This is a genomic window from Naasia lichenicola (genome assembly GCF_004801885.1).
Lineage (GTDB): Bacteria > Actinomycetota > Actinomycetes > Actinomycetales > Microbacteriaceae > Naasia > Naasia lichenicola.
The window spans coordinates 112985-169673 of the sequence record NZ_SSSM01000001.1 but is presented as its reverse complement, the minus strand read 5'-3'; the positions used below and the strand labels follow the sequence as shown (position 1 = coordinate 169673).

At 69.9% G+C, this 56689-nt stretch carries 52 protein-coding genes and 1 other RNA gene (2 of these 53 cut by a window edge); 22 read left to right on the top strand and 31 right to left on the bottom strand.

Annotated elements, in window-relative coordinates:
• Window positions 1-639: the beginning of a protein kinase gene (locus tag E6C64_RS00815; protein WP_136425727.1), read on the bottom strand. The gene continues 852 nt to the left of window position 1, outside the view; 639 of the gene's 1491 nt are visible here — the first part of the coding sequence; it begins with the start codon at window positions 637-639; the stop codon falls past the left edge of the window.
• A 123-nt stretch (window positions 640-762) separates the two neighbouring features.
• Between E6C64_RS00815 and E6C64_RS00810 the strand changes: the two genes are divergently transcribed.
• Together E6C64_RS00810 and E6C64_RS00805 are read left to right on the top strand one after the other, a co-directional pair.
• A complete protein-coding gene (locus E6C64_RS00810; protein ID WP_136425726.1) occupies window positions 763-1476 on the top strand; it encodes a DUF4191 domain-containing protein in 714 nt (237 codons plus the stop codon).
• 8 nt (window positions 1477-1484) lie between these two features.
• Window positions 1485-1913, top strand: a complete 429-nt coding sequence (locus E6C64_RS00805; protein ID WP_136425725.1) for a J domain-containing protein — start codon at window positions 1485-1487, stop codon at window positions 1911-1913.
• 68 nt (window positions 1914-1981) lie between these two features.
• Here E6C64_RS00805 and E6C64_RS00800 read toward each other — a convergent pair whose 3' ends face one another.
• Window positions 1982-2425: an RDD family protein gene (locus E6C64_RS00800; RefSeq protein WP_438941826.1), complete on the bottom strand. Its 444-nt coding sequence runs from the start codon at window positions 2423-2425 to the stop codon at window positions 1982-1984.
• A gap of 146 nt (window positions 2426-2571) precedes the next feature.
• Here E6C64_RS00800 and glnA point away from each other — a divergent pair, with 146 nt between their 5' ends.
• Both glnA and E6C64_RS00790 read left to right on the top strand, forming a co-directional pair.
• On the top strand, window positions 2572-4008 hold the full coding sequence (gene glnA, locus E6C64_RS00795; protein ID WP_136425724.1) for a type I glutamate--ammonia ligase: 1437 nt from the start codon (window positions 2572-2574) through the stop codon (window positions 4006-4008).
• Window positions 4009-4190: 182 nt separating this feature from the next.
• Window positions 4191-5054: a carbon-nitrogen hydrolase family protein gene (locus E6C64_RS00790; RefSeq protein WP_136425723.1), complete on the top strand. Its 864-nt coding sequence runs from the start codon at window positions 4191-4193 to the stop codon at window positions 5052-5054.
• Between the two features lie 107 nt (window positions 5055-5161).
• On the opposite strand, the gene E6C64_RS00785 is transcribed toward E6C64_RS00790, so the two are convergent.
• Both E6C64_RS00785 and E6C64_RS00780 read right to left on the bottom strand, forming a co-directional pair.
• Window positions 5162-8176 (bottom strand): bifunctional [glutamine synthetase] adenylyltransferase/[glutamine synthetase]-adenylyl-L-tyrosine phosphorylase, encoded by a 3015-nt coding sequence (locus tag E6C64_RS00785; RefSeq protein WP_136425722.1) that lies wholly within the window; start codon window positions 8174-8176, stop codon window positions 5162-5164.
• Between the two features lie 130 nt (window positions 8177-8306).
• Window positions 8307-9665: a glutamine synthetase family protein gene (locus tag E6C64_RS00780; protein WP_136425721.1), complete on the bottom strand. Its 1359-nt coding sequence runs from the start codon at window positions 9663-9665 to the stop codon at window positions 8307-8309.
• A 140-nt stretch (window positions 9666-9805) separates the two neighbouring features.
• On the opposite strand from E6C64_RS00780, the gene E6C64_RS00775 reads away from it, so the two are divergent.
• Both E6C64_RS00775 and panB read left to right on the top strand, forming a co-directional pair.
• Window positions 9806-11536, top strand: coding sequence for an NAD+ synthase (locus tag E6C64_RS00775; RefSeq protein ID WP_136425720.1), 1731 nt, complete (start codon window positions 9806-9808; stop codon window positions 11534-11536).
• 169 nt (window positions 11537-11705) lie between these two features.
• Window positions 11706-12584: a 3-methyl-2-oxobutanoate hydroxymethyltransferase gene (panB, locus tag E6C64_RS00770; RefSeq protein WP_136425719.1), complete on the top strand. Its 879-nt coding sequence runs from the start codon at window positions 11706-11708 to the stop codon at window positions 12582-12584.
• 95 nt (window positions 12585-12679) lie between these two features.
• On the opposite strand, the gene E6C64_RS00765 is transcribed toward panB, so the two are convergent.
• Both E6C64_RS00765 and E6C64_RS00760 read right to left on the bottom strand, forming a co-directional pair.
• Window positions 12680-13135, bottom strand: coding sequence for a pyridoxamine 5'-phosphate oxidase family protein (locus E6C64_RS00765; RefSeq protein WP_136425718.1), 456 nt, complete (start codon window positions 13133-13135; stop codon window positions 12680-12682).
• Window positions 13136-13228: 93 nt separating this feature from the next.
• Entirely contained in the window at window positions 13229-13414 is a 186-nt protein-coding gene (locus E6C64_RS00760; protein ID WP_136425717.1) for an SPOR domain-containing protein, read from the bottom strand.
• Between the two features lie 44 nt (window positions 13415-13458).
• Here E6C64_RS00760 and map point away from each other — a divergent pair, with 44 nt between their 5' ends.
• Window positions 13459-14325, top strand: a complete 867-nt coding sequence (map, locus tag E6C64_RS00755) for a type I methionyl aminopeptidase (protein WP_136425716.1) — start codon at window positions 13459-13461, stop codon at window positions 14323-14325.
• Window positions 14326-14346: 21 nt separating this feature from the next.
• Here map and E6C64_RS00750 read toward each other — a convergent pair whose 3' ends face one another.
• A complete protein-coding gene (locus E6C64_RS00750; protein ID WP_136425715.1) occupies window positions 14347-14817 on the bottom strand; it encodes an SRPBCC domain-containing protein in 471 nt (156 codons plus the stop codon).
• On the bottom strand, window positions 14814-15137 hold the full coding sequence (locus E6C64_RS00745; RefSeq protein ID WP_199240921.1) for an ArsR/SmtB family transcription factor: 324 nt from the start codon (window positions 15135-15137) through the stop codon (window positions 14814-14816). Before E6C64_RS00745 ends, E6C64_RS00750 begins: the two co-directional genes overlap by 4 nt.
• Before the next feature lie 86 nt (window positions 15138-15223).
• Here E6C64_RS00745 and ppgK point away from each other — a divergent pair, with 86 nt between their 5' ends.
• Window positions 15224-16039, top strand: a complete 816-nt coding sequence (gene ppgK / locus E6C64_RS00740) for a polyphosphate--glucose phosphotransferase (protein ID WP_136425713.1) — start codon at window positions 15224-15226, stop codon at window positions 16037-16039.
• A 30-nt stretch (window positions 16040-16069) separates the two neighbouring features.
• Here ppgK and E6C64_RS00735 read toward each other — a convergent pair whose 3' ends face one another.
• The 6 genes from E6C64_RS00735 to E6C64_RS00710 form a co-directional block, all read right to left on the bottom strand.
• A complete protein-coding gene (locus E6C64_RS00735; protein ID WP_136425712.1) occupies window positions 16070-16873 on the bottom strand; it encodes a nitrilase-related carbon-nitrogen hydrolase in 804 nt (267 codons plus the stop codon).
• Window positions 16874-16952: 79 nt separating this feature from the next.
• Window positions 16953-17339, bottom strand: an RNA gene (rnpB, locus tag E6C64_RS00730) — RNase P RNA component class A.
• 156 nt (window positions 17340-17495) lie between these two features.
• Entirely contained in the window at window positions 17496-18236 is a 741-nt protein-coding gene (locus E6C64_RS00725) for a zinc ribbon domain-containing protein (RefSeq protein ID WP_136425711.1), read from the bottom strand.
• A gap of 25 nt (window positions 18237-18261) precedes the next feature.
• A complete protein-coding gene (locus E6C64_RS00720; RefSeq protein WP_136425710.1) occupies window positions 18262-21831 on the bottom strand; it encodes a purine-cytosine permease family protein in 3570 nt (1189 codons plus the stop codon).
• 50 nt (window positions 21832-21881) lie between these two features.
• The gene (locus E6C64_RS00715; RefSeq protein ID WP_199240920.1) at window positions 21882-22799 is read right to left on the bottom strand and encodes a DMT family transporter; all 918 of its coding nucleotides are present in this window, start codon (window positions 22797-22799) and stop codon (window positions 21882-21884) included.
• 148 nt (window positions 22800-22947) lie between these two features.
• On the bottom strand, window positions 22948-25206 hold the full coding sequence (locus tag E6C64_RS00710; protein WP_136425709.1) for an LLM class flavin-dependent oxidoreductase: 2259 nt from the start codon (window positions 25204-25206) through the stop codon (window positions 22948-22950).
• A 64-nt stretch (window positions 25207-25270) separates the two neighbouring features.
• Here E6C64_RS00710 and E6C64_RS00705 point away from each other — a divergent pair, with 64 nt between their 5' ends.
• Entirely contained in the window at window positions 25271-25693 is a 423-nt protein-coding gene (locus E6C64_RS00705) for a winged helix-turn-helix transcriptional regulator (protein ID WP_233255389.1), read from the top strand.
• 49 nt (window positions 25694-25742) lie between these two features.
• Here E6C64_RS00705 and E6C64_RS00700 read toward each other — a convergent pair whose 3' ends face one another.
• Together E6C64_RS00700 and E6C64_RS00695 are read right to left on the bottom strand one after the other, a co-directional pair.
• Window positions 25743-26276, bottom strand: coding sequence for a hypothetical protein (locus E6C64_RS00700; protein ID WP_136425708.1), 534 nt, complete (start codon window positions 26274-26276; stop codon window positions 25743-25745).
• 178 nt (window positions 26277-26454) lie between these two features.
• Window positions 26455-26652, bottom strand: coding sequence for a hypothetical protein (locus E6C64_RS00695; RefSeq protein WP_136425707.1), 198 nt, complete (start codon window positions 26650-26652; stop codon window positions 26455-26457).
• 94 nt (window positions 26653-26746) lie between these two features.
• Here E6C64_RS00695 and E6C64_RS00690 point away from each other — a divergent pair, with 94 nt between their 5' ends.
• Window positions 26747-26956, top strand: coding sequence for a hypothetical protein (locus tag E6C64_RS00690; RefSeq protein ID WP_136425706.1), 210 nt, complete (start codon window positions 26747-26749; stop codon window positions 26954-26956).
• Window positions 26957-27022: 66 nt separating this feature from the next.
• On the opposite strand, the gene E6C64_RS00685 is transcribed toward E6C64_RS00690, so the two are convergent.
• The 3 genes from E6C64_RS00685 to E6C64_RS00675 all read right to left on the bottom strand — a co-directional run bounded on the left by E6C64_RS00685 (window position 27023) and on the right by E6C64_RS00675 (window position 29135).
• The gene (locus E6C64_RS00685) at window positions 27023-27496 is read right to left on the bottom strand and encodes a hypothetical protein (RefSeq protein WP_136425705.1); all 474 of its coding nucleotides are present in this window, start codon (window positions 27494-27496) and stop codon (window positions 27023-27025) included.
• 260 nt (window positions 27497-27756) lie between these two features.
• Entirely contained in the window at window positions 27757-28485 is a 729-nt protein-coding gene (locus E6C64_RS00680) for an AAA family ATPase (protein ID WP_136425704.1), read from the bottom strand.
• A gap of 176 nt (window positions 28486-28661) precedes the next feature.
• Window positions 28662-29135, bottom strand: coding sequence for a LysM peptidoglycan-binding domain-containing protein (locus E6C64_RS00675; RefSeq protein WP_136425703.1), 474 nt, complete (start codon window positions 29133-29135; stop codon window positions 28662-28664).
• A 109-nt stretch (window positions 29136-29244) separates the two neighbouring features.
• Between E6C64_RS00675 and E6C64_RS00670 the strand changes: the two genes are divergently transcribed.
• Window positions 29245-29463 carry a hypothetical protein gene (locus E6C64_RS00670; protein WP_136425702.1) on the top strand — a complete coding sequence of 73 codons (219 nt, stop codon included), beginning with the start codon at window positions 29245-29247 and terminating at the stop codon, window positions 29461-29463.
• Window positions 29464-29540: 77 nt separating this feature from the next.
• Window positions 29541-29789 carry a hypothetical protein gene (locus E6C64_RS00665; protein ID WP_136425701.1) on the top strand — a complete coding sequence of 83 codons (249 nt, stop codon included), beginning with the start codon at window positions 29541-29543 and terminating at the stop codon, window positions 29787-29789.
• A 45-nt stretch (window positions 29790-29834) separates the two neighbouring features.
• Here E6C64_RS00665 and E6C64_RS00660 read toward each other — a convergent pair whose 3' ends face one another.
• Together E6C64_RS00660 and E6C64_RS00655 are read right to left on the bottom strand one after the other, a co-directional pair.
• Entirely contained in the window at window positions 29835-31325 is a 1491-nt protein-coding gene (locus E6C64_RS00660; protein WP_136425700.1) for an aminotransferase class I/II-fold pyridoxal phosphate-dependent enzyme, read from the bottom strand.
• Window positions 31322-32251 (bottom strand): 5'-3' exonuclease, encoded by a 930-nt coding sequence (locus E6C64_RS00655; protein ID WP_136425699.1) that lies wholly within the window; start codon window positions 32249-32251, stop codon window positions 31322-31324. The genes E6C64_RS00660 and E6C64_RS00655 overlap by 4 nt, the downstream gene beginning before the upstream one ends.
• A 43-nt stretch (window positions 32252-32294) precedes the next feature.
• Between E6C64_RS00655 and E6C64_RS00650 the strand changes: the two genes are divergently transcribed.
• The 3 genes from E6C64_RS00650 to cls all read left to right on the top strand — a co-directional run bounded on the left by E6C64_RS00650 (window position 32295) and on the right by cls (window position 35276).
• A complete protein-coding gene (locus E6C64_RS00650; RefSeq protein WP_136425698.1) occupies window positions 32295-32846 on the top strand; it encodes a TetR/AcrR family transcriptional regulator in 552 nt (183 codons plus the stop codon).
• A 133-nt stretch (window positions 32847-32979) separates the two neighbouring features.
• A complete protein-coding gene (locus E6C64_RS00645) occupies window positions 32980-33669 on the top strand; it encodes a hypothetical protein (RefSeq protein WP_136425697.1) in 690 nt (229 codons plus the stop codon).
• Window positions 33670-33767: 98 nt separating this feature from the next.
• Window positions 33768-35276 (top strand): cardiolipin synthase, encoded by a 1509-nt coding sequence (gene cls / locus E6C64_RS00640; protein WP_136425696.1) that lies wholly within the window; start codon window positions 33768-33770, stop codon window positions 35274-35276.
• A gap of 116 nt (window positions 35277-35392) precedes the next feature.
• Here the strand turns inward: cls and E6C64_RS00635 are convergent, their stop codons facing one another.
• A complete protein-coding gene (locus E6C64_RS00635; RefSeq protein WP_136425695.1) occupies window positions 35393-36739 on the bottom strand; it encodes a carboxylesterase family protein in 1347 nt (448 codons plus the stop codon).
• A gap of 161 nt (window positions 36740-36900) precedes the next feature.
• Between E6C64_RS00635 and E6C64_RS00630 the strand changes: the two genes are divergently transcribed.
• Window positions 36901-37599, top strand: coding sequence for a ThuA domain-containing protein (locus tag E6C64_RS00630; protein WP_136425694.1), 699 nt, complete (start codon window positions 36901-36903; stop codon window positions 37597-37599).
• Window positions 37578-38678, top strand: a complete 1101-nt coding sequence (locus E6C64_RS00625) for a Gfo/Idh/MocA family protein (RefSeq protein ID WP_136425693.1) — start codon at window positions 37578-37580, stop codon at window positions 38676-38678. The genes E6C64_RS00630 and E6C64_RS00625 overlap by 22 nt, the downstream gene beginning before the upstream one ends.
• Window positions 38679-38762: 84 nt before the next feature.
• Here E6C64_RS00625 and E6C64_RS00620 read toward each other — a convergent pair whose 3' ends face one another.
• The 4 genes from E6C64_RS00620 to E6C64_RS00605 form a co-directional block, all read right to left on the bottom strand.
• Window positions 38763-41045, bottom strand: a complete 2283-nt coding sequence (locus E6C64_RS00620) for a beta-xylosidase/alpha-l-arabinosidase (protein WP_500041727.1) — start codon at window positions 41043-41045, stop codon at window positions 38763-38765.
• Window positions 41046-41106: 61 nt separating this feature from the next.
• Complete coding sequence (locus E6C64_RS00615) at window positions 41107-42015, bottom strand: carbohydrate ABC transporter permease (protein WP_136425692.1); 909 nt, start codon at window positions 42013-42015, stop codon at window positions 41107-41109.
• Window positions 42012-43070 (bottom strand): carbohydrate ABC transporter permease, encoded by a 1059-nt coding sequence (locus E6C64_RS00610; protein WP_136425691.1) that lies wholly within the window; start codon window positions 43068-43070, stop codon window positions 42012-42014. Before E6C64_RS00610 ends, E6C64_RS00615 begins: the two co-directional genes overlap by 4 nt.
• A gap of 46 nt (window positions 43071-43116) precedes the next feature.
• Window positions 43117-44424, bottom strand: a complete 1308-nt coding sequence (locus tag E6C64_RS00605) for an extracellular solute-binding protein (protein ID WP_136425690.1) — start codon at window positions 44422-44424, stop codon at window positions 43117-43119.
• Between the two features lie 214 nt (window positions 44425-44638).
• Between E6C64_RS00605 and E6C64_RS00600 the strand changes: the two genes are divergently transcribed.
• The 4 genes from E6C64_RS00600 to E6C64_RS00585 are packed head-to-tail and all read left to right on the top strand — an operon-like array spanning window position 44639 to window position 48611.
• Complete coding sequence (locus E6C64_RS00600; protein ID WP_136425689.1) at window positions 44639-45637, top strand: LacI family DNA-binding transcriptional regulator; 999 nt, start codon at window positions 44639-44641, stop codon at window positions 45635-45637.
• A 51-nt stretch (window positions 45638-45688) separates the two neighbouring features.
• Window positions 45689-46666, top strand: coding sequence for an acetylxylan esterase (locus E6C64_RS00595; protein WP_136425688.1), 978 nt, complete (start codon window positions 45689-45691; stop codon window positions 46664-46666).
• A 38-nt stretch (window positions 46667-46704) separates the two neighbouring features.
• The gene (locus E6C64_RS00590; RefSeq protein WP_136425687.1) at window positions 46705-47457 is read left to right on the top strand and encodes an NADPH-dependent F420 reductase; all 753 of its coding nucleotides are present in this window, start codon (window positions 46705-46707) and stop codon (window positions 47455-47457) included.
• Window positions 47454-48611, top strand: coding sequence for an NAD(P)-binding domain-containing protein (locus E6C64_RS00585; RefSeq protein ID WP_438941833.1), 1158 nt, complete (start codon window positions 47454-47456; stop codon window positions 48609-48611). The genes E6C64_RS00590 and E6C64_RS00585 overlap by 4 nt, the downstream gene beginning before the upstream one ends.
• A 451-nt stretch (window positions 48612-49062) precedes the next feature.
• Here E6C64_RS00585 and E6C64_RS00580 read toward each other — a convergent pair whose 3' ends face one another.
• The 5 genes from E6C64_RS00580 to yicI all read right to left on the bottom strand — a co-directional run bounded on the left by E6C64_RS00580 (window position 49063) and on the right by yicI (window position 55645).
• Window positions 49063-50073: a hypothetical protein gene (locus tag E6C64_RS00580; RefSeq protein ID WP_136425685.1), complete on the bottom strand. Its 1011-nt coding sequence runs from the start codon at window positions 50071-50073 to the stop codon at window positions 49063-49065.
• 170 nt (window positions 50074-50243) lie between these two features.
• Window positions 50244-51545, bottom strand: a complete 1302-nt coding sequence (locus tag E6C64_RS00575) for an MFS transporter (RefSeq protein ID WP_136425684.1) — start codon at window positions 51543-51545, stop codon at window positions 50244-50246.
• A gap of 28 nt (window positions 51546-51573) precedes the next feature.
• Window positions 51574-51768: a hypothetical protein gene (locus tag E6C64_RS00570; protein ID WP_136425683.1), complete on the bottom strand. Its 195-nt coding sequence runs from the start codon at window positions 51766-51768 to the stop codon at window positions 51574-51576.
• Between the two features lie 17 nt (window positions 51769-51785).
• Window positions 51786-53270, bottom strand: a complete 1485-nt coding sequence (locus E6C64_RS00565; RefSeq protein WP_233255388.1) for a GH1 family beta-glucosidase — start codon at window positions 53268-53270, stop codon at window positions 51786-51788.
• 8 nt (window positions 53271-53278) lie between these two features.
• Entirely contained in the window at window positions 53279-55645 is a 2367-nt protein-coding gene (gene yicI, locus E6C64_RS00560; RefSeq protein ID WP_136425682.1) for an alpha-xylosidase, read from the bottom strand.
• A 322-nt stretch (window positions 55646-55967) separates the two neighbouring features.
• Between yicI and E6C64_RS00555 the strand changes: the two genes are divergently transcribed.
• Window positions 55968-56689, top strand: the 5' portion of a protein-coding gene (locus tag E6C64_RS00555; RefSeq protein ID WP_158437686.1) for an ROK family transcriptional regulator. Its footprint extends 487 nt past the window's final position; only the first 722 of its 1209 coding nucleotides appear in the window; the start codon lies at window positions 55968-55970; its stop codon lies off the right edge, out of view.

Sequence of the window (56689 nt, the reverse complement as noted above, 5' to 3'; positions counted from 1 at the left end):
GGCAACGGGAAGAGTCGGCAGCAGGGCACCGACCATCCGGGCCCACGCCGCGCGGTCTGCGGCGACGCCGTCCGCGTCACGATGACGGGCGGCTCCGAAGCCCACCAGCACCGGCGTGCCATCCGATCGAAGCAGCAGATTGCCGGCGCCCACCCGACCGTGGACCCATCCCGCAGCGTGCAGATCGGCGAGACCGCGCGCGGCCGAGATGAGGAGGGTGACCGCCTCACCGGGATCCAGCCGCTCCCGCCGACGCAGCAGCTCGCCGACGCCGTCGGGTTGCAGCGCCTCGAGGATCAGGCAGCTTCGTCCGTCATCGGTCGTGACGACGTCGAGCAGTCTCACCACATGCTCCGAGGCGGTCGCGCTCAGGGCGAGCAGTTCGTCGGAACCCCCTGCCCCGTCGGCGGTGGAGCGCAGCAGCTTGAGCACGACCTCGGCGTCGACCGCCCCCGGGACCGCTCCCCTACCGTCTTGTGCCGTCGATCCGCCAGCCGACGTGTCCTGATCCCGCGCATCGGGCGACGCCGACGCGGAACCGGTCCGCAGCCGCTCCGGCAGCCGAGCGAGGTGCACGTCGCTGCGCGCGCTGCTCGCCAGCTTCCGGACCAGCTCGTACCCGCCGATCGTCTCCGTCATCCCGGCAGTGTGACCGCCGACTCGACCCTGCGGACGCCGATCGGCGGATCTGTGCAGAACCTGCCCGATTCACGGCCTGTGGACGATCGATGCGACCTCCCGCGCGGCGGTATCCTTGGTGCCATGGCTCGACCCACGACTGCAGAGAAGCCCAAGGCGAAAGAGCCGGGACGGCTCCGTCAGATCTGGGACGTCCTCAAGATGACCCGACGGCTCGATCCGCCGTCCACCTGGTGGCTCCTCGGATCGCTGCTGCTGCCGATCATCGCCGGCCTCATCATCGGCCTCACGACCAATCAGGGCAACGGCTTCGTGCTCGCGCTCTGGATCGTCGTCGGTGTGCTCCTCGGCGTCCTGCTCGGCCTCGTGGTGCTCGGCCGACGGGCCGAGAAGGCCGCCTACTCCCAGATCGCCGGGCAGCCCGGTGCCGTCGGAGCCGTGCTGCGCAGCTCGCTGCGCCGCGGATGGCGCGGCAGCGAGATGCCGGTCGCCGTCAACCCGAAGACGCAGGACGCCATCTACCGCGCCGTCGGGCGCCCGGGAGTGGTCCTGATCGCGGAGGGCCCCAAGACCCGCACCGCGCGCATGCTCGACAAGGAGCGCAGCACGATCGGCCGGATCCTGCCGAACGTTCCGGTCTCCACCCTCCAGGTCGGTCCCGACGCGGAGTCGGTGCAGCTGCATCAGATCAACCGGCGCCTCGGCAAGTTCAAGCCCAAGCTGACCCGCGCGGAGGTCGTCGCGGTGAGCAACCGGCTCAGCTCGCTGACGAGCAGCCAGCTCCCGATCCCGAAGGGGATCGACCCGCTCAAGGTGCGCTCGCAGCGCATGCGCTGAGCGGCGCCATGACGCCCGCCGAGGCCGCCGCAGCTCTCGGAGTTCCGCTCGACGCGACATCGCCCGAGATCCAGCACGCCTTCCTCCGTCGCGCACGCGTGACCCACCCCGACGTGCTCGCCGACGCATCCGACGCCGATCGACGTCGGGCGGGGCTGCAGTTCGCCGACCTCAAGGACGCACGCGACGTGCTGATCGCCATGCGTCCCGCATCCGAGTCCATGGGGCCATCCGAGATCGGCGACGATCTGCGCAGCGACACCCGGCCGAGTGGCGCTGTCCCGGGTCAGCCGACCTTCCGGCGGGTCCGCTCCCGCGGCATGGCCGGCTCGATCATCGCTTTGATCCTGCTCGCCGTCCTGCTCGTCGCCACCGTCAGCGCTCAGGACGCCTTCCGCACCTCGACGATCGTCCCCCTGACCACCCCGACCCCCTGACCGCTCGAGATGCCAGTTTTCGTCCCTATCCGACCGTTTTAGGGACGGAAAGTGGCATCTCGATCGCTTCAGGCGCGGACGATGACCAGGCCCGAGAGCACGTCGTGCAGGCCGCGCTGATCGCGGTCCCAGATGACGGCGGGCACGAAGAGGCAGAGCAGGATCGTGCGCAGCGCCGGACGCCAGAGTCCGCACCAGCCGCCGCGCAGCGGGGTGACGCGCAGTCCGGCCGCGAGGTGGCCGATGCTTCCGCTGAACAGCGTGATGAAGACGTACTGCAGCACCGCGAAGATGATGAGGCTCGCCCACTGGTCCCCGAAGAAGAACAGGGCGTAGACCGCGAAGCTCACGCCGAAGTCGATGAGGATGCCGGCGATCCGACGCCCGGGGCGAGCCACGGACTGCGGGCCGAGGCGGGGCCGACCGAGACGCTCGCCGGGAAACGCCTGGTCGATGGGCGCGGCCGGTCGACTGGACGCCCCGTCCTTCGCCGATGCTCTGCCTGTGGCCACCCTCCAACGGTAGCCGGTGGAATCACCCCTGTAATATTCAGGCAACATTCGCGTCACGACGGGGAAACCGCAGGCTCCTATCGTCGGAGGGCGTATGCAACGCCGATCTCTATCAAACGCACACCCGCATCGAGGAGTACTGCTCTATGTCTCACCCCAAGTTCAGTGATTCATCCGAGGTAATCAAGTTCATCAAGGACACCGGGGTCAAGTTCCTCGACATCCGATTCACCGATCTTCCCGGGGTGCAGCAGCACTTCAACATCCCCGCCTCGACCGTCGATGAGGAGTTCTTCTCCGTCGGCCAGCTGTTCGACGGCTCGTCCATCCGCGGCTTCGCGAACATCCACGAGTCCGACATGCAGCTCATCCCCGACATCTCGACCGCGTACGTCGACCCGTTCCGCGCCGAGCGCACCCTGATCGTCGTCTTCGACATCTTCAACCCGCGCAACGGCGAGGTGTACGGCAAGGACCCGCGCCAGGTCGCCAAGAAGGCCGAGAAGTACCTCGCCTCGACCGGCATCGCCGACACCGCGTTCTTCGCGCCCGAGGCCGAGTTCTACATCTTCGACGACGTGCGCTACGAGGTGAACCAGTACTCGAGCTTCTACCAGGTCGACTCCTCCGAGGCGGCATGGAACAGCGGGCGCGAGGAGGAGGGCGGCAACCTCGCCAACAAGACGCCGTACAAGGGCGGCTACTTCCCCGTGAGCCCCGTCGACCAGCACGCCGATCTGCGCGACGACATCTCGCTCAAGCTGATCGACGCCGGCCTGATCCTCGAGCGCGCCCACCACGAGGTCGGCACCGCCGGCCAGGGCGAGATCAACTACCGCTTCGACACCATGGTGCACGCGGCCGACGACATCCTGAAGTTTAAGTACATCGTCAAGAACACCGCCTTCCAGTGGGGCAAGACCGCGACCTTCATGCCGAAGCCGCTGTTCGGCGACAACGGATCCGGCATGCACACTCACCAGTCGCTGTGGGCCGACGGCAAGCCGCTGTTCTACGACGAGGCCGGCTACGGCGGACTGTCCGACCTCGCGCGCTGGTACATCGGCGGCATCCTCAAGCACGCCCCGTCGCTGCTCGCCTTCACCAACCCCACGGTGAACAGCTACCACCGTCTGGTCCCGGGCTTCGAGGCGCCGGTCAACCTGGTCTACTCGGCCGGCAACCGGTCGGCTGCGATCCGCATCCCGATCACGGGCACGAACCCCAAGGCCAAGCGCATCGAGTTCCGCGCGCCCGACGCCTCGGGCAACCCGTACCTCGCCTTCGCCGCGCAGCTGATGGCCGGTCTCGACGGGATCAAGAACCGGATCGAGCCGCACGAGCCCGTCGACAAGGACCTCTACGAGCTGCCGCCTGAGGAGGCCAAGTCCATCCCGCAGGTTCCCGGATCGCTCGGCGCCGTCCTCGACGCGCTGGAGGCCGACCACGACTACCTGCTGCAGGGCAACGTGTTCACCCAGGACCTCATCGACACCTGGATCGACTACAAGCGCGAGAAGGAGATCAAGCCCCTCGCGCAGCGTCCGCACCCCTTCGAGTACGAGCTCTACTACGGGGTCTGATCCTCAGCGTCACTATTCGACGGGCGGTCACCTCGGTGGCCGCCCGTTCGGCGCTCGCAGGCCACTCGCGCGGTCGTCGCAACCGAACGCGGTCGGTCTATTCACCGCGCTCGGTCGCAACGACCGCGTTCGGCGTTTGAACGGCGGATCTTGAGAGGGGGGCGTGCGGATAGCCTCGAACCATGAGCCGTCCGCTGCCGATCGCCCTCGTCCAGGAAGCCTCTGTGGCGGGAGGCGACCTGGCTCTCTTCGCCACCGACGTCGAAAGACTGACCCGCATCCACCCGAGCACGCGGCTCTTCGTCTACCCCGAGCTGCACCTGACGCCCGGTGAGGAGTTCGCCGACGGCAGCGGCGACGAGTTCGCGCTGGCCGAGCCTCTCGACGGTCCGCGGGATGCAGCACTGTCGCAGCTCGCCAGCGATCTCGGCATCTGGTTGGCGCCCGGCAGCTTCCTCGAGCGCGGCGCGAACGGCGAGTTCCACAACACATCCGCCGTCTACTCTCCTCGCGGAGAGCGGGTGGCCAGCTACCGCAAGATGTTCCCGTGGCGGCCGTACGAGACGGTCACCCCGGGCACCGAGTTCGTCGTCTTCGACATGGAGGACTTCGGTCGGGTAGGACTGTCGATCTGCTACGACTCGTGGTTCCCCGAGAGCACGCGCCACCTGGCGTGGATGGGCGCGGAGCTCATCCTCAACGTTGTCAAGACGCCGACGGCGGATCGCGCTCAGGAGCTCGTCATCGCGCAGGCGAATGCCATCGTCAATCAGGTGTTCTTCGCGAGCGTCAACGCCGCGGCGCCGGATGGACGCGGCCAGAGCCTGCTCATCGATCCGCAGGGCGGCATCCGCTCCCAGGCTGTGGACTCGTCCGCCCAGGTGCTCAGCACGGTGATCGACCTCGACGACGTGCAGCACGCCCGCGACTTCGGCACCGCGGGCGTCAGCCGGCCGTGGCAGCAGTTCGTGCCGGGCGATGTGAACGTGCCGCTGCCGCTCTACTCCGGCCGCCTCGACGCCGACGTGTGGAAGTCCCGCCTCTAGCCAAACCGTCGGTGCGCGGTGCGCGGTGCTCGCGCGGTCGCTATAGCCGAACGCGGTCGGTGTACCGACCGCGTTCGGTTCTGCAGACCGCGCAAAGGGCGCGCGACTCAGAAGGTGGGCTCGCGGAGGCGCTCGACCTCGCCGTAGAACAGCCGCTCGAAGACGGTCCGCGAACGCCGGGTCACCCGCAGGTAGTGCTCTTCGAGCAGCGCCGCCGAGCCGGGCGGGTATTCGAGCAGCCGCGCGACGCCGTCGAGCTGGGTGACCTCCGACGGCAGGATGTCCGACGTCTTGTTGGTCGACAGCGTCATCGCCGAACGCAGCCGTGACGCGAGGATCCACGCCTCCCTCAGCGCGGCCGCATCGTCCTTCTTCAGTAGCCTCGACGACTCCGCGGCAGCCAGCGCAGCGAGCGTCGACGGCGTCCTCAGGCCCTTCACCCGCGAGCCGTGCTGCAGCTGGAGCAGCTGGACGAGCCACTCGACGTCGCTCAAGGTTCCGCGACCGAGCTTGAGGTGCCGCGCGGGATCGGCGCCATGCGGCAGGCGCTCGTTCTCCACCCGCGCCTTGATCCGCTTGACCTCCCGCACGTCGTTCTCGCTGATCTTCCGGGGATACCGGACTCGATCGGCGAGCGCCGTGAAGTCCTGCACGAGGCCGTGGTCGCCGGCCACACCGCGCGCCCGCAGCAGCGCCTGGGCCTCCCAGGTGAGCGACCAGCGCTGGTAGTACGCCTCGTAGGAGCGCAGCGAGCGCACGACGGCGCCGTTCTTGCCCTCGGGCCGCAGCCCGATGTCGAGGTCGAGCGGCAGGCGGTGATCCTCGGTCAGCCGGGTGAACTCGCTGACGATGAACTCGGCGCGGGACTGCGCGAGCTCGGGCGCCATGCCGGCGATCGGCCGATACACGTAGATGATGTCCGCGTCGGAGCCGAAGCCGAGCTCCGCTCCCCCGTATCGGCCCATGGCGATGATCGCGAACTCCGGCCACGGTCCCTCGTCGCGCCGGATGCTGCGCAGGACCCCCGTCAGGATCGCGCTCGTCACGCTGGACAGCGCCTGCCCGAGCTCCTCGATCCGGATGATGCCGAGGATGCCTGCCAGCGCGAGCCGCAGGTACTCTCGGCGTCGAGCGGTCCGGAGCGCGGCTGCTGCGGAGTCGCGGTCGGCATGCCGCGCCACGGTGGCGAGCGTCTCCTCGCGGAGGGCGTCCCAGCTGCGCGGCCGGAGCTGCTCGTCGTCCTCGAGCCAGCGGGTGGCCTCCGGGTAGAGCTCCATCAGCTCGACCACGAAGCGCGATCCCGCCAGGACCTGGGTCAGCCGGAACGCGGCTGCTTGAGAGTCGCGCAGCATGCGCAGATACCAGGCGGTCTCGCCCAGGGACTCGCTGATCCGGCGGAAGGCGAGCAGACCGGCATCGGGGTTCGCGCCCGCGGCGAACCATTCGAGCAGGACCGGGAGCAGGGTCCGCTGCATCGTGGCGCGGCGGGAGACGCCCTGGGTGAGCGCGGCGATGTGCGCGAGGGCGCCGTGCGGATCGATGAAGCCGATCGCCTTGAGTCGCGCTTCGGCCTGCGCGCTGGTCAGCTGCAGCGACTGCTCGGGCAGCCGCGCCACAGCGGAGAGCAGCGGCCGGTAGAACAGGCGCTCGTGCAGGCTGCGGACCTGGCGCTTGGTGCGCTGCCAGCGCGCGGTGAGCTCCTTCGCCGACGAGCCGAGCCGGGTGGCCCGGGCGAGCACCCGCAGCCGCTCCTCGTCTCGCGGCATGAGATGCGTTCGGCTCAGCTGCTCGAGCTGAAGCCGATGCTCCAGCAGACGCAGCACGCGATAGTCCTCGGCGAACTCCGCGGATTCCGTCCGTCCGATGTACCCGGCGGCGGCGAGGGCGTCCAGAGCACGCAGCGTGCCGCGCTCGCGCACCGACGGGTCGGTCTGGCCGTGAACGAGCTGGAGCAGCTGCACGGTGAACTCGATGTCCCGCAGCCCTCCGGGACCGAGCTTGAGCTGGACCTCCCGCTCGTCGGCCGGGATGAAGTCGGTGACCCGCTCGCGCATGCGCTGCACCTGCTCGACGAAGTTCGGTCGGCTGGCGCTGCTCCACACCTTGGGCGCCAGCGCCTCGACGTAGCGCTCCCCCAGCTCGCGATCGCCGGCAAGGGGCCGCGCCTTCAGCAGCGCCTGGAACTCCCAGTCCTTGGCCCAGCGGTCGTAGTAGGCGATGTGCGATTCGAGGGTCCGGACAAGCGCGCCATCCTTGCCCTCGGGGCGGAGGTTGGCGTCCACCTCCCAGAGCGGCGGCTCGACGGCGGTCTCGTGCACGCCCTGCATGGTCAGCATGGCGAGCCGGGTGGCCGCGGGGATCATCCGATCCACGGCGATGTCGGTGTCGGTCGCGCACTCGGCGACGAAGATGACATCCACGTCGCTCACGTAGTTGAGCTCGCGGGCACCCGCCTTGCCCATGCCGATGATGGCGAGCCGTGTCTGGGCGAGCACCTCGGCGCTGAAGACGCCGGGACCGGTGCCGCGGCGGGTCGCGTCGAGGCGGGCGACCGCCAGGGAGGCGTCCAGCGCTGCCGAGGCGAGATCGGCGAGTGCGGCGGTGACGACGTGGATGGCGTCGACCGGGCGCGGCTGTCCCAGATCCCAGGCGGCGAGGCGCAGCAGCTGCCGGCGGTAGGCGACCCGGAGCGCGACCCGGCCCTTGTCGCCGCCGACGGTGGCGACGCCGGTCGGCTGGGCGCCGACGGAGGCGAGCAGATCGTCGGTCAGCTCCTCGGGAGTCGGCGGGGTGACGATGGGCTCGCCGAGCGCCGCGATCTGCTCCGGGTGGCGGAGCACGAACTCGCCGAGCGCCGACGACGCTCCCAGGGCTCGGACGAGCCGACGGGTCACTCCCGCGGACGCCAGGGTCGAGCGGAGCGCATCGGGATGTCGCCGGCCGAGCGAGATCAGCCAGTCGAGGGCCTGATCCGGATCGGCTGAATCCCCGAAGACGGAGAGCAGCTCCTCCGATGGAGTCCGTCCCAGTTCCTCGAGCTCGACGAGGCGGTCGGCGACAGTGCCGAGGTCGGCGAAGCCGAGCTTCGCCATCTCGGTGAGGGACATCAGCTCACGGCGCATGACCTACCCGCACTGTGCCGCCGCACCATCACGTCGCACCGTGTCGTCGCACCGTGTCGTCGCATCATTGCGCCGCCGTTCAGCCGGATCCGCTCGAGTCGCCGCTGGCTCGATCGCATGGCGCGACCGCTCAGAGCACCTCGAGGTTGGAGCGCAGCTCGTAGGGAGTGACCTGCGCGCGGTACTCGCGCCACTCGCGGCGCTTGTTGAGCAGCACGTAGTTGAAGACCTGCTCGCCGAGGGTCTCGGCGACGAGCTCGGAGTCCTCCATGTGCTGGATGGCGTGGTCGAGGCTCGCAGGCAGCGGCTTGTAGCCCAGCGCGCGACGCTCGGCGTCGCTCATCTCCCACACGTTGTCCTCGGCCTCGGCGGGGAGCTCGTAGCCCTCCTCGATGCCCTTGAGGCCGGCGGCGAGCATGAGCGACAGGGCGAGGTACGGGTTCGCGGCCGAGTCGATGGCGCGGTACTCGACACGGGACGACTGGCCCTTGTTGGGCTTGTACAGCGGCACGCGCACCAGCGCGGAGCGGTTGTTGTGGCCCCAGGTGACGAAGCTCGGCGCCTCTCCCAGCTTGGACTGGCCCGAACCGCCCCAGAGCCGCTTGTAGGAGTTGACGAACTGGTTCGTCACCGCGGTGATCTCGGGAGCGTGGTGCAGCAGGCCGGCGATGAACTGACGGCCGATCGTGGACAGCTGGTACTGGGCGCTCGCGTCGTAGAACGCGTTGGTGTCGCCCTCGAACAGCGAGAGGTGCATGTGCATGCCCGAGCCCGGCTCGTTCTGCAGCGGCTTCGGCATGAACGTCGCATAGACGCCCTGCTCGATGGCCACCTCCTTGATGACCGTGCGGAAGGTCATGATGTTGTCCGCGGTGGTCAGCGCATCGGCGTACCGGAGGTCGATCTCGTTCTGGCCCGGGCCGGCTTCGTGGTGGCTGAACTCCACCGAGATGCCGAGGTCCTCGAGCATCCGGACGGAGCGGCGGCGGAAGTCGTGCGCGGTGCCGCCGGGCACGTTGTCGAAGTAGCCGGCGGAGTCGACCGGCTCGGGGCCGTCGGCGCCGAACTGGCTCGACTTCAGCAGGTAGAACTCGATCTCGGGGTGCGTGTAGAAGGTGAAGCCGCGCTCGGCGGCCTTCGCGAGGGTGCGCTTGAGGACGTTGCGGGGGTCGGCGGCGTGGGGCTGGCCGTCGGGCGTGGTGATGTCGCAGAACATCCGCGCGGTCGGGTCGATCTCGCCCCGCCAGGGCAGGATCTGGAACGTCGTGGGATCGGGGTGCGCCAGCACATCCGCTTCGAACGCGCGGGTCAGGCCCTCGATCGCCGAACCGTCGAATCCGAGGCCCTCGGCGAACGCGCCCTCCACCTCGGCCGGCGCGATGGCGACGGACTTGAGCGTGCCGACGACGTCGGTGAACCAGAGTCGCACGAACTTGATGCCGCGCTCCTCGATGGTGCGGAGTACGAAGTCGCGCTGCTTGTCGACCACTGGCCGGCCTTCCTCGCAGGCCAGTCGGCCCGCCTGATCCTCGAGCCTTGCGGCCTTCGCGTGTCTGCTGTCGAGGCGTCGCAGCGCCTGCGCAGCACGGGGGCGAAACCCCCGTTTGGTGCCCTATTAGGCTAGTGGCTGTGCCAGCCGTTCGCTTGGCGCTCGCCCAGACGAACCCTGTGGTCGGCGCCCTCAAGGCCAACTCCGATCAGATCGTCGAGTTCACCCGGCGCGCCGTCGCGGCCGGGGCCGATCTCGTCGGCTTCGGCGAGATGGCGATCTCCGGATATCCGATCGAAGACCTCGCCACCCGCCCCTCGTTCCTGCGGTCGGCGCACGACTCCGTGCTCGCGCTGGCGACCCGGCTGAAGGAGGAGGGCCTGGGCGACGTGCCCGTCATCGTCGGGTACCCGGACGGCCCGTTCGATCCGCGCCTCGAAGGCACGAGCAACGCGCCCACCGCGATCGCTCAGAACTGCGCTGGCGTGCTCTACGGCGGCGAGCTGATCGGGCGTCAGGCCAAGTTCCACCTGCCCAACTACTCGGTCTTCGACGAGTACCGTAACTTCATCCCGGGCGACGAGCTGATCGTGCTCCGCATCGGCGACGTCGATGTCGCGCTCGCGGTCTGCGAGGACATCTGGCGCGACGGCGGGCCGGTCAGCCGGGTCTCGAGCGCCGATGCCGGCGTGCTGTTCGTGATCAACGCGTCGCCGTACGAGCGGGACAAGGACGACATCCGACTGCCGCTCGTGCAGAAGCGATCGCTCGAGACCGACACCGTCGTGGCCTACGTCAACCTCGTCGGCGGCCAGGACGACCTCGTCTTCGACGGGGACAGCGTCGTGGTCGACCAGCACGGCAGGATCCTGGCCCGCGCCCCGCAGTTCGAGGAGCACCTGCTGATCGTCGACGTGCAGGCGGAGGCGGCCACTCCCCCGTCGATCACCGAGGGGATCAACCGGATCGAGCTTCCGAAGCGCGGGGGCGCCAAGCCTCCGCTCGCCTCGGACATCGCCGAGCTGCCCGACGACCGCGAGCAGATCTGGAACGCCCTGGTCCTCGGCCTGCGCGACTACGTCGAGAAGAACGGCTTCCCGTCCGTCATCCTGGGTCTCTCGGGTGGGATCGACTCGTCCGTCGTCGCCTCCATCGCCGCCGACGCGATCGGCGCCGATCGGGTCTACGGCGTCTCCATGCCGTCCCGGCACTCGAGCGACCACTCCCGTGGAGACGCCGACGACCTGGCGGAGCGGATCGGAGTGCACTACCGCACCGAGGCGATCATCGACCTGGTGACGCCGTTCGAGACGCAGCTGCACCTCGACGGCCTCGCCGCCGAGAACCTGCAGGCGCGCGTGCGCGGAGTCATCCTGATGGGCCTGTCCAACGCCGAGGGTCACCTGGTGCTGACGACGGGCAACAAGAGCGAGCTCGCGGTGGGCTACTCGACGATCTATGGCGACTCCGTGGGCGGCTTCGGACCGCTCAAGGACGTGCCGAAGATGCTCGTCTGGGAGCTCGCGCGCTGGCGCAATGAGGCGGCCGCGGCCCGCGGCGAGGTGCCGCCCATCCCCGAGAACTCGATCAGCAAGCCGCCGTCGGCCGAGCTGCGGCCGGGCCAGGAGGATCAGGACTCGCTGCCGCCCTACGAGGACCTCGACGCGATCCTCGACGCCTTCATCGGCCGCCGATTCGGCCCGCAGGACATCGCCGACCTCGGCTATCCGCCCGAGCTGGTGGACGACATCCTGCGCCTCGTCGACCGCGCGGAGTGGAAGCGCCGGCAGAGCGCCATCGGCACGAAGATCTCGCAGATGGCCTTCGGCCGCGACCGCCGCCTGCCGATCACCTACCGCCCGCATGGCTGACCGCTTCGGCAACCGGTCTCGAGACGGCGCTGGCGCGCCTCCTCGACCAACCACATGAGCACGACCCGACCACAGACGTTGGTCGAGGAGCGCCGTCTGCGGCGCGTCTCGAGACCGGCCGAGTCCGTCCAGCCCCGGGCATCCCACCCCCGCCCATAGACTTGCGGACATGACAGAGCAGTCGCCGTCCACCGGCGAAACGGCCGAGACCGCTCCCTACGGAGGCTCTGCAGCGTCCTCCGACGAGCCGCTGAAGCGGGTGCGCAAGCGTCACTTCCAGCGAGCTCGCGACACGGGGGTCCCCATCGTCGGACTCACCAGCTACGACCAGCTGAGCGCCCGCATCTTCGATGAGGCGGGGGTCGACTTCCTGCTGGTCGGCGACTCCGCCGGCAATGTCGTCTACGGCTACCACTCCACGGTTCCGGTCACCGTCGACGAGCTCATCCCCCTCACCCGTGCCGTCGCGTCGGCCACCAAGCGGGCCTTCGTCATTGCCGACATGCCCTTCGGCTCCTACGAGCTGAGCCCCGAGCAGGCGCTGACCACCGCATTCCGCTTCATGAAGGAGACGGGTGCGCACGCCGTCAAGCTCGAGGGCGGTGTGCGCAGCGCCGAGCAGATCCGTCGGATCGTCGGCGCCGGGATCCCCGTGATGGCGCACATCGGCTTCACTCCGCAGAGCGAGCACCAGATCGGCGGGCACGTCATCCAGGGTCGTGGCGACCAGGAGGAGGCCCTTTTGGCCGATGCCCTCGCCGTCGAGGAGGCCGGTGCCTTCTCGGTGGTGCTGGAGATGATCCCGAGCAGTGCGGCCAAGCGGGTGACCGAAGCGCTGACCATCCCCACGATCAGCGTGGGGGCGGGCCCGCACACGAGCGGGCAGCTCATGGTCTGGACCGACTTCGCGGGCTTCAGCGGCGGTCGCTACCCGAAGTTCGTCAAGCGGTACGCCGACCTCCGGGGCGTGCTGACCGATGCGGTCACCGCCTTCCGCGACGACGTGGCATCCGGCGCCTATCCCGCCGCGGAGCACGAGTACGACTGAGCGCTGCACCGCGCAGCCCTCATCGGGATGACGGGAACCGCCGCTCTGAGCGCCGGATAGCGGCGATTGGAGACATCTCGGCCGGACCGGGCAGCTCACTTCCGCCGGAGCTCGGAGAACCCTCTGCCGTCGACCCACGACTGGACGATCAGCAGCGATTCGGCGGCATCGACGAAGGTGAGCACCGCCTCGCGGATGTCGAGAGCGAAGTAGGCGCCCTCGGGCTGTTCCGCATTCGGCGGCGCGATGCTGAGCAGTCGGCCGCTGAGCTTCGCGTCACCCCGCCACTCCCCCACCTCCTTCGGCGGTTCGAGGGTCGGGCTGTGGATGGCCACTCGCGGATCGCGCTCGACATCGGCGAGCTTTCGTGAGCCGGGCATCATGCCGAGCGTCACCCGCTCGCCATCGAACTCGAGCTCGGTTCCGCTGATCCGCGGCGACCCGTCGCGCCGAAGCGTCGCGATGGTCTTGTTGGTGCCCGCCGAGAACCGCTCGTGCACCCGCCCGGCGAACCCGGGTGCGTCGACCGCGATCTCTCGCCACGTTGCCATGAGGGAAGTCTGCCGCGCACCGCCGACAGAGCGCCGCGCACCGCCGACAGAGCGCCGCTCACCGCCTCATCGGGGTGGAACCTCCCGAAGCGGTCAGCTCCTCCAGGAGTCGGAAGCCTCTTCGGCCGCCCACTTCTCGCTGTTCGCCTTGATCTTCTCCGGTGCCTTGGCGGCCTCCTCCGGGGTGGCGAACGGGCCTGCGAGGTCGAGCGAATTGGACTGCTTGCCCGTCTCCACCTCGCCGGTGCGGGTGTTGTACCAGTACTCGATGTCAGCCATGGCGCCCTCTCCGGCCCCGGTCCCGGCGCCTCTAGGCTGATCCTATGCCGCGCTCCTCCGACGGACGTCTAACGCCGGGAACGCTCAGCCCCCTCCGAGAGGTGCCCGCCGACATCGCCCGTCCGGAATACGTCGGACGGCCGGCTCCGGCTCCCTACACCGGCCCCCACGTGATGAACCCGGACACCGTGGATCGCATCCGGATCGCCGGCCGGATCGCCGCACAGGCGGTAGAGGTGGTGGGCGCCGCCATCCGTCCGGGCGTGACGACGGACGAGCTCGACGCGATCGGCCATCAGTTCCTGATCGAGCACGGCGCGTACCCGTCGACGCTCGGCTATCGGGGGTTCCCGAAGTCGGTCTGCACCTCGATCAACGAGGTCGTCTGCCATGGCATCCCCGACGACACCGTGCTCGAAGACGGTGACATCATCAATATCGACATCACCGCGTTCACCGGTGGGGTGCACGGCGATCTCAACAGGACGTTCGCGGTGGGCGCGATCGGCGACGACGCCCGTCAGCTCATCGAACGCACGCGCGAGGCGCTCGCTCGCGGCATCAGGGCCGTGGCTCCAGGGCGGCAGGTCAACGTCATCGGCCGCGCCATCGAGAGCTACGCGCGACGGTTCGGCTACGGCGTCGTCCGTGACTACACCGGGCACGGCGTGCACACGACGTTCCACTCGAGGCTGGTCATCCCGCACTACGACGCGGCTCCGGCGCACGCGCTCATCATGGAGCCCGGCATGGTGTTCACGATCGAGCCGATGCTGACCTTCGGCGAGACCCGCTGGGATCTCTGGGCCGACGACTGGACCGTCGTCACCCGGGATCGCGGGCTGACCGCGCAGTTCGAGCACACCCTCGTCGTCACCGAGACGGGCGCGGAGATCCTCACCCTGGTGTGAAGGACGGGGCCGCCGCCCGGGTCAGGGCTTCTGCAGGCCCGAGCCGGTCTCGAGCACGCTCTTCAAGCCGCTCAGCACCCGCATCCATCCCGCTCCGCCGACGTCGGCGGCGGTGCGCGGCGAGTTCTCCAACCGGTCATGGGTGAGGGTCAGCTGGCAGAAGCCCTCGGGCAGCTCCTCGATCTCCCAGGTGACGCGGCTGGTGGGCTCATCGGCCAGCGACGGGTCGTAGAGGGACCTCCATCCCACGACGAGGCGAGTCGGGCGATGCGATTCAAGGACCACCTCGTCGCCCCACAGGTCGGCCCCGTCCGGCGATCGATAGCGGAACGGGGTCCCGACCTCGCCCGTCGTCTCGACGAGAGCCCCATAGAAGTACTGGGCGCTGAGGCGCGGCGACGTGATCGCCTCCCAGATCGCCTCGGGTGACGCCGTGATGAAGATCCGGTGGATCTGGGTCGAATCGGCCGCCGACGGGGATGCAGCGCTCATGAGTCTTCCTCCAGCTGTCGCTTGAGACGGACGAGCGCCGCGGTCGCGGGCTCGGTGTACTTGTCGATCCAGCGGTCGTGGATCTGCCGGATCGGGATGCGGTTGAGATGGCTGCGCCGCTCCCTCCCCACGGTCCGCACGGTGATCAGGTTCGCCTCCTCGAGCACGCGGAGGTGCTTGGCGACCCCGAACCGGCTCATCGGCAGCTCTCGTTCCAGTTCCGAGACCGAGAGTCCGTCCGTGAGGAAGAGCCGGTCGAGGATGCTCCGTCGAGTCGGATCGGCCAGCGCCTTGAACACGAGATCGTCGTCCTCGGGCATGCATCGACCATAGGTGACCAGAGGGTCACGTGTCTAGATGCGTTGGGCGGAAGGGAGCGGATCGCAGCGGCCGGTAGGTTGGAGCCGTGAGCACTGCAGCCATCGGCATCGACATCGGCGGAACCGGCATCAAGGGCGCGGCGGTCGATCTCGACACCGGAACCCTGACCACCGAGCGCATCAAGCTGAACACCCCCAAGGGCGGCAAGCCCGACGCCATCGTCGAGACCGTCGTCTCGCTGATCGGCAAGCTCGGCGGCGTCGCGGCCGATACCCCGGTCGGGGTCTGCTTCCCGGCCGTGGTCCAGCACGGGCACACCATGTCCGCGGCCAACGTCGACAAGTCGTGGATCGGCCTGGCCGCCGAGAAGCTGTTCGAGAGCGCCCTGGGTCGCGACATCACCTTCGTGAACGATGCGGATGCCGCCGGCTATGCGGAGTCGCAGTTCGGCGCGGCCAAGGATCGGAAGGGTCTGATCCTGATGACGACCCTCGGCACCGGCATCGGCTCGGCGATCATCTACAACGGCGTGCTCGTGCCCAACGCGGAGCTCGGCCACATCGCGCTCGACGGCTACGAGGACTACGAGAAGCAGGCCTCGTTCATCGTCAAGGAGAACGAGGGACTGAGCTGGAAGCAGTGGGCGGCCCGGCTGCAGAAGTACTACTCCAAGCTCGAATCGCTCTTCACCCCCGATCTGTTCATCGTCGGCGGCGGCGTCTCGAAGCACCACAAGGACTTCCTGCCCCTGCTCGATCTCAAGACGAAGATCGTGCCGGCGGAGCTGCGCAACAACGCGGGTCTGCTCGGTGCCGCATCCCTGGCCGCGCACGGCGCGGGCACCCGGGTGACCGATGAGGCTCAGGACCTCATCGACAAGGCGAGCCCCGCCGACTCCTAGGCGTCTCTTCTCGCGCGGATCCGGAAAACCTCAGTAGAGGTCGGTGCGCCGGTCGTCGAGCGCGTGCGCCAGCGCGGTGTGCTGCTTGTCGCGGGACAGGCTGAGGTCGAGCTCGGCGATCGCCGTGCCGCCCTCTTCCTCCGTTGCCGCGACGATGTCGCCGGTGAGGTCGATGATGCTGGTCCCGTGGTTCCACTGCTGGCCGCGCTCATCGCCGCTGCGATCGCAGGCGGCGATGGCGACCCGATTGATCCGGGCCATGGCCATCGCGATGACGACTTCGGGGCGCACTCCCCCGGCGACCTTCGGCATCCGCGGCCAGTTGGTCGGCACGGCGATCAGGTCTGCTCCGGCGATCGCCAGGTGCCGCGACAGCTCGGGGAACTCGAGGTCGTAGCAGATCAGCACACCGATCCGCCCGACAGCCGTGTCGAGGATCGGCGGAAGCTCGGCTCCGACGGCGAAGAACAGCTTCTCCCGATCCCACAGGTGGGTCTTCCGGTAGACCGCGCGCACGCCGGACCCATCCACCACGATCGCGCTGTTGAACAGGGTGCCGTCGTCCGCGAGCTCCGCGAATCCCGCGATCACGACGGCGTCGGTCGGGCGCGCGAGCTCGGACCAGAGGGCGAAGAGCGGGTCGGATGCGGGCACCGCGGCCGCGCGCAGCTCGTCGACGCTGTCGAACATGTAGCCCGAGGTGGCGAGCTCAGGGAGCACGATCACCTGGGCGCCCGACTCGAGCGCATCCACGATCGCGGCGGTGGCCCGCAGACGGTCGGACTGGGGCTCGCCGACGCGGGGGGCGAGCTGCCGGCAGGCGATCCGTGTCATCCGAAGTCCGTCCGTGAGTACCTGCGTTCCGGCTCGCTTCCTGCGGAATCTCGCAGGAATCGAGCCGGAACGCAGGAAAGGAATGGGCCGGCTGCTACGCCGGGTTCTGTCCCTGCTTTCGCAGGTGACGGTCATCTATCTCGGGACTGCGTTGCCGCAGCCCTCTAGCGGTCTACCCGGGAACTCGGCGAGCCGCCTCAGCGTTCCCTGCTTGACCTTGCTCCGGGCGAGGTTTACCTAGCGAGCCTGATCACCCAGGCCCCTGGTGGTCTCTTACACCACCGTTTCACCCTTACCCCGTGCTTGCGCACGTGGCGGTCTGCTCTCTGTTGCACTTGCTCTCGGGTTGCCCCGGGTGGGTGTTACCCACCGCCCTGCTCTGCGGAGCCCGGACGTTCCTCGGCATCACAGCGCCCTGCGTCTTGCGACGCGGTGCGAAGGATGACGCGACCGTCTTGCCGACCCATTCGAGCGTTCACCCTATCCGCAAAGCCTCGCTGCGGCACATTTTCACGGTTCAGGTGATCGAACGCGGATCAGGCGAAAATCACCTGAACGGTGTGCGAAACGGCGGAATCGCCTGATCCGTGAAAGCAGCGGGGCGAAGGGGCAGGGCGACCGGTCAGAGCCCGGACTCCTCGGTGCGGATGAGGATGCAGCCGCTCTCGGGGTCGAGGACGACCTCGTCAGGCGCGGCACGGCGGATCTCGGCGAGCTCGGACGCGTTGAGGGCGAGCTGGCTTCCCCCAGACACCCCACGGGTGAGCAGCGCCGCCCCGATGCCGTAGCGGGTGCGCTGGCGCTCGTACAGGCCGAGGAGATCCTCGGGCAGCTCGGCGGCGATGCGCTCGCGCCGGCCGGTCATGTCGGCGAGCTCGTCGCGAAGCAGTCCGAGCGCGCTGTCGCGCTCCTCCTCGAGCGCCGCGATCCGGGCGGCATGGGCCGCCGCCGCGGAGTTCAGCTCGGCGACGGCGCCCTCCTGCGATTCCACCCGCTCCATGACGGCCAGCTCGATGTCCTCGAGATCGGATCGGCGCCGGCCGAGCGAGGCGAGCTCATGCTCGAGGCCCTGAGCGTCCTTCGCACTGCTCACCTGGGCGAGCCGAGAGGTGTCGCGCGCCATGCGAGCTTCGACCAGGGAGACGTCGGACTCGATGCGGGTCAGCTCGGTGCGGATGTCCTCGAGCACGCCGCGCTCGATCGTGAGCTGCCGACGGGTGGCCTCGGCCTCTTTGCCGACGGCGGCAAGCTCGGCGAGCTGGGGCAGGGTCTTCTCCTGGTGCCGCAGCCGCTGCGCCCGAGTGTCGAGCTCCTGAAGATCGAGGAGTCGCTTCTGCAGGTGGGGGCTCGCGGTGACTGTCACCCGCTCAGACTATCGAGCCGGTCCCTCAGCGACGGGCGCGGGAGCGAGCGGGCAGTCCGGTGCGACCGCGAGACCGCGCCGGCGCGACCCGCTCGTTGCCTCGCGCGGTCGCCTGCCCGGTCCCCCGCCCGCTGACCCGCCCGCTGACCCGCCCGCCGCCCAGAGCGCCGAACAGAGGAACGATCAGGCCGAGCACCAGGGCGCCGAGCAGACCCAGGTCGCTGCGCGCGAGATCACCCGCAGGATCAATGCCGCCGAGGCGCCACAGGTAGCCCTCGAAGCCGAAGCCATCGGAGCCGAGGAAGCCGATACCGACGACCGTGACCACGAGCAGCCCGACGAGGTTGAGGATGCGGTAGTCGGGATACTGTCCGCCGCGGCGAAGCAGGGCGAGGCCATCGATCTCGCGGTTGCGGGTGAGCAGGTCGGTGCAGACGATCCCGGCCCAGGCCAGCACCGGCACGGCGATGGTCGGCAGCAGGGCGAAGGTGAGCGGCACCGTGCGGCTGGTCGCCAGCATCGCGACGGCGCCGAGGGCCGCCGCCACGCCTCCGAAGATGAGGGTCGAGGGCACTCGTCCGAGCGGCACCCCCGCGCCGGGCAGGGTGAGGCCGCCCGAATACACGGTCGTCGTCACGCCGGCGATGAGGCTGGCGAGCACGGCGAAGAGCAGCGGGACCGGGAACCAGATGGGCATCTGGTCGGCCAGGGCGGCGATCGGGTCGGCGGCGAGCCCCGCGCTCATCGCATCGGACGATGCGGCCAGCAGGGCGCCCCAGGCGACGAGGATCACGGCGGGCAGCGCACCGCCGAAGGCGGCCCACGCCACGGTGGCCGAGCCCGAGGTCTGGGTGCGCTGGTATCGAGCCGTCTCGCCGCCGCTCGCGAGCCAGGCGGTCGCGAGCACGCCGAGCACGGCCATCGCTCCGCCGACGAGGAGCGGCCAGGATCCATCCGGCCGGGAAAGCGCGACGCTGAGATCGACGAGCGGAGCGGTGAAGCCGATGACCAGGGCCACGGAGATCGCCGCGATGCCGGTGACCGCCAGCTGCACGCGCGCGAGGAGCCAGTAGCCGAACGTCGCGACGGCTGTGCCGAGTGCCGCCACGAGGACGACCGCCACGATCGCCGCGATCGGCGGCCCGACGAAGATGTCCCAGCCTGCTTCGAGCACGATCGAGCTGACGCTGCTGCCGACCAGCCAGAGCAGCACAGCGGCCCAGGCCAGGCGGATCCCGACCTGCAGCGCGGCGGGCACGACATTGCCCACCAGGCCGAAGGTGGCGCGCGAGGCGACGGCCATCGGCTGCCCGGTGCGCTTGGCGCCGAGCACGGTGATCCCGAGCGGCAGGCAGGCGATGAGCGTGCCGACGAGGGCGGCGACGAGCGCCTGCCGGAGACTCACGCCCAGGGCGACGACCGAGGCGCCGAGGGCAAGGGTGACGATGGAGGCGTTGGGCGCGAACCACAGCCAGAACATCCGCGTGGCGCGACCCACGCGCTGTTCCAGCGGAGTCGGCTCCACGACGGGCTGCTCGATGCTGAACGCCGGCCGGCCCTTGGCCACCTCGTTCGGGAGCAGCAGCGGTGCCTCCTCATCGAGGCGCGGGGTGAAGATCGGAGTGATGGGCCCGGTGTCCTGGCCTCGCACCGGCGGTGCGACCGGCGCGTAGTCGCCCGGATGCAGCACCGCCTCCTCCGGCTGCCAGACGTCGTCGGCGTCGTCGGCGAGGTCGGGGTCCACGACGGTCACGATCGGCACGGAGCCCGTGTTGATCGGGATCGAGCCGGTGTTGCTCGTCTCGAACGGCTCGTAGACGTACTCGTCGTCCAGCTCCTCGTCGAGGCGAGGGACCGGACCGGTGGAGCTCAGCCGCGGATAGGCGAGCATCGGCTCGCCGAAGTCGGAAGGCGGCCCGACCCGGACGTCCGTCGGACTGGTGGGCGGGAACGTCAGGTCTTGCCGCGGCAGATCGAGAGGCGGAGGCGTGGGCGAGATCGGCTGCGGGGCGCCGGAGAACGACGGGTCCGCTGGCTGGCTCGGGTTCTGCCGTCGGTAGGGCACCGGCGTCGATGGAACGGGGTCGATCGGCGTGATGGGAGGAGGTGTGACCGCAGCCGGTGTGACGGAGACGGGCGTGATCGGCGTCGGCGTAGGTGTCATCGGCGTCGGCGTGACGGCAGAACCGGAGGGCGGGAGCTGAGTCACCTGCCAGGTCGGGGCGGAATCGGCCCCGGATGGGCGTCGCGGTGACGCTTCCGACTCGGATGAGGCGTCGGCGCCCTCAACTGCTCGCTCGTCGGGACGGCTGGCCGTTCCTACCGCGGGATCCTCGTCGACGTGAGCCGCCTCGCGGAGACGGCTCTCCCAGGCGAGGTAGTCGGAATCGTCCAGCTGCTTGCTCGCGAGCAGGGGCATCAGCCGCTCGAGACGCTCGATCGCCTTCGAGTCGGCCGCGATGCCGTTCGGGCCGGTGACGGGCGTCGCCGTCGATCCGGTCGTCGGCGTCGTGTTCGGGCCGGTCACCGGACGGTCCATCGGTCCGGTCGGCGGGAACGCGGGCGCGCCGGCGGGTGGCGTCACTGGTGCCGCGGGCGGGGCGCCCGAAACGGAGCCACTCGGTGTGCGCGACGGACGCGACTCCTGCAGGAAGGCGGTCCAGTTCGCCTCCGCGTCGGACAGCTCGGGGGTGGGGGCGGCGTGCCGATGCGAGGACGGCTGGGAGGGCAGCTCTGTCGGAGCGGTCGGTGGCATCCGCAGCGATGGCGGATTGAACTGCGCGAAACGAGGTGGGCTGTCCTGCAGCTCGTCGTCGTCGAGATCAGCAGGATCTGCATGCGCATCCGTGCGGTCCTCGGATGGATATGACGGACGGGCGGTGGGAGCCGCCGGCGGGGACACGGGCGGTGTATTCGGCGAGCGCGTTCCCTGGCCCGTGCCGAACGGCATCGAGGAGAAGGATGGCGCGCCGTGCAGAGGACCTGCGGTCGGATTCTCGACGGCCGCTGAATCGCTGAATGGCGGAGATGGCGGAGATGGCGGCGGGGTCGCGGGCGCGGACGGCAGGCGCTGCTCGCCGCCCGTCGGCCGTGGCGGTCGCATCGGCAGCCCGCCCGCGGGAGTCTCCGGCGTCCAGCGGTTCGCAGGCGGCACCGGCCAGTCGCCCGGCGACTCGGGGACGGCCGCCCGACGACCCCGACCCGGCACTGCCGGGATGCCGTAGGCGGGCGTGAGCGTGGTGGGGACGGGAAGAGGCACGTCGGCGCGCGGAAGAGTCACGTCGTCCGGCTCGACGTCGACAGGAGTGCGGGCGGCGCGCCAGGCCGGACGCTGCGGCGCGTCGGGCGAGGCTGCCGCGGCGTCGCGCGCACGTGGCTCCCGCCCGGTCGGCTCGGACTCCGCTCTCGCGACAGGCGCAGGCGTGACAGGTGCAGGGGCGGCGGGCGCAGGGGCCGCGGGTGCGGAGATCACCGGGATGGAGCCGGTAGGGGCGAAGCGATCGAGCTGAGCCTGGAGGGCCGATGCGAGCTCGTCGTCGTCGTGGCTGGCGGGGGTTCCACCGCCCGCAGACCGCTCGTCCCTCCCGTCAGCCATTCGCACATAGTAGCGACGAGCGGTCGGGAGCGCGGCGGTGCGTGTCGCTCTCAGCCGCCGCCGGAGAGCCTCGGCACCCGCGCGGCCCGGGGTCGCGGGCGGACCATCATGATGAGGATTCCCAGGAGAATCGCGGCCACCCCGAACCATGCGGGAGCATCGAGCCGCTCTCCCACGACGACCACCGCGAGCACCGTGGCCACGACGGGCTCGAGCAGCGTGATGGTGGTCGCAGTGCTGCTCGACACATGCCTGAGTCCTCGTCCGAACAGGAGGTAGGCGGCGAACATGGGACCGATCGCGAGGTAGAGGGTGATGCCGATCGACGATCCGGTCTGCAGGATCGGCGCTCCGACCACGAGGAGCACGACGAGCAGCGGCACGGCGCCGGCGCCGAACACCGCGCCGACCACGCCACCCGACGGATGGCCCTGCTGGAGCAGCCGCCGAGCGGCGTAGGTGTACCCGGCGTAGCTGAGGCCGGCGACCAGCGCGAGGCCGACGCCGAGCATCGGCGATCCGGAGTCGGAAGCTGCGGCGTCGGATCGGCTGTGCGCGACGTCGCCCGTGATGCCCAGCGCCGCGACGCCGGCGACGGCGAGGGCCGTCGCGATGCTCCAGCGGACCGTCAGGCGCGTGCGCTCGATCGCGAACTCGAGCAGAGCCGCGAAGACCGGCGCCGAGCCGAGGCTGACCACATTGCCGACCGCCACCCCGGCCGACGACATGGCCGAGTAGAACGCGAGCGGATAGATGACGACTCCCACGGCGCCGAACACGATCCACGGCAAGGCCGCCCGTGAGCGGAGGATCGGCAGCGCCTGGCGCCAGCCGACGGCCAGGAGCAACGCTCCGCCGACGCCCATGGTCGCCGCGCCGGTCGCGAGCGGCGACACCGACGCGGGCAGGAAGCTCGCGGCCGTGCCGGTCGTGCCCCACAGCAGGCTGGCGAGCACGAGATACAGCATCGCCCCCAGTGTGCCGGATCGTGGGCCGATCCCGGGTCAGGGGCGCCCCGGTCCGCTCCGAGCGCGGTGGTTGCGGCCGAGCGCGGTGGGTGAACCTCCCGCGTTCGGTTGCAGCTACCGCGCTCGAGCGCCCTGCAGCGGCAGTCGGTCAGACGGCCGGGGTGATGTTGAAGTTGTCGCGGAACAGGTTGCTCGGATCGAGCTGCTCCTTCAGCGCGCGCAGGCGGGCCAGCGTGGCGGGCGGGAAGGCATCGGATACCCGCTCGGGTCGAAGATCCGTCTCGAAGCTGATGTAGAGCCCCGAGAAGTGGGAGGCGAACTCCTCCCACAGCACGTTCATCCGCTCGAGGTCGGATCCGAACGCCACGACCGAGAAATTGGCGCTGCGCCCGGCATAGGCGGTCGCATCGGAGGGCACATCGGCGACGGCGCCGCCCACGGAGCGGATGCCGAAGAAGTAGACCTCCCCCGTGGCCAGCAGCCGGGCGGCCGCCTCCGCGAACTCGCTCGTGATGTGGTCGAGTAGTCCGGACCGGGCGACCGGGTCCCCCTGGCCGCTGTGCGCTCCGCCCTGCGCGTTGGCCATGACCGCGGCGTAGGGCTTGAGCTGAACGGTCTGATCGAGCAGCGGCGCGACCTCCGCCAGGGGCTGGAGTCGCTCGAGGATGACATCGGGATCATCGGAGTCGACGACGGCCATCACGGTCGCGACGACCTGACCCCCTCGGGAGCCGCCCATCATCAGGAAGCTCGTGACATCCCGGGGCGCGCCCTCGATGTAGGCGCCCCAGCGCTCGAGGAAGCCCGCGCGATCGGTGGCGTCCATCGCGAGCTGCGCCCAGCCGACGTCGCCGACCTCGTCCACCTCGAACTCGAACGCCACGGCGATCCCGAAGTTCGCTCCCGCACCGCGCATCGCCCAGAACAGCTCCGCGTGGTGCTCCGCGTCGGCGGTCACCAGGCTGCCGTCGGCGAGGACCACGTCGACCGAGCGCAGGTGATCGATGGTCAGCCCATGCTCGCGGACCAGCCAGCCGATGCCGCCCGCGGTCGCCAGCCCGCCGACGCCGACTCCCCCGTAGTCGCCCGAGCTCAGCGCCCAGCCGCGTTCGCCGAGCACGCGCGCCACATCCATCCAACGGGCTCCCGGACCGATCCGCACGCGGCGGGCCGCCACGTCCACTACCTCGATGGAGGCGAGGGCGCCGACGTCGAGGACGATCCCGCCCTGATTCGTCGACCGGCCGCTGATCCCGTGCCCTCCGCTGCGCACGCCGAACGGCAGGTCGGGATGGCGGCGGGCGAAGCCGACGCCGTCCTGCACCTGCTCGACATTCGTGGCCGCGAGCACGATCCCGGGCCGACCGCCCCGCATGTAGGTCGAGCTCACCCGCGAGTAGCCGGAATCGCCCGGCTCGACGGCGCTCGCCGCGAGCGAGGCGGGCACGTCGTCGTAGTCGAGGCCTGCCGCGCGCAGTGCGAGTGCAGCGGCCCCGCGTCGCCGCGGCTCGACCGGTCGATCGGCACGCTCGCGCGCAGCCGACTCCCGGAGCTCAGGCATGACCTCCTCGGCGAACCGCCGCATGGTGTCGGGATCGTCGGACGCGAGGATGAGGGTGCTCACGCCGTCCTCGAGGATGAGCGGCAGCAGCTCATCGACCCACTGCGAGCTCGGACCCGTCAGGAATCCCCCGCGCTGAGGCGCGAAGCGTCCCGAGATGTTGAGCATGCGGCGGATCTCGCGGGGATCGCGGCCCGCATCCGCCGCAGCCGCGTCGATGATCGCGCTGCCTGCGGCCAAGCCGCCCGGCTCGAGGTAGGCGAAGGACGGCAGCCAGCCGTCGCCCTTGCGTCCGATCAGTCGGAGCATCCGCGGCTTGAGGGCGCCGATCCAGATCGGCATCTCGTGGGCGGGTGATGGGCCGCGCTTCGTCCCGTTCACCCGGTGGTACGTGCCGGGCACGCGCAGCGGACTGCGGTCGTCGGCCGCCCAGATGCCGCGGATGATGTCGATCGCCTCGCTGAGCGCGTCGACCGCCTGGCCCGGGGTGAGCCGGGCGCCGCCCATCGCCTCGATGGCGTCCCAGAACCCTCCGGCGCCGAGCGCGAGGTCGAAGCGACCGTCGGAGAGCAGGTCGAGGCTGGTGGCGGCGCGGGCGAGCACGGCCGGCGGCCGGAGCGGCACGTTGAGCACATTGGCGGCGATGTGGATCCGCTCGGTCTGCGCGGCCACCCAGGTCATCACGGTCCAGGTGTCGAGGAACGCCGGCTGATACGGGTGGTCCTGGAACGTGACCAGGTCGAACCCCAAGGTCTCGCTCAGCTGCGCCCGGGCGACGGCACCCTGCGCTGGTGCGGCAGCCGGAGTGAGAAATGTGCCGAACTGCAGCTCGTGCCCGTAATCCATCCCGTCAGCCTTCCCAGTGATCAGCCCCGACGCAAACCCTGAGTGAGCGGCTTACTATTGGATAGTGACCATCGAGACGTCCGCTCCGTCAGCCCTCTCTCCCGAACTCGACCTCGCCCATATCGACGATGCCGAGTGCCGCCGCTTCACCAGCGCGGTCGAGCTGATCGGCAAGCGCTGGAGCTCGGGCATCCTGCTTGCGATCGCGCGTGGGGCGAGCCGGTTCAGCGAGATCGTCGCCGTGGTCGACGGACTGTCCGACCGGCTCCTCGCCCAACGGCTCCGCGAGCTCGAGGCCACCGGGCTGGTGCGACGCACCGTCATCCCGTCCACGCCGGTGCAGGTCCGCTACGCCCTCACGGAGCGCGGGCGGGAACTGCTCGAGTCGCTGCAGCCGCTGGCTCGGTGGGGTCAGCGCTGGCTGGAGCCGCGAGCAGAGCGCCGCGCCGACGCAGGCGGCGGTAAGGACCGGGGCGCGCAGGACTGATCCGGTGTCGACCGCGTCTGATTCGCCCCCGCGACTCCGCGGCCGCGGGTCAGAGGATGTCGGGGACCAGCTCGTCCATGTTGAACATGGATGCCTGCAGCGGGCGGAACTGCGAGGAGAAGCTGGCGAAGCCGGCATCGATGCTCGCCTCGTTGGCGTAGGCCATCTCGGGGGCGGGCTCGTCGGCGCTCGGCACATCGCCCACGTAGAACTCGGCTCGATCGGCGGCGATCTCGAAGTCGCACCACGGCTCGAGGCCGCCCCACATCTTGATCCGGTTGCTGGCGATGGTGGCGTTCCACTCCATGATGGTCCAGGCGGTGCGCTTGCCGATCGGCGTGCGGGCGTCCCAGCGGAGGTAGTTGACCCCGGTCGCGACGATGAGAGCCGTGTTTCCGGAGGTGATCTCGAGCGCTCCGCGGGTGTCGAAGATGCACCAGGCGGTGGAGCGGATGGCGTCGAAGCGGATGTCGATCAGCGACGCCTCGTCCAGGGCATGCGCCTCCGACAGCGGGTCCATGTCAGGCCGGGCGATGATCCCGAACCTCGAGGGGCTCCGGAGAAACTCTTCGATCGTTGCCACGGTCACACGTCCTCAGTAAGTCGGCTGTCTGTCGGCGAGTGGGCCGCAGCCCACAAGGGCGATGCCCCCATCGCTGTACATTGTGGCCGATGACCCCCGTTCCGACGTGCGTATAGCCGCGTTCTGGGGTCGAGTGTCGCCCGATTCGGGGGTACGGAGGCACCTCAGAAGGCTGGAATCAGCCGTCGTGCGAGGTCGGACGGGTCGCGGCGTACACCGCGACCGCTCCCAGCGGGATGCTGATGAGCACCAGAGTCGCCCGGATGGCCGGAGCTCCGCCCTCCGACATGGCGATCGCGCAGGCGATGCTCAGCGCCACCAGCGCGGCGAAAACGACAAGGGCGACGGCGATCAGTCGGGGCGATCGACGGGGCATGTCGGGAGTATCGCACCGGGCCGTCCGCGGCTGCTGACTTCCGGCTGACAGTTGCTGCGGATGACCTGCACCTCCGACCGCTACGGTGCTGCAGGTGATCCCCGGTTCCGATCTCCGCGCCGAACGGCGGAGGCTGGTGGTCTACCTCCTGCTGGTCAGCGTCGTCGCTGCCGTATTCGTCGCGATCGGGATCGCCACGGGCAAGCCCGCGCTCGTTGCGGCAGCCATCACGGCGTGGCTGTTCGCGGTCGGCAGGACCCTGCTCGATCAGCACCGCGAGCGCGTCCGTCGACGTCGCGAATGAGGGCGCCCGAGACGGGTGTCGGGATGAGTGTCGAGCTGCGTCGTGGGCTGGGTAGCGGGCGACCGCTCAGGACTGATCGCCCCGACGGTGGACGCCCCGGGCGGCGATCAGGAAGAGGGTCCCGAGCACGGTGAGCCCTCCCAGCCCGAAGAGCTGCGGGTTGACGGTGAAGAGGAAGTCCTCGTACACGATGTCGTCGAGCGTGCGGCCGGTCTCTGCGCTGTAGACGTCGCCGTACGAGTCGACCGCGTAGCTGCCGCCGCCCTGCGCGAGCCAGCCGAACTTGTAGAGCAGCGCCGAGGCCGCGATCAGGGCGATCCCCGTGACCAGGAGCGCCACGATCCAGCGGATGTCGATGCCCGCGCGCCGCGCAGGTGCGTCGTCGGTCGGAACAGTTGCTTCATGCCGTGCCGACTCATCGTCGATGGCCGCCGCATCCGGGGTCGATAGGCCCGTGTCGACCGCCGCCGCGCCTCCGGTCGCCGCATATTCGCGCTGGAAACGTGCGTGATCCGCTGCGTTGCCCGATCCTGACGACATCGTCGACCTCCTTCTGGCGGACGCCGACAGCGCCTGCACCCTCGATCCTGGAACGGATTCGGAGCGGACACCAGCGGCGCTTGCTCAATGCTCAGGCGGCCCGGCGTCCGTCCCCCGCGCCACCCGCGTACCGATAAGCGGACTCGACGCCGAATCCGACCGTTTCGAGGCCGGATTTGGGCGCAACTCCGCTGATCGGTACGGCCGGTCCGCTGATCGGTACGGGCGCGAGGACACACGACCGGAGCATGACGGTCGATTCAGCGAAGGTGGCGCAGGTACTGCTCGGGCGATCGGAGGAAGCGCTGCCAGTGGCCCACCATCTCGAGGTCATCCCAGGACGTGCGGTGGAATCCGTGGGCATCGACCTGGATGATGTCGGCACCAGGGGTCGCGGCGATGATCGGCGAATGGGTCGCGCAGATCACCTGGCCGCGCTCGGACGTCACAGTCAGAAGCGTGGACACCAGCGCGAGGCTCGAGGTGAAGGAAAGTGCCGATTCCGGCTCGTCGAGCACGTAGAGGCCTGGCCCATCGAAGCGTCCACGGAACAGCTGCAGGAATCCCTCGCCGTGGCTGATCTCCGCCGCCGACTCGTCGCCGTAGCCGTCCACGCCCGCGCCGGTCATGTACTCGAGCACCCCCATCGCGGTCTCGGCTCGAAGGAAGTAGCCGGCGCCGCGTGCCATCCCGTACAAAGGTCCTCGATCGAATCGAAGGCGCTCCCCGAGCGAGCCCTTCGGCAGCGCCGAGGCGTATCGGCGGGCGCCGTGACCGCCGCGGACGTCGACCCCATAAGACTCCGCCATCGCTTCGACCAGAGTGGACTTGCCTGCTCCGTTCTCACCCACCAGAACGGTGATCGGGGCGCGGAAGCGCATTCCGTCTCGCGTGAGCTGTGCCACGGCCGGCACGGTCCACGGCCATTCCCCCGAGCGCGCGTCCTCGTCGAGCCGAGCCCCATCCACACGGAACCCGTCGACGATCATGCCGCCGACGCTAGCGCCCGCCTCCGACGGCCCGGAGCCCGTCCCCCTATCCGCGTACCGCTAAGCGGACTCGACGCCGGATTCGACCGTTTCGAGGCCCGATTCGGGCTCATGTCCGCTGATCGGTACGGGCGTGAGCGGTCCGAACGCCGAACGCCGAGCGCGGGCGGGACCGATCAGCGGGTGGTCGTCCAGTCGAGGTTGATGACCTGGCCGATGTAGAGCGTCTCGCCGAAGTCGGGGATGGACGGATTCATCCGGAGCAGCTGCTGCTGCGGCACGTCGAAGCGCTGGGCGATATCGAAGAAGGCGTCACCCGAGACCACCGTGTAGGTCAGCAGATTGCCGTCGGCGTCGGCTGTCGTGGAGCCGCGCGCGGCCGGAGCGGAGCCGAGATCGACGGCCGGTCCCTCGACCACCTCGGGTGCCGACGCGTTGGGCACCGGATCGATCGTCGGCGCCGGAGCGGGAGGGGCGACCACGGGAGTCGGCGTGGGAGTGGGTGTCGGGGTCACCGTGACGACCACCGTCGGCGCTGGGGCGGTGATGGTGACCGCGGGGGCCGGTTCAGCCGCGCATGCGGTGAGGAGCAGGAGCGCGACGCCCGATGAGGCCGCCATCGCCACTGCTCGCGTCGTCCGGTTCGTCATGGTTCCCCCATCCTGCCTCGATTCCTGCGCTCCACAGCGCAGCCGATCGTCCGGCAGGCGCTCCATAACCTGTCCTTGACGCCCGCCCTTCTCGGCATACGGTGTTCCCATGCTGGCGCTCATCTCGGAGGCACCGCGCTCCTGCCACGTCGCGACGACGGTCTGCGAGGACACGTTCGGCTTCGACGCGGGGCCGCTCCTGATCGTGCTCTTCGCGCTGGCCGTCATCGGCTTCGTCGTCACGATCGTGCTCGGCGCCCGCCGCCGAAGCCAGCAGCTGCGGGATCACGACGAGTCGAGCGGCCCCAACGGCCCGACGGACGACTGACCGACGAACGACTGACCGACGACCGTGCAGCACATTGACTGAGCGGACATACTGCGCCGGTCGTCCATACTGGCGCGATGGCGGAAACCGAGTTCGACCGTGAGCGTGCCACCAACTGGGTGCTCGTCGGCACCCTCACCCTCGCCGCGCTCGCCTGCCTGATCGCCGGCGCGGCCGTCGCCGCTTCGAGCGGCAACCTGGGCGGATGGGTGAGCATGGCCCTGGGCGTCGTCCTCGCGGCACTCGCCGCCTTCCAGCTGCGGAACCAGCTGCGCTCACGCCGCGCCGCCACTCGCTCCGACTCGGACGGCGCACCGCCGCTCTAGCCACGCAGCGGCACGAGAGCGCCGTCTCCTCGAACTGCTCCGTGGTCAGGTCAGTCGCATCACCGTGACGGTCTCGAATGCCGGATCGCTGGCACCGTGCAGCCGAGCGCCGCTCGCCACCAGACTGCGCAGATGCGCGACCATCGCCTGCGAGATGAGCTCTCCGGGCAGCAGCGACGGGACGCCGGGCGGATAGGCGGCGATGGACTCGCAGGAGATCCGTCCGACCGCCTCGTCGACGGGTACCCGGATGCCGTCGCTGAGGAACGCCGTCCTCGGGGTGACGGGCATCGGCGGCAGGTCGGCCGTGAAGGTGCCGTCGAGCACAGACACGGGCTCCGGTCGCCGCAGGCGGGCCACCGTCTCCTCGATGTCGCCGGCGACGCGCAGCAGCGCGGACTGGGTCTCCCCCAGTCCCACGATCAGCACGATCGTGGTCTGCAGCGCGAGCTCGACGTGCACGTCGTACGTGCGGCGCAGCTCGGCGGCGAGCTCGACGCCCGTGCACCCCGTCGCCCGCACATCGAGGACGATCCGCATGGGGTCGTAGGCGGCGATGCCCTTGCTCCCCACATGCCGCTCGTCCAGCAGCTCGATGCCGTCGATGGTGCGGAGCTTCGCGCGCGCCACATCGAGTGCCTGAAGGGTCTCGTGCAGCAGCTGCTCTCCGTGCATCGCGAGCTGGCGGCGAGCACTGTCGAGCGACGCGATGAGCAGCGAGGACGGACTGGTGCTCCGCAGCAGACGGAGCACCCGGGCCACGGCCGCGGTATCGATCCGACCGGAGCCGGCGATGTGCAGGATCGCGCTCTGGGTGAGCGACCCGGCGATCTTGTGCGTGCTGGTGAGCATCGCGTCGGCTCCCTGCGACAGCGCGGTCGCCGGCAGATCGGGATGGAAGCCGAAGTGCGGACCCCAGGACTGGTCGACGACGAGCGCGACATCGGCGGCGTGCGCCACCTCTGCGAGCCCCGCGATGTCGGCGGTCATTCCGTAGTAGGTCGGCGAGACCACGAAGACGGCCGTCGCCTCGGGATCCGCTTCCAGCGCCGCTGCCAGAGCCTCGGGAGTGACGCAGTGCGCGATGCCCAGCTCCGCGTCGTACTCGGGGCGGACGAAGGTGGGGCTCCCGCCCGACAGCACGAGGCCGTCGATGACGGACGCATGCGAGTTGCGCTGGGCGATGACGTGCGTGCCCTCGGGTGCGAGCGCCAGGCAGAGCGCGTGATTGCCCTGGGTGGCGCCGTTGGTCAGGAAGAACGAGCGGTCCGCGCCGTAAGCCGCCGCCGCCAGACGCTCGGCGCGCTCGTAGGGGGTCGGCACCGATCCGAGGTCGATCCCGTGGATGTCCTGCGGCACGTCGGCTGCGAGCGCATCGACGCCGATCGCCTTGCGCAGCGCGGGGTCCGCGCCGGGGCCGCCCTTGTGCCCGGGCACGTGGAAGCGCGCGGGACCGCGGAACCCGTACGCCACCAGGGCGTCGAGATAGGGGGCGGATCTCTGGGCGCCCAGGTCGTCCTCGTCGAGGTCGGTCATGCGGCTCCCTTGGTCAGCGCGGCTCGGGCCCGGCCGAGCGAGTTGGTCAGCCCCCAGCGGGCTCCGAGCGCCTCGATCGCGGTTTCGTCGATATGCGCACCGACCCGCGCGTCGACCTCCGGCAGGTCGAGATCGCGGGCGACGGCGACCACCGCAGGTGCCCGGCCGAGATAGTCCTCCGCTGCCCGGATCTTGGCCCGCACGCTCGCCGACAGGCTCACGTCCGGGTCGTCGACCGCTGCGACGATCCCCGCGAGATCGCCGAACTGCGCGAGGAGGGAGGCGGCGGTCTTGTCGCCCACTCCCGCGACTCCGGGGAGCCCATCGGAGGTGTCGCCGCGCATCGTCGCGAAGTCGGCGTACTGGCGGGCGTCGACGCCGTACTTGGCCCGCACCACATCATCGGTGACGAGCTCGAGGTTGCTCATGCCACGAGCGGTATAGATCACGCGCACGCCGCGGGAGTCGTCCACGACCTGGAACAGGTCCCGGTCCCCCGTGACGATGTCGACGGCGATCGAGGAGGTCGAGCCGAGGGTGCCGATGATGTCGTCCGCCTCGTAGCCGGCCATGCCGACGATGGGGATGCCGAGCGCGCGAAGGGTGTCCTCGATGATCGGCACCTGGACCTGCAGCGGGTCGGGAACCACCTCGACATCGGGACCCACCTCGATGACCTCGGCGACCCGATGGGTCTTGTACGTCGGGATGAGGTCCACCCGCCACTGGGGGCGCCAGTCGTCGTCCCAGCAGGCGATCAACTCGGTCGGCTCGAACTCGCCCACCAGGCGGCTGATCATGTCGAGCAGGCCGCGCGCCGCGTTGATCGGTGTGCCGTCGGGGGCTTGCACGGTGTCCGGCACTCCGTAGAAGGCCCGGAAGTACAGGGCTGCCGTGTCCAGCAGCATCAGGCGGCCATCGCTCATGCCCCCAGTGTGGCGGATCCGCACCGGAAGTAGGCTCGGGGCGATGACCAACACGCGCGGCGCCGGCACGAAGGCCGCCATCCAGGCCGCCGCCGCCGACCTCTTCGCGAAGAGCGGCTACGCCACCACCACCGTGCGCGACATCGCGAGCGTCGCAGGGGTGGATCCGGCTCTGGTGATCCGGCATTTCGGCTCCAAGGAGAGCCTGTTCCTTGAGACGATGCAGATCGAGACCGAGCATCAGCCGCTGCTCGAGGAGCCTCTCGAGTCCCTCGGCGAGCGCTTCATCGAGTACACGCTCAGCACGGACGAGCAGGTCCGCGGCGTGTACCTGGCCCTGATCCGCGCGAGCGATGCGGGTGAGATCGGATCGCGGCTGCGCGCCGCCCACGATGCGGGCTTTGTGACTCCCCTGATGGCGCGGCTGACCGGAGACGACGTCGAGCTGCGCGCGCGGCTGGCCGCCGCCCTGGTCGGCGGCCTGCTCTACAGCCTGTGGGTCGTGGGCGACGAGGCGCTGCTCGCCGCTGATCACGACCACATCGTCGCCCGCTACGGCTCGCTGCTGCAGCAGCTGATCACCCCACCGAGCTGATCTCTCCACCGAGCTGCCCAGTTCTGCCGCCTGGAGTGCGTTACAGGCGGCAGAACTGGGCAGCTCGCGGATCGGACGGGCGGCCCGTGCGCGGCTAGCGTGGAGCGCACAGCACGACGATCGAGGGTGACGGGTGGACGAGCGGGAGCCGGACGATGCGCGCGCTCCGGGACGGATCAGCCGGCTCGCGGGGATCGGCCGACGCGCACTCGCTGCGCTGGGCCGCGCGCTGGTGCGCGCCTTCGCCCGCGGGAGCGAGGAGGACCTCGCCTATACGCCGAAGGTCATCCCCACCTATGCGCCCATCGACGATCAAGTCGACGACGGCGTGCTGATCGCCAGCTCGGGAGTCCGCCTCGCGGTGAAGAACATCCTGATCATCCGCGCATTGCGGGACTCCAAGGACTTCGACCTCGACTGGTATCTCGACGCCACGCGGCACGAGTTCCAGCTGATGGCCGACGAAAAGCTGCGGGACGCCGATCGGATCGCCGAGTCCAGCGTCTCCGCCGCCCAGCGGCTGGGGCGGCCGACCCGCTTCGACGACTTCCGCACCCACGACGTGCAGCACCTCGACGTCCGGGAGCAGATCGCCCGCAGCCTGGGTGAGCGTCTGCGCGCCGCAAGCGCGGACGACGAGTTCATCCGCGGTCAGGTCGCGCTCGCTCAGGAGGCGGCGGCGGATGAGCTGAGTCGCGCCATCACCGGGCGGATCATCGTGCAGAACGTGGGCGACGCCGACTACGCGGAGCACCGTGAGGCGCGACTCCAGCTGCTGGAGGCCGACCTCGCTCTGCTCTCCCTTCAGCAGCGCGGCCTCTGATCACGGCCTCTGAGCTGGACCTTCCGCGATGACCTGATCGCGTCCTCGATTCGCGGCGCTCGCGCCGGACCGGGCGCACCGCCCGGCAGAATGGAGTTATGGCCCGAAACTCCCGCGTGAGCGAAGCGACGAAGCAGGAGCGCCGCAAGAAGAAGACGTGGCTGGCGATCGTCATCCTCGTACTCGAATACGTCGTGAAGATCGCGGCGCTCGGAGTCATCCCCGAGAATCGCAAGCCCGGATCGGCGTTCGCCTGGCTCCTGCTGGTCATGTTCCTGCCCGTGGTCGGGCTCCCGCTGTTCCTGCTGCTCGGCAGCCCCTACGTCCGCGGACGCAGGAACAGGATCCAGAGCGAGATCAACGCGGTGGTGATGAATCAGACCTCCACGCACCCCGTCTCCGAGACCTACCTCGAGGACATCCCCGGAGCCGAGGCCATCGTCGATCTCAACCGCCGGCTGGCCGCGCTGCCGCTCACGATCGGACGCAACGAGGGTCTGCACGGCGACTACATCGAGTCGCTCGCCGCGATGACGGCGGCGATCGAGAAGGCCACCGAGGCCATCCACGTCGAGTTCTACATCATGGCGTGGGACGCAACGACCGATCCGTTCTTCACCGCACTCTCCGACGCCGTCGATCGCGGCGTCGTCGTCCGGCTGCTCTTCGATCACATCGGATCGATCCGCTACCCCGGGTATCGGAAGTTCACGAAACGGCTGACCAGGGCGGGAATCATCTGGCACCCGATGATGCCGATCGATCCCCTCCGCGGCCGCTGGCGCCGCCCCGACCTGCGCAATCACCGCAAGCTGCTGGTGATCGACGGCGACGTCGGCTTCATGGGGTCGCAGAACATCATCGAGCCCGGCTACCTCAAGCGGCACAACGCCAGGATCGGCCGGACCTGGCAGGACCTCAACATCGAGCTGACCGGACCCGTCGTCGACGCGCTCAGCGCCGTCTTCGCGATCGACTGGTACGCCGAGACCGGCGAGGTGCTCGACTTCGAGAGCCACCCCGCCGAACACGATCTGGATGTCACCGACGAGCGGCACGGGGCGTTCCAGGTCGTGCTGTCCGGCCCGGGTTTCCCGACGGAGCCCAACCTGCGGATGTTCGTCTCGCTGATGTACGCGGCGAAGGACAAGCTCACCATCACGAGCCCCTACTTCGTGCCGGACGAGTCGCTGCTCAGCGCGATCACGACCGCCGCGTTCCGGGGCGTGAACGTCGAGCTGTTCGTCTCCGAGAAGGCGGACCAGTTCATGGTCCAGCACGCGCAGCGCTCCTACTACCGCACCCTGCTCGAGGCCGGGGTGAAGATCTACCTCTACCCCGCCCCGACCGTGCTGCACGCCAAGCACTTCACCGTCGACGGCGAGATCTCGGTGCTGGGCTCGAGCAACATGGACATGCGCTCGTTCGCCCTCGACTACGAGATCATGCTGCTCGGCTTCGGCGCCGACCTCGCCGAGGATCTGGCCAAGATCCAGGACGGCTATCGCGCCAAGTCCCGGCTGCTGACGCTCGCGGAGTGGAAGGCGGAGCCCTGGTACCGCCGCTACGTCGACAACGCCCTGCGGCTCACCTCCGACCTCCAGTAGGTCATCGACTTCGGCCCGCCTCGAGCGCGGTCGCACACACCGAGCGCCGTCGGTATACAGACCGCGTTCGGTGTTTCAGAACGCGCGGGAGGCGCGCTCGCGGAGGACGACGGCGCTCAGGCGCGGGACCAGGCGATGACGTCGGGGATCTCGCCCTCGGAGTCGAGCTGGCCGGTGCGGGCGAACCGCGCCCAGAGCGCACGGAGCCGGGCGCCGTCGCGCTCCACGCGGTCCCAGTCGGCACCCGCGACGATGGCGGCCTTGGCCCAGCTCGTCCGGTTGCCGAGAAGCAGCGGGAGGTCGATCGTGTGCCCGGATCCGACGGGGTTGCCCGGCACCTTCCACGAGAGGGTGTAGCGGAAGGCGCGTCCTCCCGCCTGGGCGTGCCGGCGGGCGAAGCGGTCGATCGCGCGCCCGTAGACAGCGGCGGTGACGGCGCTCGAGACGCGCCGGGTGACGCGCTGCCCGACGAGCGGCAGCCCGCGCAGGCGGTTCACGATGGGGATCTCGCCGGCGAAGAACTCCGACTCGTCCGCCGTGTTGCCGATGAGCACGTCGATGTCGGGAGCCACGCGGAACCAGGCGGCGTCGATCTCCGTCTCGGCGGGCAGAGGGGCGATCCCGTACTGGGTGCCGAACGGCATGGCCGACTTGAGCCCGTAGCGGGCAGCGGCCGCCGCTGCGCGCCGCTCGGCGTCGAGGATGTCCTGCACGCTCGAGTCGCGGCCCAGAGTGCCGGCGGCGAGGGTCATCGCGGCGGACATCCTCCGACGGTTCAGGGCCAGGCCGAGCGGCGGGCTCTGCAGGATCGCCCGCTCGAACAGGCGCTCCCGTCCCGAGGCGATCATCAGGTGGGCGATGGCGTCGGCGCCGGCCGATTGGCCGAAGGCCGTGACGTTGGTGGGCTCGCCGCCGAATGCGGCGATGTTGCGACGCACCCAGCGGAATGCCGCGTGCTGGTCGAGCAGGCCGAGGTTGGCCGGACGGGACGAGCCGTCGCCGAGGAAGCCGAACAGGCCGACCCGATAGGTCACGGAGACCACGATCACCCGCTGCTCGGTGACGAGGTTCCGAGGGTCGGTGATCGGCGCGTCACCGGCGCCCCAGACGTAGGAGCCGCCGTGGATCCAGACCATGACGGGCAGCGCGTCCCCGACGCCGACGTCGGCCGGCATGGTGATCGACAGCTGGAGGCAGTCCTCGTCCGGAGCCGCGACGCCTTCCGCGTCGCCGAGCATCCGCTCGAGGAACGCGCTGGGCCACTGCGGACACGGAGTGGACGCGCGGGTGGCCTCGAACGGCTCGTCCCACTCCGGCATCGGCAGCGGTGCGGCGAAGCGCTCGGCGTGCGCATACGGGATGCCCGTCGCACGGATCACCGAGCCATCCGCATAGCCGCGGACGGGGCCGCACGGCGGATCGAACTGGACGGTGGTCAGGGTCGGGGAGCTGTCCTTATTCATGCGCCTCTCCTCCGTCCGTATCGCGGGTGCTCGGCACAAATGCGCGAAGCCCTGCCGTCGTGATCCAGGGTACGGACCCCGGGTTCCCGAATCCTGAACGGCCGGTTCGCACCTGGGCCAGGCGGATAGGCCCGAAGATGGAGAGCAAGAGGAAGGCAGCAATGACGCGACACGCTCTCATCGTCCGGGGAGGCTGGGACGGCCACGCGCCCGTCGCCACCACCGAGCTCTTCGTGCCGTTCCTCGCGGAGCAGGGGTACGAGGTCCGCATCGAGGAGTCGCCGGCGATCTACGCCGATGCGTCCGCGATGGCTGAGACCGACCTCGTCGTGCAGTCGGTCACGATGTCCGAGATCACCGGGGATCAGGTCGCGGGGCTCCGCGACGCCGTCATCGCCGGAACGGGCCTGGTCGGCTGGCATGGCGGCATCGCCGACTCGTACCGGGCGAGCTCGGACTACCTGCATCTGATCGGCGGCCAGTTCGCGACGCATCCGGGCAAGGATCCCGCGCTGCGCGTCGGCGAGCCGAGCGACAACTACCTCCCGCATTCCGTGGAGATCACCGACCTCGGACGCAGCCATCCGATCACGGCGGGGATCGAGGACTTCGTGCTCGAGACCGAGCAGTACTGGGTGCTGCACGACGACCTCATCGACGTGCTCGCCACCACCACCCACCCCACCCAGCCGTGGCAGCCCTGGCATCGACCGGTGGTCTCCCCCGCGGTGTGGACGCGACTCTGGGGCGCGGGTCGGATCGTCGTCGCGACGCCCGGCCACACCGTCGAGGTCCTCCAGCACGAAGCCGTCCGGACCATGCTCGAGAGGGGGATGCTGTGGGCGACCCGCACGGCATAGCCATCGTCGGCCTCGGGGTCATCTCCCGGGCCTACCTCGAGACGATCGGCCGCCACCCCGGAATCCGGATCGTCGCCGTCGCCGATCTGGACGTCAGCCGCGCGCAGGCCGTCGCAGCCGAGTTCGGAGCCGAAGCGCTCGAGGTCGCCGCCGCGGTCGCCCGCCCCGGCGTCCAGACGGTGCTCAACCTCACCATCCCCGCCGCGCACGCGCAGGTCGCCCTGACCGCGATCGCCGCCGGAAGGTCGGTCTACGGGGAGAAGCCGTTGACGGCGACGCTCGACGAGGCGCGGCAGGTCCTCGATGCCGCGGCCGACGCCGGCGTCCGGGTCGGCAGCGCGCCCGACACCGTGCTCGGCACCGGCATCCAGACCGCCCGCGCCGCGATCGACGCGGGACGGATCGGCCGTCCGATCTCCGCGACGGCCACCTGGTATGCGCCCGGCCACGAGCGCTGGCATCCGAACCCGGACTTCTACTACCAGCCGGGCGGCGGACCCCTGCTCGACATGGGTCCGTACTACCTGACCTCCCTCGTGCAGCTGCTGGGCCCTGTGGTCTCGGTGACCGGCGCCGCGAGCAGGACCCGCGATTCGCGGACCATCGGCTCGGGCCCGCGCGCCGGCGAGGTGATCCCGGTCGGCGTCGAGACGCACGTGACCGGCGTGCTGGAGCACGAGGCCGGCGCCCTGTCGACGATCACGATGAGCTTCGACGGAGTGCGCACCGTGGCGGAGCCGATCGAGGTGCACGGCGAGCTCGGATCGCTGATCCTCCCGGACCCGAACGGCTTCGCCGGCGATGTGCGGCTGTTCCGGCTGGGCGACGACGAGTGGCAGGTGCTGCCGCCCTCGGCGGGATTCGAGGACGGCGCGCGCGGCGTCGGGCTGCTGGACTTCGTCGCCGCGGCGCCCGGCGAGGAGCGCGCGAGCGGCTCGGTCGCCCTGCATGTGCTCGAGGTGATGACCGAGCTGCTGGCTTCGGCGAAGACGGGCACCCGCCGTCCGATCGGCTCGCGACCGGAGCGACCGACGCTCGTTCCGCTGACTCCGGCCGCGGTATGGCGGGCGTCGAGCTAGAGCCGCTGATCCAGCCCCTCACAAGAGAGCGGACGCCCGGCGGGTGCTCATCACCCGCGGGACGTCCGCTCCTGTCGGTACTGCTCAGGCGGCAGGCGTCGGCCTCGCCACCGACTCGACTCGGACGGCGACGATCCGGTCCTCGGAGGAATCGACCTCGTGCACGGCGCCGACGAGCTCTGTGCGGGCCACGGTCTCCTTGACGGCGCTCGATGGCCCGACCCACAGCTCGATGTCCCCGGGTTCGACGATCCGACGCAGTGCTCGGCCGGTGAAGGCGAGGCGCGAGGTCGGAACGTCGAAGGCGAGGATCGCCTCCTCCCCCGGCTCCAGCGCCACGCGCTCGTAGCCCACCAGCTGGGCGACCGGACGGGTCACGCTCGCGGCCGTATCGCGCGCGTAGAGCTGAACGACGTCGGCGCCGGGGCACCGCCCCGTGTTGCGCACACGGACACGGACGACGAAGCTCCCCGTCGTCGGCACCTGCTCCGCCACCTCGAGCGCCTCGTGGGCGAACGTGGTGTAGCCGAGTCCGAAGCCGAACGGTCGCACCGGGGTGCTGTCCGCGCTCGTGATGTCGGACGGGCCGCCGAGGATCGGGTGCAGGTAGCTGAAGGGCTGCGCGCCCGCGGATCGGGGCAGCGACACCGGCAGTCGACCGGACGGGTTCACGTCTCCGGCGAGAATCGCTGCGAGAGCCGTGCCGCCTTCCTCGCCGGGGAAGAAGGCCTGCAGCACCGCGGCCGCTGGATGGGAGCCGTCGAGGAGCCAGCCCAGCGCGTAGGGCCGACCGGTCAGCAGGACGACGACCGTCGGCGTGCCGGTGGCGATCACCGCTTCGACGAGCTCGCGCTGCACGCCGGGGAGCTCGAGCGAATCCGCGTCATTGCCCTCCCCCACCGTGCCGCGGCCGAACAGGCCGGCTCGGTCGCCCACCACGACGATGGCGACCTCCGCGGACCGGGCGGTCCCGACCGCCGCTCCGATGCCGTCGCGGTCGTCTCCCTCGACCTCGCAGCCGCGACTGACGAGAAGCTGCGACGACGGGAACCGCTGCTCGAGCCCCTCTCGGACGGTGGGGATCGCGAAGCCGAACTCGGTGCCGGGATGATGGGCGAGCACGTGATTGGCGAACGAGTAGCAGCCCATCAGCGACTCGGCGCTGTCGGCGTTCGGCCCGATCAGCGCGATGCGGCGAGCGCCCTCGATCGGAAGCGAGCCGTCGTTGGAGAGCAGGATCACGGATTGCTCGGCGAGCCGGCGGGCGATCTGCCGGTGCTCGGCGTCGTCCAGATCGATCCGCTCGGGCGGATCGTCGAAGGTCGCGTCGAACAGCCCGAGATCCTCCTTCTGGCTCAGCACGCGCAGGACGGAGCGGTCGATGAGCTCCTCGGGCACCTGGCCCGAGCGGACCCGGGCGGCGAGCGGGGCGAGGTACGCGTCGCCGCTCGGCAGCTCGACGTCGATTCCCGCGTCGAGCGCGAGCTGAGCCGCTTCGCCGCGATCGGCGGCGATGCCGTGCATGGACTCGAGGAAGGCGACCGCGAAGTAGTCGGATACGACCACACCGTCGAAGCCCCAGGTGTCGCGCAGCAGTCCGGTGAGCAGCTCGGACGCGGCCGCCACCGGCACGCCGTCGATCTCCGCGTAGGAGTTCATCACGGAGCGCGCGCCGCCGTCGCGGATCGCCATCTCGAACGGGGGAAGGAACACATCGGCCAGCTCCCGCGGGCCGATGTGGGTCGGCGCGTGATTGCGCCCCGCCTGCGAAGCGGAGTAGCCGACGAAGTGCTTCAGCGTCGCGTGCACGCCCTCCTGCTGCAGCCCGCGCACGTAGGCGGTGCCGATCGTGCCGACGACGTAGGGGTCCTCGGCGATGCACTCGTCGACGCGACCCCAACGCGGGTCCCGGATGACGTCGAGCACCGGAGCGAGCCCCTGGTGGATGCCGAGCTCGCGCATCGACCTGCCGATGGCGGCGCCCATCCGCTCGACGAGCTCCGGGTCGAACGCGGCGCCCCACGCGAGCGGGGTCGGGAAGGTCGCCGCCTTCCAGGCCGCGAGGCCGGTGAGGACCTCCTCGTGCACGATCGCCGGGATGCCGAGGCGGGTGCCGGTGACCAGGCGACGCTGCTGCTCCCACAGCCACCGGGCCCGCTCCAGCGGCTCGACCGGGAAGGTGCCGTAGACGCGGGTGAGATGGCCGATCCCGTGCTCGATGGCCTCCTCGAAGCTTGCGGGCGGGGCCATCTCGCCGGACATGGGCGCGACCGCGTCGGTGGTCTGGTCCGACCAGTAGCCCACCAGCTGCGCGAGCTTCTCCTCGAGCGTCATCCGGGCCAGGAGGTCGCGGACTCGCGCACTCACCAGGCCGGCTGCTCCCCGATCGTGTCCCGAGTTGTCGGGCACGTCGGCCGCGCCCGTATCGTCAGCCCTTGACAGCACCGGTCAGCCCTCCCACGATCCGTCGCTCGAACAGGCTGAAGAAGATGAGCGCGGGGATCATCGAGAGGGAGGTGAAGGCGAGCACCTTCGACGTGTCGACGGCGTACCGGGACGCGAAGGCCTGGGTGCCGAGCGGCAGCGTGTAGGCGGACTCGCTGTTGAGGATGAACAACGGGAGCATGTACGAGTTCCAGCTGGCGACGAAGGCGAGGATGCCGACGGTGATCACCCCGGGGATCGCGAGGCGCACGACCATCCGGAAGAAGAAGCCGAGCCGACCGAGTCCGTCGATGGCGGCAGCCTCCTGGAGCTCGCTCGGGATGGCGGCGAGGAACGGCACGAGGATGATGATCGTGATCGGCAGCGCGAAGGCGATCTGCGGCACGATCACGCCGCCGAGGGTGTTCGTCAGCCCGATGCTCCGCACGAGGATGTACAGCGGCGTGATCGCGACGGTCATCGGGAACATCAGTCCGGCGGTGAAGAGCGCGTAGATCGCTCCCCGCCCGCGGAAGGCGTAGCGCGACAGGGCGTATGCCGCCATCAGCCCGAGGGCGACGACGAACAGCGTCGTGGCCACCGCCGCGATGGTGGAGTTGCCGACCTGCGTCCAGAACGTCCCGCTGCCGAGCACGTCGGTGTAGTTCGACCACTGCCAGCTGCTCGGGAAGCCCGAGGGGTCCACGGTGATCTCGGAGTTCGTCCGGAACCCGCCGAGGATGATGTAGGCCACCGGCGCGAGGGTGAGCCCGATGAGGATCAGCGCCACGAAGTAGATGACCAGGTTGGTGCTGCGCCGCTGGCCGGGAAGCCCGGACGGACGTCTGCCGAGCTCGGCGCCGGTGCCGGAGCCGCGGGACGCGGTCCGCGCGGGGAGGGATGCGGTGGTCATCGGGTCTTCCTTCCGAGGGCGGACGCCCCGGTGAGTGCGCCTGCCGTGTCGCGGCTGAGCACGAAGCGCTGGTAGACCAGCGCGACGGCGAGGGAGATGAGGAACATCACGACCGCGACCGCGCTGCCGTAGCCGTAGCTGCCCGCGTTGCGGCCGTTCGAGACCATGTAGGTCGCCATGGTCGAGGTGCCTGCGGTCGACGAGGCGAACTGGCCCCAGACGATCCAGACCAGGTCGAAGAGCTGCAGCGATCCGATGATCGAGAGGAACGCCCAGATCCGGATGGTGGGGCCGAGCAGGGGCAGCACGATGTAGCGCTGGACCTGCCAGTAGCTGGCGCCGTCGATGGCGGCCGCCTCGGACAGCTCGTCGGGGATCCCCTGCAGTCCGGCGAGGAAGAGGATGACCGCGAATCCGATGTACTTCCAGCTGATGATGATCAGCAGTGTCCAGATGGCGATCGCCGGGTCGGACAGCCAGTCGGCGGCGATCGCTCCGAGCCCCAGCTTGTCGAGCATGCTGTTGAGCCCGCCGGCCGACTGGAGGATGAGCCCCCAGCCGATGCCCACGACGACCTCGGCGATGACGTATGGGACGAAGATCAGCACCCTGATCAGCGACTGGAAGCGCAGCCTGCGGTTGAGCAGCAGCGCGAGCGCCAGCGAGACGGGGCCCTGCAGCACGAGCGACGCCACCACGATGAACGCGTTGTGGCCGAGCGCCTCATGGAAGTCCGGGTCGGAGAGGATCGTGACGTAGTTGCGCAGCCCGATGAAGTCGGTCGCCGGCCCGAATCCCGACCAGCTGAAGAAGCCGTAGTAGGCCGCCATCAGCACGGGCAGGATGACGAATCCCACGAAGACGATCAGGGCGGGGCCGAGCAGCAGCGCGAGCTCCGCCCTGGTCATCCAGCGACTGACGCGGTCCGACCGGACGGAGACCGCCCGGTCGGTGCGAGGGGTGGGTGGGGGCGTCAGGAGTGCGCCGCCCCCACCCGTTCCGATGCCTTCGGGCGCGCTGGGCCCTGTGGAGATCTCATCGCGCACGGAAGTCATCGAACTCCTCTTTCCGGATGATGCGGGTGTCTGGACTACGAGGTGCTCAGGACTTCGCGGCCGCGTCGTTCACCGCGTCCACGATGTCCTGCGCGGATCCCTGCCCGGCGAACATGTCGACGACGGCGCCGTTGAGCGCGTTGCCGATGTTCTGTCCGTACTGGGTGTCGAGCCAGAGCACCACGTATGGCGCCTTGTTGTAGGCGGCCAGCACATCCTGCAGAGCCGGGTCGCTGATGACGCCCTGCGCCTCCTGCGACGCGGGAAGGGTCTGGAATGCGGTGGCGTAGCCCTCCTGGTTGTCCTTCGTCACCATGAAGTTGAGGAAGTCGACGCACTCCTTGGGTGCGTTCACCCAGCAGCTGTAGCCGTCGACGCCGCCCATCATGGCCGCGGCATCGCCGTCTCCGCCGGTGACGGCCGGGAACGGGAACCACTTCAGGTCGGCGAGGGGCTTCGCGTCAGGCGTGAGGGAGGCGATCACTCCGGGGTCCCACGCGCCCATGAGCTCCATGGCGGCCTTCTTGTTGGCCAGCAGACCCGCCGACGAGCCGGCGCCCTGCTGAGCGGCCGTGGTCAGGAAGCCCTCGTTGTACGGCTCGGAGTCGATGAAGGACTGGAGGTCCTCGCCGGCCTTGAGCCAGCACGGGTCGTCGAAGCTGCGGGTCTTGCCCGCCTCGTCCATCGTCTCCTTGGAGCAGTTGCGGAGCGCGAAGTTGTAGTACCAGTGGGCCGCGGGCCAGGCGTCCTTGGCGCCGACGGCGATGGGATCGATGCCCGCGTCCTTCAGCTTGCTGTCGGTCGACTCGAGATCCGCGATGGTGGTCGGCGGCTCGGTGATCCCGGCGCTCGTGAAGAGGTCGGAGGAGTAGTAGATGCCCGAGGGCAGCACGGATACGGGCATGCCGTATGTCTTGCCGTCGACGTCGAAGGCCGAGACGGTGCCGCCCAGCGCGGTCTTGGCCTCGGACGAGATGCCGTCGCTGATGTCCATCGCCTGGCCCGCCTTGACGACGTCGGCGAGCTTGCCGCCGCCACGGGCGAGGAACACGTCGGGAGCGTCGCCCGAGGCGAGCGCGGTCTGCAGCTTGCCGTCCATCTCCTCGTTCTGGATGGCCTCGATCTGGACGTCGACGTTGGGGTTGTCCGCCTCGAACGCCTTGGCAACGCCCTCCCAGTACGCCTTGCCGTCACCGGTGGTCGAGTTGTGCCAGAAGGTCAGCGTGACCTTGCCGTCGGCGGAATCGCCCGATCCGCCGCCGCTGCAGCCGCTGAGGGCGAGGGCACCGAGAGCCACCACCGCCGACCCGGCGAGGAGCTTCTTCCAGTGCCTGCTGGAAACGAGATGCTTCATGTGAGTGCAACCTGTTCTCTTCGTTGAGTGCATCGGTCCGCGACGCGATGCTGTGGTGTCGCGCCTCCTGCGGATCGTCTGCCGTGACGATCCGAGCGGGTGACGCGTACTGCCCAGCCTCTGGACGCGTTCAGTGTGCATCGGGTCGAATCGACCGTCAAACGTTTTCGAAAACGGTTTCCAAACCGTTTTCGGCTCCCTATGCTCGTGCACCATGGCGACCCGCGCGAGCATCCACGATGTCGCCGCCGCGGCCGGTGTCTCCGTCGCCACCGTATCGAAAGCCGTCAACGGCCGGTACGGCGTGGCGCCCGGGACGGCGGCCCGCGTGATGCGCGCCGTCGCCGAGCTCGGCTACGAGTCGAGCCTCATCGCGAGCAGCATGCGCTCCCGCAGGACCGGGGTGATCGGGGTGCTGGTCGCCGACTTCGAGCCGTTCAGCGCCGAGGTGCTCAAGGGCGTCGGCGCGGGACTGCACGGATCGCAGTACGACCTGCTGGCGTTCAGCGGCTCGCACCTCGGCGATGGCGAGGGCTGGGAGCGCCGCTCCCTCAGCCGGCTGAGCGGCACGCTCATCGACGGGGCGATCATGGTGACGCCGACCGTCACCAATGTCTCGGCCGACGTCCCGATCGTGGCCATCGATCCTCACGCGGGCCGCGCGGACCTGCCGACCGTCGAAGCGGACAGCCACGGCGGGGCGCGTCGCGCCGTGGACTACCTCATCGAGCTGGGCCACCGACGGATCGGCTTCATCGCGGGTCGCCCCGATCTCAAGTCGTCCCGACTGCGTGACGCGGGCTACCGGGACGCTCTGCGGTCCGCGGGCATCCCCTTCGACCCCGTCCTGACCCGGGTCGGCTTCTACGAGTCCCAGTCGACACGCGATGTGGCGCGCACCCTGCTGCTGGAGCCCGACCGACCGACCGCCGTCTTCGCGGCCAACGACCTGTCGGCCATCGCCGTCATCGAGGTGGCGCACGAGCTCGGACTGGATGTGCCGCGGGATCTCTCGGTCATCGGCTTCGACGACATCCCCGAGGCCGCGCAGAACGGCGTTCCGTTGACGACCATCCGACAGCCGATGGGACGGATCGGACAGACGGCGGCCGAGATGGTGACCGCGCTGATGGCGGGAGAGAAGCTCGCCGCCACCCATGTGCTGCTGCCCACGCGCCTCATCCCGCGGGCGTCGACCGCCGCCCCGCGCTGACCGGCGATGACCGGCGACCGCGACCCACCCCGCTGATACGCTCCGACACTGATGTTCACCGACCTTCCCCTCGATCAGCTGCGCGCCTTCTCCAGCCGGGTCGAGGACCCGACCGACTTCGACGACTTCTGGGCCGCCACGGTCGATGAGGCGGACGACGCATGGCGCCCGCCCACCCTGACCCGGGTGGAGGACGGCACGCTCCGCGCCATCGAGGTCTTCGACGTCACCATGAGCGGCTACGCCGGTCAGCCGGTGCGCGGCTGGCTGCGGATGCCCGCAGGCAGCACGGAGCCCCTCCCCGCGGTCGTCCAGTACGTCGGCTACGGCGGTGGACGCGGTCGGCCGATCGAGAACCTGGCGCTGGCCGCCTCCGGATTCGTCCACCTGCAGATGGACACCCGAGGCCAGGGCTCCTCATGGAGCGCAGGGGCCACGCCCGACGACGCGCCGCCGTCCGGACCGCAGATCTCCGGCGTCATGACCCGCGGCATCGAGTCGCGCGAGAGCTACTACTACCGGCGGCTCGTCACCGACGCCGTGATGGCGGTGCGCTCCGCCGCGAGCCTCGACCTCGTCGACGCCTCTCGGATCGGGGTCGCGGGCGGAAGCCAGGGCGGCGCGCTTGCCCTCGCCGCGACTGCCCTGAACCGCGAGTTCGTGGCCGCCGCAGCCGTGCGCGTGCCCTTCCTCTCCGACATCGCTCGAGCGATCACCCTGACCGATTCCGACCCGTACCACGAGGTGGCGAGATACCTGGCGACCCATCGGGAGAGGGTCGGCTCCGTCACGGCGGTCCTCGCGTACTTCGACAGCGTCAACTTCGCACGCCGCGCGGTGGCGCCGGCTCGCTTCTCCGTCGCGCTGATGGACGCGATCACTCCCCCATCGACCGTGTTCGCCGCCTACAACGCCTACGCGGGGCCGAAGGAGATCACCGAGTGGGCCTTCAACGGACACGAGGCGGGCGGCCCCGATGACGACGAGGCGGAGATCGCCTTCCTGCAGGCCGCGCTCCACCACGCTTGAGCGGGCATAATCCGGGGCGATCCGAGGTTGTAGGTGACATGTCAACGACCTCTCTCGAACCGCTCACCATCGGCATCCTCGGCGCCGGCAAGGTCGGCACCGTGCTGGGTCGGCTCGCGGTGGCGGCGGGCCACCGGGTGCTGATCGCCGGCTCGGGTCCGGTGTCCAAGATCGGGCTGATCGTCGAGGTCCTCGTGCCCGGTGCCGTCGCGGTTCCGGCGGAGCAGGCCGCGCGGGAGGCCGACATCGTGATCCTCGCCCTGCCGCTCGGCAAGGCCGTGACCGCAGGCGGTCTGGGGCGCATCCCGGCCGACGCGCTCGCCGGCAAGCTCGTGCTCGATGCCATGAACTACTGGTGGGAGGTCGACGGGATCCGCGACGACCTCGCCGATCCTCGCGTCTCGACCAGCGAGCTCGTCCAGGCGCTGCTGCCCGAATCACGGATCGTCAAGGCCTTCAACCACATGGGCTACCACGACCTCGACGAGGGCCCCCGTCGTGTCGGCGCCGCCGACCGCAAGGCGATCGCGATCGCGGGCGATGACGCGGACGATCTTGCGTCGACCGCCGCCCTGGTGGACTCGCTCGGCTTCCACCCGGTCGTCGCCGGGACCCTGCGCGAGAGCATCTCGATGGAGCCGGGCAGCCCGATCTTCGGTGCGAACCTGCCGGTGCAGGATGTCGTCTCCGCGCTCGCCGCGTTCCCGGAGTCCGAGCGCGGACGGATCGTCGCCAACGCGCGCACCGGCGAGGCCGACGACCTGCGCGAGGCCGCGCTGGTGCGCGGCTGACCGTGACCGCCTCGCCTCGGCGGGCGACCGTCGTCGTCATCGGCGGCGGCCAGGCCGGCCTCTCCGCCGCCTTCCACCTCAAGAAGCGCGGCTTCATCGGGGCTGACGCCCATGCCGATCCGGTGTCCGACCTCTCGGTGCCTGCTGACCCCGACGGGCGGAGCTTTGTGGTGCTCGACGCCGCACCGGCGCCCGGCGGCGCGTGGCAGCACCGGTGGGACTCGCTCACCATGGCGACGGTCAACGGCATCTTTGACCTGCCCGGATACCCGAAGCCCCCGATCGACTCGGATGAGCCGAGCCGCAGCGCGGTACCGCGCTACTTCGCCGCGTTCGAGGAGGCGAGCGGGCTCCCCATCCTCCGGCCCGTCACCGTGACCTCGGTCCGCCGCGTCGACGGCGATCCGCACGGCGAGCTGCTCGTCCAGACGGATGCAGGCGACTGGCTCGCCCGGTTCGTGATCAACGCGACCGGCACCTGGACCAACCCCGTCCTCCCCCGCTTTCCGGGCTCCGACGCCTTCCTCGGCCGCCAGCTGCACACCCGCGACTACGTGGACCTGACCGAGTTCGCCGGGCACCGGGTGGCTGTCGTCGGCGGCGGCATCTCGGCCGTGCAGCAGCTCGAGGAAATCTCTCGAGTCGCCACCACGTTCTGGTACACGCGGCGCGAGCCGGTGTTCCTCGACGGCCAGTTCACGGCCGAGGATGGCCGAGCGACCATCGAGAGGGTCACCGCCGACGTGGCGGCGGGACTGCCGAGCGGCAGCATCGTCTCCTACACCGGCCTCGGCTGGACTCCGTACGCCATCGCCGCCCGCGATCGCGCTGTGCTCGTCCGCCGTCCGATGTTCACCGCGCTCGAGCCGTATGGCATCCGCGAGGCGGATGGCAGCTTCACGTCTGCCGACGTCGTCCTCTGGGCGACCGGATTCCGCGCGGCCCTCGACCATCTCGACCCCCTGGAGCTGCGCAACGCGCACGGCGGAATCGCCCTCGACGACACCGAGGTGGTGAGCGAGCCGCGCGTCCACCTGATCGGCTTCGGCCCATCGCAGTCGACCGTCGGCGCCAATCGCGCCGGCCGCGCCGCGGCCCAGAGCATCGCCAAGCGCCTCTCTCGTGCGCGTTCGGTGGCTGAGCCGAGCGCGTAGCGCTCGTGTCGAAGCCCGCGCCGCGGCCCAGAGCATCGCCAAGCGCCTCTCTCGTGCGCGTTCGGTGGCTGAGCCGAGCGCGTAGCGCTCGTGTCGAAGCCCGCGCCGCGGCCCAGAGCATCGCCAAGCGCCTCTCTCGTGCGCGTTCGGTGGCTGAGCCGAGCGCGTAGCGCTCGTGTCGAAGCCCGCGCCGCGGCCCAGAGCATCGCCAAGCGCCTCTCTCGTGCGCGTTCGGTGGCTGAGCCGAGCGCGTAGCGCTCGTGTCGAAGCCCGCGCCGCGGCCCAGAGCATCGCCAAGCGCCTCTCTCGTGCGCGTTCGGTGGCTGAGCCGAGCGCGTAGCGCTCGTGTCGAAGCCCGCGCCGCGGCCCAGACAAGCGCCAAGCGCCTCTCTCGTGCCCGTCCGGTGGCTGAGCCGAGCGCGTAGCGCTCGTGTCGAAGCCCGCGCTCGGGCTAGGGCGCCGGGGTCGGGGACTCGGTCGTGTGCGGCAGGCCGTCCTCGTCGGTGACGCTGCCGCCCAGGTAGAAGTAGCGCGTGACGACCGGCACGATCGAGCCGTCCGGGCCGATGCTGATGCCGACTGCACTCGGCTCCGGCGGTCGTCCCTCGCGGAAGTTCTCGGTCGTGGTCCACGAGATGCTCAGGCCGGCGACGGCGAACTGGCCCGGAGTGGCGCAGGAGCGCGCGATCCGGCCGTCGTCGTGGGTGAGGAAGACGCACACGTCGCCCTCGTTCGCCTTCGCGATGTAGGCGTGGTTGAGCACCGCCTCGCCGTTGAGGCCGAGGTCGAGGGCGCGGGCGCTGTCGACGTCGATGTCGCTGATGCCGCCGATCTGAGCGAAGATCACGCTCGTCGGCACGTCGCTCGCCCGTTGAGGCCGGTCGAAGAGGTCGTCGATATCGGCCGCGAGACTGGCGCCGGGTGCCGGAGCCGCCGCGCCGATTCCGCGGGTCAGGCTGCCGTCGGCCAGATTGCTGCCCAGCCAGCCCACGCCGACTCCCACCAGGAGCACAGCGGCGGCGGCGATCCCCAGCCGACGACGGCTCCGTAGCGCGGGACGCGACAGGTCGCCCGCTGGCTGCTCGGATGCCCGTTCGGATCGGGCAGAATCCTCGATCTCATCGAGGCCCGGATCGACGCTGCTGCCCGCTTCGCCGTCTTCCGCCGATGCGATGGCCGCCTGCACGCGGTCCCGCTCGGCGGCCGCTTCGCCGTCCAGCGTGTCCAGCTGCCGGAGCGCGGCCTCGCGGCGGGCCGCGTCGGAGCCTTCGGAGTAGGCGGCCTCCTCGAGGGAACGCCGATCGGCCCAGGGTGCCGGTGCTCCACTCGGTCCCGGCTGCTCGGGATGCGCCGCCCAGAGCAGAGCGTCGAGCGGCTGGTGCGCGCCTCGATACAGCGTCGCGAACGCCCGAAGGAATCCGGGATCGGTCCGCGCTCGCTCGTAGGCCTCGTGCAGATCCATCAGCCGGCCTCCTCGCGCGTCGATCCCATCCTTCTCCTATTCGGCACGGCGAAGGCTGTGGAGGGCATCCGATCCGACGCACTCGCACCCGACTGGCACCCGAATCCGCTCATCAGTGCGCGGACTCCGCTGATCAGCGCACGACTGCAGGGCCGACAGCTGCAGGGCCGTCAGCTGCGGTGCGGGTCGCGGTGCTCGGATCGGAGCGCGTATCCCGTGGTGATCGCGGCACCGATGGTCAGCAGCACGGCGCTTGCTAGCACGGCACCGCGAAGGCCGAACGCCGCGCCCAAGCCGGCGACGATGATGCCGCTGCCGGTGCGCAGTCCGCTGCCCACCATGCCGCTCAGCCCCAGCACCCGACCGCGGGCCGCGACCGGTGCCCGAAGCTGCAGCACGGTCTGCGCGGCGGTCAGCGCCGCGATGTTCGCGACTCCCGACAGCACCAGCGCGAGAACGGCGATCACGAGTGATCCGGTGAGAGCGAAGATCAGGATCGTCACCCCGAAAGCGATGGTCGCCCAGAGCGCCGTCCACGTCGTGGGCCGGACCACGCGGGTGGCCTCGAGCAGGAATCCGCCGACGACCGCCCCGAGTCCGTTGGCGAACAGCAGGACGCCGTAGGCGGTCACTGCCGCGTCCGCACCGTAGGACTGCGACATGTCGGGGATCGCGACCTGGATCGCACCGCCCACGAACAGCGCGCCGAGACCCGAGATGACGAGCATCTGCACGATCTGTCGATCTCCGCCGACCTCGCGGAAGACGCCCAACGTGTCGCGGAACCCGGCGCGCGGTGCGGCCACCACTCCGCCGTCGCGCACGTGACCGGTCCAGCGGGTGAAGAAGAGGAAGACCGTCATCGGCAGGTAGAACAGCATGTTGGCGAACATGCCCCAGGCCGGGCCCAGCCCGATCAGCAGCGCGGCACCGACGGCTGGACCGGCGAGCACGCCGAAGCTGCGCATCGTGGCGTTGAGGCGCACCGCGCTCGGCAGCTCGTGCTCCTCGACGAGGTCGTGCAGCAGCACCTGCTCCGCCGGCCCCCACAGCGCACCGGCGCAGCCGTGCAGCACGAGCAGCACGCACGCCTGCCACGCCTGCAGGGCTCCCGTGAGGAACAGATAGCCCCAGGCGAGGGAGACGAGCAGGAACAGCAGCTGGGCGCTCTGGATGATCCGGCGGCAGTCGTAGCGCTCGGCGAGCCGTCCGAACGGGACGGACAGGAACAGGAACGGAAGCCAATGGCTGATCACCTGGAAGCCGGTGAGCAGCGGCGAATGGAAGGTGTTCCAGAGCACCCAGTAGGTGATCACGTGCTCGATGTTGTCGGCCATCATCGACAGCCCCGCGGTGGTCACGTAGATCGCGGAGTCCCGCGAACGGAACGCGGCGAACCGCCGGGGAGTCAGCGCGGCCGCCGAGTCCCGTTCCGGGACGGCAGCCGAATCAGCGGCCTGCGGATCACTCACCCATCCACGCTAGGCCCTATCCGCGGATTCACCGGGGCATCGCGAGCCGCACCAGATACGCACCGAAGAGCACCACCGCCGCGACGCCGATCACCTCGAACGCCGCGCTGTCGATGGCGAGCGCCGTGACCATCACGACGACCCCGACGACCAGGCCCACCCAGCCGACCGCGAACAGCATCAGCTCGCGGCGCCTCGCCGCCTCGTCCTTGCCGAAGCTCACGATCTCACTCTGCCCCGTCAGCCCTCCGCGAGCGACCCGTTGCCTGGGAGCGCGGCATGGGCGCGGATCAGTGATCCGTACCAGCGACCGCTGAGCTTCGGGATGCGCTGCTGGGTCGCGAAGTCCACCCAGACCAGTCCGAAGCGCTTGCTGTAGCCCTCGGCCCACTCGAAGTTGTCCATGAACGACCAGGCGAAGTAGCCGCGCACGTCGACGCCCTCCTCGATCGCCTGCGCGACCGCATCGAGGTAGCCGCCGAAGTAGGCGACGCGCTCGGGATCGTGCACCTCGCCGTCGGGCGTGACGTAGTCGGCATAGCTGGCGCCGCTCTCGGTGACATAGATCGGCAGCGATGTGCACTCCCGTGCGACCCGCTTCAGCACGTTGCTCAGCGATTCGGGCAGCACGGACCAGCCGAACGAGGTGTCGGCGGGCGCCGCCGCTCGCTCGACGGCCTGGAGGTAGCCGCCGTCGGGATCGGCGGAGACCAGGATGCGCTGGTAGTGGTTGACGCCCGCGAAATCCGTGGGTGCACCGATCAGCTCGAGGTCGCCCTCCTGGATCACGGAAGCGAGACCGTGCTCGTCGAACACGTCATGCACCGCGCTGGAATAGCGGCTGGTGAACACCGGATCGAGGAAGAACCCGTTGCAGGCCGCGTCGGTGCGATCTGCGGCCGCGCGATCCGCCTCGCTCTCGGATGCGGGCACGAATTCCTGGATGAGGTTGGTGATGCCGACCTGCAGCGAGGCGTCGAGCGAGCGGATGCGCTGCAGCGCGAGTCCATGCGCGAGATTGAGGTGATGGCCGGCGGCGACGGCGGCCCCGATGTCGGTGCGGCCCGGGGCGTGTGCTCCCCTGGCGTAGCCGAGGAACGACGAGCACCACGGCTCGTTCATCGTGATCCAGTCCGTCACCAGGTCACGGAACTCGGCCACGACCAGCGCCGCGTACTCGGCGAAGGCCACGGCGGTCTCACGAGCCGGCCAGCCGCCGGCATCCTCGAGCTCCTGCGGCAGGTCCCAGTGGTAGAGCGTGACCCACGGGGTGATGCCGCGCGCATGCATGCCGACGATCAGAGTCCTATAGAAGGCCACGGCCACCGGATTGAGCGGACCGCGACCGCCCGGCTGCAGCCGACTCCAGCCGAACGAGAACCGGTGCGCGGGATAGCCGAGCTCCGCCATCAGGTCGAGGTCGGCCTCCCAACGGTCGTAGTGCTCGCAGGCCACGTCGGCGGTGTCGCCGTGGAGGCTCCGTCCGGGCGTGTGGCTGAAGGTGTCCCAGATGCTCGGGCCGCGTCCTCCCCGGTCGTGCGCGCCCTCGATCTGATAGGCCGCCGTCGCGACGCCCCAGACGAAGTCCCGCGGCAGCAGCTCGAGGCGGACCGCATCGCTCGGATCGAGCAGCGATATCGGCCGCGAGGGGTCGTCGTGCGGAGTGATGAGGGGCGCGGCGAGCGGCGGAGCGCCGAGTGCGGTCGGGGTCCCCGTCGCGGTCACAGGCAGAGTCACAGGTCCAGCTCGAGACGACCGTCGACTGTCGACGAGGTGCTCGCGCCGACGATGCGCACGCTGAAGGCCTCTGCACCCGTCGAGGAGACGGCCAGTCGCCCGTCCGCCCGCACGACCGAGAAGGAGGCTCGCGCCCCCGTCGGCGCGACGACCTCGATGCTGCGCTCGTCGTCGCCGCTCGCCGGATAGACGTCGAGCGTGAGACCGTCGAAGTAGTCGTAGTCGGGCCGATCATCTCGCGCGCCGACCGGGATCACCGCACCGTCTCGGGCGTACAGCGGCAGGCTGAGGAAGTCGTGCACCTCGCGCAGCCACTGCCCGCCGACGACCGTCTCCCCCGTCAGCAGGCTGGTCCAGGTGCCGTTCGGCAGATAGAACTCGACCACTCCGTCCTCCCGGAATACCGGCGCGACCAGGAGATCCGCTCCGAGCATGTACTGCCGGTCGAGGTAGCGCACCGCCGGATCGTCGGTGAACTCGAGCAGCATCGGTCGCATCAGCGGGGTGCCGGTCGTGCTCGCCTCGACCCCGGCGGTGTGCAGGTACGGCATCAGCCGGAGCTTGAGGCGGGTGAACTTCCGGGTGACGTCCACCGCCTCCTGGTCGAAGATCCACGGCACCCGATACGAGTCGCTGCCGTGGAAGCGCGAGTGGCTGGACAGCAGCCCGAACGCGGTCCAGCGCTTGAAGACGCCGGCGTCGGGCGTGCCCTCGAAGCCGCCGATGTCGTGGCTCCAGAAGCCGAAGCCGCCGAGCGCGAGCGACAGGCCGCCGCGGAGGGTCTCCGCCATCGACTCGTAGGTCGAGGTCGAGTCCCCACCCCAGTGCACCGGCGTCCGCTGCCCGCCGACCGTCGCGGATCGCGCGAAGACGACGGCGTCGCCCGTGCCGCGCCGCTCTTCGAGCACGCTGAATACGGCCTGGTTGTAGAGCTGGGTGTACCAGTTGTGCATCCGCTCCGGGCTCGAGCCGTCGAAGTAGTCGACGTCGAGCGGGATCCGCTCGCCGAAGTCGGTCTTGAATGCGTCGACGCCCTGATCGAGCAGGTGCCTCAGACGGTCTTGGAACCAGGCGGTCGCCGCCGGATTGGTGAAGTCGATCAGCGCCATCCCGGCCTGCCAGAGATCCCACTGCCAGACCTCGCCGCTCGGTCGCTTCAGCAGGTAGCCGTTCGCCTTCGCCTCCGCGAACAGGCCCGACCGCTGCGCGATGTACGGGTTGATCCAGACGCAGACCCGCAGGTCGCGTTCATGGAGGCGGGCGAGCATCCCCTCGGGATCCGGGAAGACACGAGGATCCCACTCGAAGTCGGACCAGTGGAACTCGCGCATCCAGAAGCAGTCGAAGTGGAACACGCTGAGCGGCAGCTCCCGCTCGGCCATCCCGTCGAGGAACGAGGTGACGGTCTCCTCGTCGTAGTCCGTCGTGAAGCTGGTCGACAGCCACAGCCCATACGACCAGGCGGGCACCTCGGCGGGTCGTCCCGTCAGCCGGGTGTACCGGTCGAGGACCTCCTTCGGGTCTCCCGCGATCACGAAGTACTCGAGCGACTCCCCCGATACCGAGAACTGGACGCGCTCGACGGCCTCCGAGCCGACCTCGTACGAGACGTGACCGGAATTGTTGACGAGCACGCCGTAGCCCGCGCTGCTGAGATGGAACGGCACGTTCTTGTAGGCCTGATCGCTGGAGGTCCCGCCGTCGGAGTTCCAGACCTCGACCGTCTGACCGTTCTTGACGAGGGGTCCGAATCGCTCGCCGAGCCCGTAGATCAGCTCCCCCACTCCGAGTGAGAGCTGCTCGTGCACGAACGTCGACGGCTCGTGCGCCCCGCCGTTGCCGGCCGGCACTCCGACCGAGCGGCCGACGCTCCCGCCGAACGGACCGCCGGTGGTCGCCGCGGCGCCGCCCGACGCGCCGTTCGGAGCGACCGTCAGGTAGCCGGGTCCGCGGTGGCCGCTCCTGGTGAGGACCCGGCCGTCCCGCACGAACTCCAGCGACCACGGAGCACCGGAGGTGATCCGAGCCGTGAGATCTCCGCTCGTCAGGGTCGCCCCGGTCGCGGTGATCTCGGCGACGCCGTGCCCGTCCTCCGCACCGACCAGGTCGAAGCCGGCATACGCCCCGACGCCCGTGAAGTGCTCGATCCGCACGCCGATGACGCCGGGCAGAGGCGAGCTGAGGGTCACCGTCAGCGTGGCCAGATTGAGGGTGTCGCCTCGGGATGCGATCACCCGCGTCGGCGCCGTAACCGTCAGTCGATCGCCTTCCGGAGCGCTCTCGACACCGATGTCGTACGCCTCCTGCGCGTACTGGGCGGTGACCCCGTTGCGCACCAGCCAGAATCCGTCGGTGAACTTCACGTGGTGCCTTTCGCGGTAGCGCTCGCCCCGGCGGCGTCGATGCCGAGGGGCGTGGGCCGCGTTCCTCCGCATTCAGCGGGCAGGACCGGGCGCCGGACGCGCTCGGTCTCAGCATCCCGGCCGCTCGCCTCATCGGTCAAGGACCAATAATTCGAGTCGTAAAAATAGTGCGCGGCGACCGCGCCGGTCGAGTTATGCTGACCACCCACAGGATCGGTGCAGAGTCGCATCGGGGTTGTCGATATTTTTGTCTGCAACGTCGTGTGTCATGCGACCGCCTCCTGGAGCCTCTTTCGGAGGTTCCGAAGAGAGGAGTTCGCAGATGGAGTCGACAGCTCGGGGTCTCCGACTCCGGCATCGCAGCCTCGTCCTCAGCGAGGTCCTCCGCTACGGACCCACGACTCGCGCGACCCTCTCCGCGGCGCTCGGCCTCTCTCCCGGCACCATCAGCAACGTGCTCAGCGACCTGAGCGCCGAGGGCCTCGTGCAGGAGGAGAGCAGTCGTCCCACCTCCGGACGGCCGACGATGAACGTCTCGATCCGACCCGAGGGCGCCTACCTGGTGGGCGCGGACCTCGCCGAGCGGTCCGTGCGCGTCGTCGTGTACGACCTGGCGTTCAGCCAGCACGCCAACGTGGTCCACCCGATCTCATCGCGCTCCGACGTGGTGGCCGAGCTCTCGGACAACCTGCATGCCGCGATCGACGACGCGGTGGCGGTTGCGGGCAGCCCGGCACTCTACGGAGTCGGATTCGCCCTTCCTGGCGTGATCGAGCACATCGAGGGCTCCCCCGACGATGGCACTCCCGATCGGATCACCATCTACGCGCAGAGCCTCGGCTGGCCGGACACTCCGCTCGAGGCCCTGTACGGCCGCTCCGACGTCCCGGTCATCGCCGACAACGCCCCGAAGGCCCTGGCGCTCGCCGAGCTCTGGTTCGGCGCAGCCCGCGGCATCGACAACTGCCTCATCGTGCTGCTGGCCCGCGGAGTCGGGCTCGGCATCATCAGCAACGGCCAGATCTTCCAGGGCCACGCCTCCAG

Coding starts and splice junctions, on each gene's coding strand:
- E6C64_RS00810 (WP_136425726.1), top strand. CDS start 763: ATGGCTCGACCCACGACTGCAGAGAAGCCCAAGGCGAAAGAGCCGGGA.
- E6C64_RS00805 (WP_136425725.1), top strand. CDS start 1,485: ATGACGCCCGCCGAGGCCGCCGCAGCTCTCGGAGTTCCGCTCGACGCG.
- glnA (WP_136425724.1), top strand. CDS start 2,572: ATGTCTCACCCCAAGTTCAGTGATTCATCCGAGGTAATCAAGTTCATC.
- E6C64_RS00790 (WP_136425723.1), top strand. CDS start 4,191: ATGAGCCGTCCGCTGCCGATCGCCCTCGTCCAGGAAGCCTCTGTGGCG.
- E6C64_RS00785 (WP_136425722.1), bottom strand. CDS start 8,176: ATGCGCCGTGAGCTGATGTCCCTCACCGAGATGGCGAAGCTCGGCTTC.
- panB (WP_136425719.1), top strand. CDS start 11,706: ATGACAGAGCAGTCGCCGTCCACCGGCGAAACGGCCGAGACCGCTCCC.
- E6C64_RS00765 (WP_136425718.1), bottom strand. CDS start 13,135: ATGGCAACGTGGCGAGAGATCGCGGTCGACGCACCCGGGTTCGCCGGG.
- E6C64_RS00760 (WP_136425717.1), bottom strand. CDS start 13,414: ATGGCTGACATCGAGTACTGGTACAACACCCGCACCGGCGAGGTGGAG.
- map (WP_136425716.1), top strand. CDS start 13,459: ATGCCGCGCTCCTCCGACGGACGTCTAACGCCGGGAACGCTCAGCCCC.
- E6C64_RS00750 (WP_136425715.1), bottom strand. CDS start 14,817: ATGAGCGCTGCATCCCCGTCGGCGGCCGATTCGACCCAGATCCACCGG.
- E6C64_RS00745 (WP_199240921.1), bottom strand. CDS start 15,137: ATGCCCGAGGACGACGATCTCGTGTTCAAGGCGCTGGCCGATCCGACT.
- E6C64_RS00735 (WP_136425712.1), bottom strand. CDS start 16,873: ATGACACGGATCGCCTGCCGGCAGCTCGCCCCCCGCGTCGGCGAGCCC.
- E6C64_RS00720 (WP_136425710.1), bottom strand. CDS start 21,831: ATGGCTGACGGGAGGGACGAGCGGTCTGCGGGCGGTGGAACCCCCGCC.
- E6C64_RS00715 (WP_199240920.1), bottom strand. CDS start 22,799: ATGCTGTATCTCGTGCTCGCCAGCCTGCTGTGGGGCACGACCGGCACG.
- E6C64_RS00710 (WP_136425709.1), bottom strand. CDS start 25,206: ATGGATTACGGGCACGAGCTGCAGTTCGGCACATTTCTCACTCCGGCT.
- E6C64_RS00695 (WP_136425707.1), bottom strand. CDS start 26,652: ATGCCCCGTCGATCGCCCCGACTGATCGCCGTCGCCCTTGTCGTTTTC.
- E6C64_RS00685 (WP_136425705.1), bottom strand. CDS start 27,496: ATGTCGTCAGGATCGGGCAACGCAGCGGATCACGCACGTTTCCAGCGC.
- E6C64_RS00680 (WP_136425704.1), bottom strand. CDS start 28,485: ATGATCGTCGACGGGTTCCGTGTGGATGGGGCTCGGCTCGACGAGGAC.
- E6C64_RS00675 (WP_136425703.1), bottom strand. CDS start 29,135: ATGACGAACCGGACGACGCGAGCAGTGGCGATGGCGGCCTCATCGGGC.
- E6C64_RS00670 (WP_136425702.1), top strand. CDS start 29,245: ATGCTGGCGCTCATCTCGGAGGCACCGCGCTCCTGCCACGTCGCGACG.
- E6C64_RS00665 (WP_136425701.1), top strand. CDS start 29,541: ATGGCGGAAACCGAGTTCGACCGTGAGCGTGCCACCAACTGGGTGCTC.
- E6C64_RS00660 (WP_136425700.1), bottom strand. CDS start 31,325: ATGACCGACCTCGACGAGGACGACCTGGGCGCCCAGAGATCCGCCCCC.
- E6C64_RS00655 (WP_136425699.1), bottom strand. CDS start 32,251: ATGAGCGATGGCCGCCTGATGCTGCTGGACACGGCAGCCCTGTACTTC.
- E6C64_RS00650 (WP_136425698.1), top strand. CDS start 32,295: ATGACCAACACGCGCGGCGCCGGCACGAAGGCCGCCATCCAGGCCGCC.
- cls (WP_136425696.1), top strand. CDS start 33,768: ATGGCCCGAAACTCCCGCGTGAGCGAAGCGACGAAGCAGGAGCGCCGC.
- E6C64_RS00635 (WP_136425695.1), bottom strand. CDS start 36,739: ATGAATAAGGACAGCTCCCCGACCCTGACCACCGTCCAGTTCGATCCG.
- E6C64_RS00630 (WP_136425694.1), top strand. CDS start 36,901: ATGACGCGACACGCTCTCATCGTCCGGGGAGGCTGGGACGGCCACGCG.
- E6C64_RS00615 (WP_136425692.1), bottom strand. CDS start 42,015: ATGACCACCGCATCCCTCCCCGCGCGGACCGCGTCCCGCGGCTCCGGC.
- E6C64_RS00610 (WP_136425691.1), bottom strand. CDS start 43,070: ATGACTTCCGTGCGCGATGAGATCTCCACAGGGCCCAGCGCGCCCGAA.
- E6C64_RS00605 (WP_136425690.1), bottom strand. CDS start 44,424: ATGAAGCATCTCGTTTCCAGCAGGCACTGGAAGAAGCTCCTCGCCGGG.
- E6C64_RS00600 (WP_136425689.1), top strand. CDS start 44,639: ATGGCGACCCGCGCGAGCATCCACGATGTCGCCGCCGCGGCCGGTGTC.
- E6C64_RS00595 (WP_136425688.1), top strand. CDS start 45,689: ATGTTCACCGACCTTCCCCTCGATCAGCTGCGCGCCTTCTCCAGCCGG.
- E6C64_RS00590 (WP_136425687.1), top strand. CDS start 46,705: ATGTCAACGACCTCTCTCGAACCGCTCACCATCGGCATCCTCGGCGCC.
- E6C64_RS00580 (WP_136425685.1), bottom strand. CDS start 50,073: ATGGATCTGCACGAGGCCTACGAGCGAGCGCGGACCGATCCCGGATTC.